A 57,671-nucleotide genomic window follows, 5' to 3' on the forward strand; every position below is an offset into this window, starting at 1 on the left:
AGTTCGAAGCAGGTGCTGTCGATGCTGGCTTCGGTCACGCCATAGGCATGGACGATTCGTACCGCCTCGCCGCACAGTTGGCGCAACTGGCGGGCACTGTGGGCGCTCCAGGTGTCCGAGCCGCAGACCACGGTGTCGAGGAACGCCAGTTCATGGCCGCTTTCCTCGGCCCAGGCCAGCAGCGGGTTGAGCACCGCCGGGACGAAGTCGGCGAAGTCGATCCGCGCATCCCGCAGCAGGCGGTAGAGAGCCGGCGGGTCCATCAGGGTCTGGCGTGGACACAGTACCAGCTCACCGCCGAAACACAGGGCGCGGATCAGGTCGGCGCTGAACACGTCGAAAGAGAACCCGGCCATCTGCAGGTGACGCAGGCCCGGACGCAGGGCGTACAGCTGTTCCCAGGCGGCGCTGACCGCCAGCAGGCCGCGGTGTTCGACCATCACGCCCTTGGGCTGGCCGGTGGAACCCGAGGTGTAGATCACGTAGGCCAGGTGGCGTGGCGTCAGGCCCAATGCCTGGGGTGCGAGGTCCTGCTGCGGGTGCGAGGTCCAGCGTTGCGCATCCTGTTGCAGATCGAGCAACAGCGGTTGCTCTGGCAGGCCTTCGAGGGCCGCGAGCAACGCCGGCCGGGCCGGACCGTGGCTCAATAGCACCGAAGGCGCGCTGTCGCTCAGCATGTGGCGCAGCCGTGCCGGCGGATAGCCGGGGTCCAGCGGCACGTAGGCGCCCCCGGCCTTGAGCACCGCGAGGACCGCCAGCGGCATGTCCAGGGTGCGCTCCAGGCACAGCCCGACCCGGTCGTCCGGTCCGACGCCAAGGGCGCGCAGCTCATGGGCCAGGCGATTGGCCCGGGTATTCAGTTCGCCATACGTCAGGCTGTCGTCGCCACAGCGCACGGCAACGGCCTGGGGATCTCGGCGTGCCTGGGCTTCGAACAGCTCGTGCAGGCAACGCCGGGAGTCGAAAGCCTGCTCACGGCCATTCCAGTCCCATACCAGACGCTCACGCTCCCCGTCACTGAGCAGTGGCAACGCCGTGACCGGCTGCTGCGGCCGCGCGATCATGCCTTCGAGCACCTGGCGCAGATGGCCGGCAAACCGCGCGACCGTGGCCGCGTCGAACAGGGCCGTGGCGTATTCCAGGCCGCCGACGATCCGCCCGCCCTGCTCGGCCAGCACCAGGGTCAGGTCGAACTTGGCCGCCTGGTGACCACTGCGCAGCGGCTGGCAGTCCAGGCCGGCGAGTTGCAGCGTGCCCGGCTCGCTGTTCTCCCAGGCGAACATCACCTGGAACAATGGGCTGTAGGCTTGGCTGCGTGGAGGGTTGAGCCGCTCCACCACCTGCTCGAACGGCAGTTCCTGGTGTTCCTGGGCACCCAGCGCCACGGCTCGGGCCTGTTCGAGCAACTGCGCGGTGGTCGGCGAGTCGGCCAGGGACAGGCGCAGGACCAGCGTGTTGACGAAAAAGCCGATCAGCCCTTCGGTTTCCCGTCGGGCGCGGTTCGCCACCGGCGTCCCGATGAGGATGTCGTCCTGACCCGACAGACGTGCCAGAACCACCGCCCAGGCCGCCAGCAGAGTCATGAACAGCGTGGTGCCATGGCGCAGACTCAAGGCCTTGATCTGCTGACTCAGGGTTTCATCCAGCAGCACAGGCTCGAATCCACCCTCGTAGCGTTGCAGCGCCGGCCGGGGACGGTCGCCAGGCAGCTCCAGCAGGTTCGGTGCCCCGGCCAGGGTGTCGCGCCAGTAATCGTCGTGGCCGGCCTGGTTCTGTTCGGCCAGCCAGCCATGCTGCCATTGGGCGTAGTCGGCATATTGCAGCGCCGGCGCCGGCAACGGGTCGTCCTGCCCCTGGCGGAAGGCGTCGTAAAGCTCGCCCAGTTCGCGGGTCAGCACCGCCATCGACCAGCCGTCGCAGATGATGTGGTGCAACGTCAGCAGCAGGACATGTTCCTGCTCGCCGAGAATCAGCAGACGCCCGCGAAACAGCGGCCCCTTGCCCAGATCGAAGCAAGCCCCTGCCTCCTCGTCCGCCAGGATCGACACCTGCGCCTGTGCATCAGCCTGCAGGGCGAGATCGTGGACCTGCCAGGGAAAACCACAGTCGGCCCCGGCGATCCGCTGGACCACCTCGTCACCCTCGGCGGCAAAGCTCGTGCGCAGTGACTCGTGGCGCGCCACCAGGCGATCCAGTGCCTGTTTCAGCGCGGCGCGATCCAGCGTGCCATGCAGGCGCAGCCCGAACGGTACGTGGTAGGCGTCGCCCCCACCGGGCAACTGGGCGAGGAACCACAGCCGCCGCTGCGCGAAAGAGGCCCGTGGCGACGTGGTACCCCGCACTGCCGGCGTGATCTTCTGCCGTTTGTGCAAGGCGGCGAACTGCGCCGGCGTCATATCACGCAACGAGGTTTTGTCGAACATGAGAGGCTTCCATCCGTGACTGCATTGTTTTTGTCGGTTTCAGGGGCGTGATTCGCCCCGCACGCCGCGACCCGGCCTTGTGGGCCGGGTCGCTCTCGGGTTCTCAAGGGGAAGCGCGGGTTTCCTGCGCCTGGGCAAACAGGTAGTCGAGCAGCGCCTCGATGGTCGGGTGATCGAACATCACCCGCATCGGCAACTCGATGCCCAGCAGATCGTCGATGCGGGCGACGATGCGGGTGGCCAACAACGAATGACCACCCAGTTGAAAGAAGTTGTCGGTGAGGCCGACCCGCTCGCATCGCAGCACCTCGCGCCAGATCTCGGCCAGGGCCCGTTCGATCGGCGTGCCCGGCTCGACATGGGTATGCCGTGCATACGCGCTTTCGTCGGGCCGCGGCAGTGCCTGGCGGTCGAGCTTGCCGTTGGTGGTCAGCGGCAGGCTGTCGAGACGGACGTAGGCGGCGGGCACCATATGCTCCGGCAACGCCGCCGCCAACTGAGTGCGCAGTTCGTGGGCTGCCGGCGCGGCCCCCTCGGCCGCCGTGTAGTAGGCCACCAGGCGCGGGTCGCCCGGTTGCTCCTCGCGGGCGATGACCGCCGCCTCGCGCACCCCCGGGCAAGTGCCCAGGCAGGCTTCGATTTCAGCCAGTTCGATACGGTAGCCACGGATCTTCACCTGGAAGTCGTTGCGCCCCAGGTACTCCAGGCTGCCATCGGCGCGGTAACGCGCCAGATCGCCCGTGCGGTACAGGCGGTCGCCCGGCACGAAGGGGCTGTCGATGAAGCGTTCGGCGGTCAACTGCGCACGGTTCAGGTAGCCACGGGCAACCCCGGCACCGCCGATATGGATCTCGCCCTCGACACCGATCGGCGCCGGTTGCCCCGTCGCGTCGAGCAGATAGCAACGCAGATCCGCCAGTGGCCGGCCAATGGCGCTGGCACCGGCGCGTTCGGCATCTTCGGCGCGCAGTGCCAGGTAGGTCGCATGTACCGTGATCTCGGTGATGCCGTACATGTTCACCACCTGCGTATCGCTGTTGCGCGGGTCGGCGAACCAGGGCTTGAGCGCGGTGGTTTCCAGCGCCTCGCCACCGAACACCACGCAACGCAGGCCGTGGGTCGCCTCGCTGCGCCCCTGGGCCTCCAGCAGGCCTCGGAAGGCGCTGGGCGTCTGGTTCAGTACCGTTACCCGCTGCTCGCAGAGCAACCGGTAGAAGTCCGCCGGCGTACGGCTGGTCAGCGCCGGGACGATCACCAGACGCCCGCCGTGCAGCAGCGCGCCCCAGATCTCCCAGACCGAGAAGTCGAAGGCGAAGGAATGGAACAGCGTCCAGACATCATCGGCATTGAAGGCGAATTGCGCCGCGGTGCTGGTGAACAGCCGGGCCACCTGGCGGTGCTCGATCATCACGCCCTTGGGCTGGCCGGTGGAGCCGGAGGTATAGATGACATAGGCCAGGTTGGCCGGGGTCAGGCCCAGGCGCGCCGGGTCGAGGTTGTCCGCCGGGCCGTCGGCGCAGGTTTCACGGTCCAGTTCCAGGCATTCAGGAGCATTCGCCAGCCCTTGCAGCGGCTCGGTCAACAACGTGCGCGTGGCCTGATGAACGAGCACCAGCGCCACCCCACTGTCCTGCAGCAGATAGGCCAGGCGCTCGGCGGGATACGTCGGATCCAGCGGCACATAGGCGCCGCCGGCCTTGAGGATGGCGAGCAGGCCCACCAGCATCTCCAGGGAGCGCTCGACACACAGCCCGACCCGCACTTCCGGGCCCACCCCGCGTTGGCGCAGGTGGTGGGCCAGGCGGTTGGCCCGGGCATTCAATTCGCCATAGGTGAGGGTCGTGCCCGCGAAGCTCACCGCCGTTGCCGAAGGCTGGCGGGCGACCTGCCGCTCGAACGCTTGGTGCAGGCAGTCGCTGGCGCCGGTGTGCGGCGCTGGGGGATTCCAGGTCTGCAACAACTGCCGGCGTTCCTCCGGCGGCAGGATATCCAGACGGTCGGCACGGCTTTGCGGCGCCTCTTCAAGGGCCCGGACCAGGCTGTCCAGTGCCTGCTGCATCATCGCGCAGGTGCGTTGCGCATCCAGTGCCGCGCAGACCTGGGCACCGATGCGGAAACCTTCGCCGCTGTCGTCCACGGCCAGTACCAGCGGGTAGTTGGTGCGTTCTTCGCCGCCCAGCACCTCGATGCCCTTCCAGGCGCCGGAAGTCGAGTCACCGCCCTCGGTGGCCCGTTCGCTATGGCGATAGTTGAGCAGGCTGGTGAACAGCGGCGTTGGCGAGGCGATGGCACTGCACCGCTGGGCCAGGGCCAGCGAGGCGTGTTCATGCTCGAACAGTTGGGTCAGCAGCCCGTGGGTGCGGCGCACGCAGGCGGCCACGCCCTCGGCGGCCAGGTCGATGCGGATCGGCAAGGTGTTGATGAACGGCCCGAGGATGCGCTCGGCGCCCTCGCCGCCGTACAGGCGACCGAACAGCACGGTGCCGAAGATCACGTCCTGGCGGCCGGAGGTGTGCGCCACCACCTGGCCCCAGGCGACATGGAACAGGCTGGCCGGGCTCACGCCCAGGGCCTGGGCCGACTGTCGAAGTCGCTGGCCGAGTCGATCCTCGAGCATCAGCCGGGCCTCGTTGACGCCGCTACCGTCGCCCTGGATGTCGAGCAGGCCGAACGGTGCCGACGGCTGGCTGATACCGGCCAGCATGCCACGGAAGAACTGTTCCTCGGCCTGCCGGTCGCCGCCCCTGACCCGCTGGGCGATGAAGTTGCGATACGGCAGGGCCGGCGGCAGGCTGGCGGCGTTGCCGTCGAGCACCGCCTCGACTTCGGCGTTGAGCTGCTTCAGCGAAGTATTGTCGTCGATGATGTGATGGAACAGCCGCAGACCGAGCCAGCGGTCGTTGGCCTCGTCCCGGGCGATGACCAGGCGCATCAGCGGCGCGCGGTCCAGCGGCAGGCGGAACTGCCGGGGATCGAAGCGCTGGCGCAATTGCGTGGCGATATCGCCCTCGGCCGGATCCAGTTGCAGCTCCTCGACCAGGCCGTCAACCTGGCGCCAGACCACCTGCACCGGCTCTTCCAGGTCGTCCCAGAACACCGAGGTGCGCAGGATGTCATGACGCTCGATCACGCTTTCCAGCGCCCGCACATAACGCTCCAGGGTCGCCCGGTCGCTGAAGCTCATCAGGCACCAGAGCAGGTAGGGATCGCCATTGCGCGCCATCAGATGGTGGAACAGCATGCCTTCCTGCAACGGCGACAACGGGTAGATATCCTGGACGTTGTCCGCGCCGCCCTGCACCGTGGCAAGGATGGCGTCGATCTGTGCTTGTGTCAGGCTGACCAGCGGCAGGCATTCGGGGGTGATCGGCTGGCCACGAACGATCGCATTGGCCGCAATGGGGGCGGCGAGCTCCGCCACTTCGACCCCGGCGGCCAGTTCGCGCAGCACCGGGACACTGAACATCAGCCGGGCATCGAGTTCGATGCCCTGTCGTCGCAGGCGCTCGAGGACCCGCAGGGCCGACAGCGAATGCCCGCCGAGGGCGAAGAAGTTGTCATCGCGACCGATCCGCTCGCGACCAAGCACATGGGCCCAGGCTTCGGCCAGGGCGATTTCCACCGGGCCTTGCGGAGCGCTGAAGGGTCGCGTGCCGAAGGCACTGTCGCCAGGCGCCGGCAGCGCGTTGCGATCGAGCTTGCCGTTGGCGGTCAACGGCAATGCCTCCAGGCTGACATAGGCGGCCGGGACCATATGCTCCGGCAGCGCCGTCGCCAATTGCCCGCGCAGTGCCTCGACGGTCGGCACGGCACCGTCGACGAGTGTGTAATAGGCTACCAGTCGCGGCTCGCCCGGCTGATCCTCGCGGGCGATCACCCGTGCATCGCGCACTCCGGCGCAGCGTGCCAGGCAGGCCTCGATTTCACCCAGTTCGATGCGGAAACCGCGGATCTTCACCTGGAAATCGTTACGGCCCAGGAACTCCAGGCTGCCATCGGCGCGGTAGCGCGCCAGGTCGCCGGTGCGGTACAGGCGCTCGCCCGGAACGAACGGATTGTCGATAAAACGCTCGGCCGTCAGTTGCGCACGGTTCAGGTAGCCACGGGCAACCCCGGCTCCGCCGATGTGGATCTCACCTTCGGCACCGATCGGCAGCAACTGCCCGGCGCTGCCGAGCAGGTAGCAGCGCAGGTCCGCCAGGGGCCGGCCGATGGGGCTGCCGGGCTGCTCGGCGTCTTCGGCCCGCAGCGCCAGGTAGGTGGCGTGTACGGTGATTTCGGTGATGCCGTACATGTTGACCAGTTGCGTGTCGCTGTTGCGCGGGTCGGCGAACCACGGTTTGAGCGTGGTCATCTCCAGCGCCTCGCCACCGAACACCACGCAACGCAGGCTGTGGGCCGCACGGCTGCGCGCCTGGGCACCGAGCAGGCTACGGAAGGCGCTAGGGGTCTGGTTGAGCACGGTCACGCCCTGCTCGCAGAGCAACTGGTAGAAATCCGCCGGGGTGCGGCTGGTCAGGGTCGGCACGATCACCAGGCGCCCGCCATGCAGCAACGCGCCCCAGATTTCCCAGACCGAGAAGTCGAAGGCGAAGGAATGGAACAGCGTCCAGACATCGTCGGCACTGAAGTCGAACTGCCGGGCGGTGCTGCCGAACAGCCGCGCCACGTGAGCATGTTCGATCATCACACCCTTGGGCGTACCGGTGGAACCTGAGGTGTAGATCACATAGACCAGGTGGTTCGGCGTCAGCCCCAGCTCCTGCGGGTCGAGATTGTCGGCGGGACGCTCGGCCCAGCGCGTGGCATCGACCTCCAGGTCCAGCAGGCGCGGCTTACTGGCCAGGCCCTTGCAGGCGGCGGTCAGGCTGGGCCTCGCGGCGGCGTGGGTCAGCACCACCGCCGGGTTGCTGTCGGCGAGCAGCAGATTCAGGCGCTCGCTCGGATAGACCGGATCGAGCGGGACATAGGCACCGCCGGCCTTGAGAATCGCCAGCAGGCCGACCAGCATGTCCAGTGAGCGCTCGACACACAGGCCCACCAGCACATCGGGGCCGACACCGAGGGTTCGCAGGTAGCGCGCCAGGCGGTTGGCCCGAGCATTGAGTTCGCCGTAGCCGAGCGTCTGCCCTCCGAGGCTGACCGCCGGCGCCCAGGGATCGAGCGCCACCCGCTCCTCGAACAGTTGATGCAGGCAGCGCGGCGGCGGCTCGCACGGGATGACCGGGTTCCACTCGGTCAGCAACCGGTGGCGTTCCTCGGCGCTGATCAGCGAATCACTGTCCAGGCGGCGTTCCGGTGCCTCCAGGCACCGCCCCAGCAGTTCCAGATAGTTGTCGCGCAAGCGGGTCATGGTTTCTTCCTTGAACAGATCAGCCGAGTAGTTCCACAGCAGCGACAGGGTGTCGGGGCTGTCGGCCCGGGTACCCCGGGGAATCACCACCACCTCGATATCGAACTTCGCCGTCTGGTTGCTGTAGGCCTCGAACAGCGAGAGGTCGAACCCGGGCCCCTGGAGCCGCGGGGTCTGCGAGTTGTGGAAGCTGAAGGCCACCTGGAACAGCGGGTTGCGCGACAGCGAGCGGGTGGGCTGGAATTCGCGCACCAGGCGCTCGAACGGCACGCTTTCGTGGTCGTAGACATCGAGCATGCGCTCGGCCGTACGTCCCAGCAGTTCGCGGAAGGTCGGCGCACCAGCGAGATCGGCGCGGATCACCACGCTGTTGACGAACATGCCCAGACAACGCTCGTAGGCCACCGACTTGCGGTTGGCCACGGCCGAGCCGACGAGGAAATCCTCGATGCCACAGCGCCGTCCCAGCCACAGTTGGAACACCGTGAACAGGGTGGTGAAGACCGTGACGCCCTCGGCGTCGCTGAACTGGCGCAGCCTGGTGGCCAGCTCGGCCGGCAGTTCGAAGCGCAACTGTCGGCCACGCCCGCTGCGCTGGGCGGGCCTGGGATAGTCGGTGGGCAGCGGCAGGGTGAACGGTGCATCCTGCAACTGCTGCCGCCAGAAGCGCATCTGCCGCTCGTACTCGGCTTCGGCCGCCTCGCTCTGCTGCCAGCGGGCGTACTCGCCATACTGCGCGCCCGGCATTGGCAGCGGGTCGCCGCGGTCGCCGTGGTGGTACTGGTAGAGGTGCAGCAGCTCCTCGAGGAACAGGTTCGCGCTCCAGCCGTCATGCACGAAGTGATGCTCGACATGTACCAGGGCAAAGGCCTCGGGCCCCCGCCGCACCAGCAGCCAGCGCACCAATGGCAGGCAGCCGACATCGATGGCGCGATGCACTTCCTGCTCGACCCGCTCGATGAACCCCTGTTCGTCATCCGCCGGGATATCGATACAGGTCAAGGCGGCACGGGCCTGCTCGTGTACCCGCTGGTAGGGCACCCCCTCGCCATCATCGTGGAAGGTAGTGCGGAAGATTTCGTGACGGCTGACGATCTCGTCGAGGCAACGTTGCAGCAGTTGTTCATCGAGTCGGCCATGGATGCTGATCACGCTCTGGGCGTGATAGGCCCGCGCGTCGGACACCTTGTTCAGCCACCAGACGCCGCTCTGCTGGTAGGACAGCGGCGCAATCGGCGAAGCGTCGCTGACAACGGCCGGGCCAGCGGCCAAGGGTTCACTCAGTTGCCGGGCCACCTGGCGCAATGTGCCCTCAAGAAACAGGCTCTTGAGCGGCAGGTGCCGACCGCCCTGTTCGCGCACCCTGACGGTGATCTGCAAGGCGCTCAGGGAGTCGCCGCCCAAGGCCAGGAAACTGTCCTCGCGCCCTACCCGATCGACTTTCAATACTTGCGCCCAGATATCCGCCAGCCACTGTTCCAGCCCTTCCTCTGGCGCGACATATTCGCGGCTGATCAGCGCACTGGCATCCGGCACCGGCAGCGCCTGGCGGTCGAGCTTGCCATTGGCGTTCAACGGCCATTGTGTCAGGCGTACGCAGGCAGCCGGCAGCATGTGTTCGGGCAGGCTCTGCCGGGCGTGCTCACGCAACTGTTGCGGGGTGATATCGCTCGCCGCCCGGTAGTAGGCCACCAACCGGCGCTCTCCCGGCGTGTCTTGGCGAACGATCACCAGGGATTCCTCGACGCCGGGCAAGCTGTTCAGGCAAGCCTCGATTTCGCCAGGCTCGATTCGAAAACCGCGCAGTTTGACCTGGAAGTCGCTGCGTCCGAGAAACAGCAGTTGGCCGTCAGCGTCGAAACGTGCCAGGTCGCCGGTGCGGTACAGGCGCTCGCCGGGTACGAAGGGGCTGTCGACAAAGCGTTCGGCGGTCAGTTGCGGACGATTCAGATAGCCCCGGGCCACGCCGATACCGCCGATGAACAGTTCGCCCACCTCGCCCAGACGCACCGGAGCGCCCGCCTCGTCCAGCAGGATGGCACTGGCCTGGTCGATCGGTTCGCCGATCGGCACGGGCGATTGCCGATCGTGGTGTTCGGCGCAACGGTAGACCGTCGCCCAGATAGTGGTTTCGGTCGGACCATAGGCGTTGAACAGTCGCCGCCCCCTTGCCCAGACCGCCGCCAACGCCGGGTTTGGCGCTTCGCCAGCGAGCACCAGGGTCGCCAGTCCGGGTAAGCTGGCAGGGTCGCCAAGCCCGGCGAGCACCAACGGTGGCAGCGTGGCATGACTGATGTGCCGTTCGCGCAACACCTGCACCAGGTTATCGCCCAGCAGCAAAGTGCCGGGCTCGACGATCTCCAGGCAAGCGCCGTGGGTCAAGGCCATGACCCACTCGAAGACCGAGGCATCGAAACTGAAGGAAGCGAACTGCAGCACCCGATCTCCGGGCCCCACGGCGAACAGCGGCCCCTGGACGCGGGCCAGGTTGACCAGCCCGCGATGCTCGACCATCACGCCCTTGGGCAATCCGGTGGAACCGGAGGTGTAGATCACGTAGGCCAGGTGACGATCGTTGAGGCCGAGGGCATCGGCTGGCAGGTTGTCCGCCGGGCAATCGGCCCAGGCGGCCTCGTCGCTCAGGTCGAGCACCGCGGGCTGTTCGGCCAGGCTGGCCAGTGCCGGGCTCAGGCCGACGAGCGCCTGGGCGTGGGTCAGGACCAGCCGTGGCGCGCAGTCGGCGAGCATGTGCGCCAGACGTTGTGCGGGGTATGCGGGGTCCAGCGGAACATAGGCACCACCGGCCTTGAGCACCGCCAGCACGGCAACCAGCATCTGCGGCGAACGCTGCAGGCAGAGGGCGACCCGGGTATCGGGGCCGACGCCGGCTGAACGCAGGTGGTGCGCCAGGCGATTGGCCAGGATGTTGAGTTGCTGGTAGCTCAGGACCCGTCCCATGAAACCCAGCACCGGGGCCGAGGGATCACGCAGTACCTGGGATTCGAACAATTGCTGGATAAGCGCGGCGTTCGGTTCTGTGACCAATTCAAGCCTCTCATTCCCTTGGAGGATCCACGAGCGGTGACGAGGCTTGCGCAGGGATGACAGCGCTAGGGTCGACCCGATCGGCTGCGAATGCCTGGACTGTGCTGTCCGTAGCAATCTTCTTACGCTGGAGGGGATTCTGTCCCACAGCGCGGAAGGATAATAACCACGAATTTTGTCGGCTGGAAATACAAAGTTGCGTCGTTCATGTAGCGAATTTGCGCTGATGGCGCATTGATCACCGTGCTGGTTTCGACTCCGGAAAAGCCGCCGCGCACCGCCATTGCAGCGTGTTGCCGGGGCCGCACTGTAAGAAAATGTATCAAAACCCTAACCGATACCTTTCAATGCCCGAGGGCCGATATTTGACATACTCCAGACGCTTGTCGGTGTGCTCAATAGGGTCTTTGGCGGCAGTCGCCGCCAATGCCACCCCCTTTCGTCAGGAGTGAGTCTTCATGAAAATCGGTTTTGTCGGCTTGGGCAGCATGGGCCAGGCCATTGCCAGCAACCAGCTCAAATCCGGCTTGCTCGACACGCTCGAGGCGCCGCTGATTCACGTGAACCTGGCGCCCCTTGCCGTGGACTTTGCCGAGGAACTGGCCGAGCGGCACCAGGCCCGGGGGTTCACTTATATTGCGGCACCGGTAATGGGACGGCCATCGGGGCATATCCGTTTGCGCGGTCAGCTCATGCATGGGTTTCGCCCCTTGCGGGCGAGTTCCCTTTGGCAGTCGTCGGGGTGCCGCGTCACCCAAAAGGAACCCAAAGAACTTGCCCGCGAATGGACCAGCGGGGACAGCCCAAAAAACCGGACCAGCCAGCCGCTTACGCTTCTGGCTGATCCGGTTTCGGGATTCGTTCGAACGAGCTGCCTTCAACGCGCCAATCGTGTAAACACGTAGTCGCGATCCTTGACCAACGCCTGGTGACAGGCGAAGCAGGTTTCATGCTGGCTCACATCGGCCGGCTTGCCGTCGATGAAACGGCCAAACCCCCAGCCGCCCGTGGCGGCATATTTCTTCGAATCCTTGACCATGAATTGCACGGTGGTCGAGTCCGCCGGGACCAGGGCACTGGCCGCTTCGGGCGACTGCATATGCTTCCAGGCCAGCTTGGCGAGGATGGTGCCGTCGGGGAACGGCTGGGTGTCGTTGCTGCGATAGGCCTTGAGCGCCGTCGGGTTGCCGAGGATCGCGCGCAGTTCGTTCAGGGGTGGACCTTGCAACGACGGTGCCACCAGTTCCCATTGGCGATAGCCATTGGGGATGGTCACGCCATAGATCGGCGAAGCATTTTCCGCGTTGGCCGCGCTGTTCGATGTCGGTGCCGCCAGGGCGATGCCCACCGACAGGGCCACGCCTGTCGCGGCCAATCCGGTATAAAGCCATTTCATGTCAGCATTTCCTGTTTGCCTGGGAGGCTTCACAGTCAACCGCGATCCTGTATCCCACACGTGTCCGGAAACGGTCGAAAAGCCAGCCAGTGTATCGACAGCGGCTCCGGATACACTGTGATACACACGGCATCGGCCCGAAAGGCGAACGCCCCGGCAGTTGGACTCTGCCGGGGCGTTCGTGATGAAACCGAAGCCGGTCTTCACTGCATCATCTTGCCGTGATCGTGCATCGGCATTTCGGTCAGGGCACGGGCCGTGGCCTTGACCTCGATCGACTCCTTCACACCCTCGGCATTCTCGACCACCAGGGTCAACGGCACACTGTCACCCTCCTTCACCTGCCCGGTCAGCTTCATCAGCATGATGTGATAACCCTCGGGGGCGATGTCGACGGCCTTGCCCGCGGGCAACTCGACAGCGGCGACGGGTTGCATGCGCATGATGTCGTTCTGCATCTTCGACTCGTGGATCTGCACGAGGCCGGCCACAGGCGATTTCGCCTCCAACAGCTTGCCACCTCCGCTCGAGGTGATACGCATGAACGCGCCGGTGGACGGTTGGCCCGGCACGGTCGCACGGACCCAGGCATCTTCCACCAGGGTTTGCGCCGAAGCGTGCAGACTGGTCATTCCAATAAAACAAAAAACTATATATTTCAATGACTTCATTTGTATATCTCGAATTTTTCTAGCTGGCATCTGTCAGCAGACCGACATGACGGTGAGCAGGTCTTCCGCGCACTGCTGGGCCGTCAGCGATGGCGACAGGCCCAGGCGCAGGCGGCCTCGGCTGTCGTAGACGAAGCTGGTGGCGGTGTGGGACAGGGTGTAGCTGTCCCCGGCCGGTATCTTCTCGTAGAACACCTTGAATTCCTTCGCGGTCCGCGCGGTTTCCTCGAGGGTGCCGTAGAGGGCGACGAAGCTCGGGTCGAACGCCTTGACGTAGGCATCGAGCACCTGGGGCGTATCGCGCTCCGGGTCGAGGGTGATGAACACCACCTGCAGCTTGTCGCCATCGGGGCCCATCAGTTTCTTCGCGCGGGCCGCGCGGGCCAGCGCGGTCGGACAGACCGCGGGGCACTGAGTGAAACCGAAGAAGATCATCGGCATCAGTCCGCTGAAGCTGCCAAGCAGGGTGACGTTGCCCTGGGTGTCCTTGAGCTTGAACTTGCGCCCGAGGATCTCGTCGCTCAAGTCCTTCCCGTACTTGTAGGTCAGTTTGCCGGAGCTGTCGCAGCCGGCCAGCAATCCAAGACCCAGGACACCGAGGCCGGCAACGACCTGGCGGCGAGTCAGTAACTCATTCATGTAAGCGGCCCTCTGGGTAGCCTTTTTGCAACGCAAGTGGTGACGACCTTCGCGACCCTGCCGATGGCGTGCAGTCACGGGGCCAACCACGATTGGCAGTGATGGTCAGGCACGAACCCGGGGCGGCGCTCGGGAACGCGAGCCGGGGAAGACCGGCGCGGCGGCTTGCTGCGCACTGAACGTCGCGCCTGGGTACCCCAGTGGCCGCATACGCGCGGGGATCAGCGCCGCGTGGGAATCCGCCAGTGCCGGGTGCTGGAACAACAGCGAGCAGTAACCGCACTTTTCCCACAGCGCGAGGTGGTGGGGAGAAGGTTCGGGGCTGCGCTCCGGCAACAGGCCTGCTCCCGGGAGAGGACCACCACAGATATCCTCCAGCGCCGCCTGCGTGGCGCGGGTCTGGCTCATCTCCTGCCCGATCAACGGGCCGGCGAACACCAGCAGCATGGCGAACAGGCCCAGCCAGGCGGCGCGGCGGCGCCTGAATGTTCCCGAGGGGAGAAAGGAGGTCATGGGCAGGCAATTTACCACTGTCGCCCTGCCGACGCTGGCCGGTGCGACAAAATGGCACATCGATGAACGCACGATTGCACGCCCTACGGCCACGTCCGATAAACGGGCTGCTCCGTCTCGCGGCACCCACTACGCTCTAGGGTGTGGTACTTCCCTTGAATTCCAGGAGCGTACGATCATGCGTCGCGTAGTGCTGGCTTTCTCAATTGCGGTCCTGTTCCCTGCCGGTCATGCCGTGGCCGGCGTCGATGCCGGTGATGTGGCGACCTCGGCCGGGATCTCGGCATCGCTGTATTCCACCTTCAAGAAGGACAAGAAGACGGTCGCCCCGTCCCACGATGATGCCTCAAGCTTCATCGCCAGTGGCGGCGCGATTCGCGGTGCCTACCTGGAAGCGGCCCTCCGACAGATCCGCCAGGAGCATCCGAGCCTGCAGGCCAGTGACCGGGAACTGGCCGAGGCGATTCTGCTGCAGCCTTGAAGCTCGGCGCGCAAACCGCTCGCCGAAGGCTTCCATCAGGCTGTCCTGAAGGACTTCGCGCCGCTACCGATAGGTTTTCGACACGCGCCGCAGAGGTTTTTCCAATTCACCGTCGCTGATCGGCGATGCCTGGATCGTCTGCATGACCGTGTCACCCTCGGACACCAGCGGATCTGGACATCGTGCCAAGCGAGAGGGTCTGGGTGCTGGAGATCCGGTTGCGTCAGCCTACCCGGGCCGTCGGCGGGTCCTTCGAGGATGTGCTGATCGGCCAGCCCGGCCAGTCGCTCGCGACCGAGCGGTCAGGGCCATGAACGGCGCTACTGGTTCGCCACCTTGGCGCCTACCGACTGGCCCTGGCGGATCTCATGCTGGATTTCCAGCACACGGTCCAGGGCGCTGGTCGCCTGCTGGTCCTGCATCGGCGCATGGATCGCCGCCGACACCAGGCTGATCAGCTTGGCCATGACCTCGGCATCGGTCGCCGGCCGGCCGAGGCTCATGGCCTGCATCAGGAAGCGCAGCTCGGTGCCGGCGATCACCCCGGAGATGGCCTTGAGAGCGAACTGCAGGCGTACGCCGACCTCGTTGCGTGGCATGTCCGGCAAGGCCAGGGCGAAGGCATTGAAGAAACGCTCGAACACCGGCTGGTAGTGTTCCTTGAGGTATTCCTGGATGAAGGGTGAGGTGTCGCTGTAGACCCGCCCGAGAAAACGCACGAAGGACCGCCCTTCCTCACCGGAGCCGCTGCGTTCCAGGCCCATGGCGGGAGCGAACAGCACGCCGAGCAGGGTCTCGCAGTCCAGTGGGCCGTCGGCCTGTTCCTCGCAACGGGCGAGCAGCTCCAGGCGTTGTTCGTTGAGGGGGCCGAGGCGCTGTTCGAGCAGCGCGGTCATCAGGGAGTCCTTGTCCCCGAAGTGGTAGTTCACTGCGGCCAGGTTGACCTGGGCACGTTCGGTGATCTGGCGCAGCAGCACGGCGTCATAGCCATACTTGGTAAACAGTGCCTCCGTGGCATCCAGCAAGCGAGTCTTGGTGACATTGGGAGCGCTGAGTTTCTTTGCGACCATGTGTGAGGAGCCTTTGCTAAGGAGATAACTGACCGAACGAGCAGCGTTTTAAAAATAAATTTGATTTTTTATACCTCTGAAAGCCTTGGAACGCAAGCTTCTCGCGGATTTGTCACCCTCGCGCAAGGCAATAGAAGACTCACGAAAAATACGATGGAATGTGTCAAAAAAGTGTTTCCTCTTGTCACAAAGCCCAGACATCAAACACCCCTTTTCCTTGCCCCGAACGGCTAGCATCGGAGCGGGATCGCGGATACTATTCAAACAAATTTTTAAAATAGGAAAACCAAACCTGTGCCTGATCCTGCCTCGCCGCATGCCTGGACACTTGCATTCTGGCCGGATCGCGAACGGACTTGCCGGCGCTCTTCGCCATGACTGAAACGACAGCCCACGACGGACTCATTTCCTTGCAAGGCATCGGCAAGACCTACCGGCTCGCCGAGCAGCCCCTGACCATTCTCAAGGATGTCTCGCTGTCCATCGAAGCCGGTGAAAGCTGCGCCATTCTCGGCGCCTCCGGCTCCGGCAAAAGCACCCTGCTCAATATCCTCGGCCTGCTCGACCTGCCCAGCAGCGGCCACTACCACTTCGCCGGACACGACATCTTCAGGGCCAGCCCCGACCAGCTGGCGGCCATCCGCAACCGGCAGATCGGCTTCGTGTTCCAGAGTTTCAACCTGTTGCCACGGCTGGACGCCGTCGACAACGTCGCCCTGCCCCTGAGCTACCGGGGCGTGCCCCGCGGCGAGTCGCTGGCGCGGGCCAGGGCCATGCTCGAACAGGTCGGTCTCGGCGAACGTGCCCACCACCGCCCGGCCGATCTCTCCGGTGGCCAGCGCCAGCGGGTGGCGATCGCCCGGGCGCTGGTCGGCGAGCCTTCGGTGATCCTGGCCGACGAGCCGACCGGCAACCTCGACAGCGGCACGGCACAGGAGATCATGGACCTGTTGCTGGAACTCAACCGGGTGCGCCAGGTGACGCTGATCATCGTCACCCATGACCCGCACATCGCCGAGCGCCTGCAACGGCAGATCCGGGTGCAGAACGGCGTCGTGCACGAGACATGCCCGGCATGAGCCCGCAGGTCCAGCAGAGTGCCAGCCAGTTGCTGCACGAGGCGTTCGTCAGCCTGCGCACCCTGGGCAAGCGCTCGATACTGGCGCTGCTGGGGATCGTGATCGGCAGTTCATCGGTGGTGGCGCTGATCAATATCGGCCACAACGCGGCGCAGGAGGCGGCTGCGATCTTCAAGGACATGGGCACCGATACTCTGGCCGCGCAGTTTCCCGGTGGTGCCGATCTGCGCGAGCCGATGCCCGCCAGTATCGATACCGCGCGCCTGCAGGCCATGCTCCCGGGCGTGCCGTATCTGGCGCCGATTGCGCTGTCCAGCGGTGCGGTGGTGTTCCAGGGCCGTGGCATCAACACCAACTGGGTCGGCACTACCGCGCAGCTGGCCGGCGCCATGCGCCTGAAGCTGCGCGAAGGCCGCTTCCTTTCCGAGTTCGACCAGGGTGAAACCCATGTGGTGGTCGGCGACCAGGTCGCCCGTCGCCTGGGCAGCCCGGGTTCGCCCTTGCGCGTTGGCGAGCGGATCCGCCTGAACGACTATCTGTTCCGGGTCATCGGCATCCTGTACAGCCAGCCGATGGCCGTGCTGATCCCGGTACAGGCCGATGAGTCGCTGTTCCTGCCATTGGCCGGGATGCGCCGCATCGTCGACTCGCCACAGATAACCAGCGTGATTGCCCGGGCCGCTCCCGACCAGGACATGGAAACCGTCGCCGGCGATCTGACCGCGGCGCTGAAAAGCACCTTGCGCGGGCGCGAAGTGGAGGTACAGATTCCCCAGCAGATGATCGACGGCATGACCCGGCAGAGCCGGACCTTCGGTTACCTGCTGATGGCCCTGGGGGGCATTTCGCTGGTGGGAGGGGGTGTGGGGGTCATGAACGTGATGCTGATGAATGTGTCCGAACGCCGGCGGGAGATCGGCATCCGCATGGCCCTGGGGGCACGGCGGCGGGACATTCGCAACCTGTTCCTGCTCGAGGCGGTGACGCTGACGGCGGTGGGCGCCCTGTCCGGGGCGATTCTCGGGGTGACGGCGGCGTACCTCTACGCCCGGCTGTCCGGCTGGCAGTTTTCCCTGGCCGCCGCCTCGTTGCCGCTGGGGGTCGGCAGTACCCTGCTGGTCGGGCTGTTCTTCGGGCTCTATCCGGCCATTTCGGCCTCGCACCTGCAACCGGTGGAGGCGCTGCGCGATGAATAGACGCAGGCCATGGACGGCCACCCTGCTCTGCCTGTTCTGCTGCCAGGCCTTCGCCGCCAGCTCGCTGGTGAGCCAGCCATCGGCGCCGTCGCTGCGCAGCAGCCAGACCCACAGCGTGCTGCTCAGCGAGCAGATCACCAACCTGACCCTGGGCGACGCGGTCTACCTGGGCCTGCGCAACAACCGCGGCATCCGCAGTGCCTATCTGCAACGCATTGCCCAGAAGTTCGACCTGCGGGTATCCGAGGACACCTTCAACCCCAAGCTGCTGCTTTCCGGCCAGTACCGGACGACCAAGGGCTCCGACGACAGCGCGCGCAATGCCACATTGTCGCCGACCGCCAGCCTGCTGGGTGAGTACGGCACTCGCCTGAGCATGGCCTGGACCCAGCAGTTGAACAATGCCGATGTCGCCGGCCGCTATCGCAGCGACGGCCTCGACCTGGCGATCATCCAGCCGCTGATGCGCGGCGCCGGTTGGGACGTGACCACCGCCCCGCTGCGCCTGGCCCGCATCTCCGAGCAGATCAACCGGCTCAACCTCAAGACCAGCGTGTCGCAGACCATCAGCGACATCATCACCGCCTATCGCGAACTGCTCAGGTCCCAGGAGCAACTGACCATCACCCTGGACGCCCTCAAGCGCGCCAGGGCCCTGCTGGAGGTGAACAAGGCGTTGATCGCCTCGGGGCGCATGGCCGAGTTCGAGATCGTCCAGACCGAAGCCGATATCGCCACCCAGGAACTGGGGGTGGAGGAAGCCCGCAACCAGGTGGACACGAATCGCCTGTCGTTGCTGCGCCTGCTGGCCCTGGACCTGTCGACGCAGATCCGTGCCAGCGAAGCGCTGGAGGCTTCGCAGGTCAACATCGACAAGCAGGATGCCCTGCGGGTGGCCAAGGTCCAGCAGCCGGAGTACCTGGCCACCCTGCTGGGCAGCCAGCAGGCCGACCTCAACCTGGTGATCGCCAAGGACCAGGGACGCTGGGACGTGTCGCTGGTGGCCGGTGCCAACCAGATTCGCGACCGCCTCGACAACGACGTCGGCAGCAACGGTTCACGGCGCTGGGACAGCTACGCCGGAGTCCAGGTGCAGATACCCATCGGCGACCTGAGCACCCGCCAGGCCGAGGTGCATGCGCGGGTCGACGTGGAGCGCCAGGAGCTGATCCAGGCCGATGCCCGCCAGGCGCTGGAACGCAGCGTCAACGACGTGGTCCGCGACCTGGGTACCCGTTGGCGACAATATGAGATCGCCCGGCGCGCGGTGGATCTGTCGCGGCGCAAGCTGGATATCGAACGGGAAAAACTCAGTGCCGGGCGCTCGACCAACTTCCAGGTGCTGAGCTATGAAGGCGATCTGCGCAACGCCGAGAGTTCACGCCTCACCGCACTGATCGCCTATCTGAACGCCCAGACGCAACTCGACCTGACCTTGGGCATGACACTGGAGAGCTGGGACATTGCACTCAATGACTACTGACAAGCAGGTCCGACGCAAGCGCTGGATACAGGGCGCGGGGTTGCTGCTCGCGCTGGCTGTGGCCGGTGTCGTCGTCACCACCCTGCGTGCGCCCGCCGCCGACCAGCCCGACGACAGCCGCTGGATACCGGTGCAGCCCGCGCCGCTGGTGCACCAGATCGGTCTGGTGGGCAAGATCGAACCGCAGAAGACCGTCGTCCTGACCGCCCCCTTCGAAGGCAACGTGCGCGCGATCCTGGTGGAACAGGGACAACGGGTCGAGGCCGGCCAGACACTGCTGCAGATGGACCCGGGGCTGCTCGAGATCCAGTTGCGCGATGCCTTGTCCGCCCAGCTCAAGGCCCGGCGCGCGGTGCAGGAACTGCAGGACTGGAACAACAGCCAGCAGGTCGCCCGGGCCCGACGCAGCCTGCGCAGCTCGCAGATGACGCTGAGCAACACCGAACGCAAGCTCAACGAAAGCCAGAACCTGTTCGAACGCGGCATCATCCCGCGCAATGAACTGCAGGACCTGCAACAGCAGTTGCAGAGCCAGCGCATGGACCTGACGGCCGCCGAAGGCGACCTGCAGCAGGCGCTGGACCAGGGCAAGGGCGAATACCGACAGATCGCCGATATGGAACTGACCAATGCCACGGTCAAGTACGAAACGCTCAAGGCCCTGCTCGACGGCAAGGACGTCGTCGCGCCGTTCGCCGGTATCGTCGTGCCCCCACCGGGCGGCAACGGCTCGCAGAACTCCTCCAGCAACAATTCGGCACCGGTGCAGACCGGCAGCCGGGTCAGCCAGGGACAGGTGCTGTTCGGCCTGGCGAACATCGAGCAGTTGAAAATCGTCAGCAAGGTTTCCGAGTTGGATATCAACCAGTTGCACCCGGGCCAGAGCGTGGAGATCCTCGGCGACGGTTTCGATGGCGAACGGCTCAGCGGCTCGGTCGATATCGTCAGCAGCCTGGCCCTGCCCAACGATGTGCCGGGTGGCAGTGCGCAGTTTCCGGTGACGTTGTCGATTCCCAAGCTGACCCGTGAACAATTGCAACGGGTTCGGCTGGGCATGAGTGCACGGCTGACCATCGTCACCTACCGCAACGACCAGGCTCTCGTCCTGCCGGCGGCGGCGATCCGCCAGGATGCCAGGGGCACGCTGGTGGACTATCGCGAGGCGCCGGGTCAGCCGATCAGGCAGGTGGCGATCACCACCGGGCGGGCGACCCAGGACGGGGTTGAAGTCTTCGGCCTGCAACCAGGTTTCGTGCGACTACAGGAATAAGCGCCGCATGGGCCGAAAAGACTGTCCAGCGAGCAACAAGAACCAATAACCGGGGACCATTGCCGCAAGGCCCCTGACCCGGCCAACCGCCAATACCGGAGTGTTGCAACAGTCCGCTGGGGACCCGGTTCCTTTTGACTTACCATGGGGGCCGTGGCGCGCATTCGCGCAAGAAAGCGGGAAGTTTGCCCGAATAAACCCTCAACTATCGCGGACACTATCAGGAGCCGTGCCCGCCCCGTTCACAGCGCACTGTCGACTTGTAATAAGTCCGTCAACCGTTCGAACTTCAACGCATCCCCGAAGCATCGGCAGGGGCCTGGGCGCAAACCTTCAGATCAACGCCCAGGGCCTGGGCGAATGCCTTGATCAGCGGACCGCGTGTCGTGTTGTGACGCAGGATCAGATTGAATGGCGTATTGAACGGCCGCAAGGCCCGCAACTGCCCCCTGGCCACCTGCGCGGCCGCGTAGTGCTGTGGCAGGAAACCGACGAAACGCCCGGTCTGGATCAGCATCGCCACCGCTTCGACCTGGGAGACCGAGGCCGAATGACTGTCGTGGCTGACGAAGTTCAGCTTGTCACGGTGAATCGCATAACAGTGATTGATGAACGGGTGGTTGCGCAGCCCATCGGTGTCGATCAGCGAGTCGTCGAGGTCGAACAACGGGTGGCCTACAGCACAATAAGCCTCGGACAGTTCTGGCCAGGCTTTACCGAGGCCTTGCAGGAACAGGGCATCCGCTGGTCATCCTCCTGGCGTGGCGATGACCTGCCGTTCGCCCACCGCGTGATCCTGCTGCAGTATCAGATCGGGCGCTTTCTCAAGCGCGATCAACTGCGCTACTGGATGGGCGTGGGCATCGCCTTCTTCATCATCGGCCTGATCGGCTTCAGCTACGCCACCCACCTGGTGTCCTGGTGCCTGGCCCTGTTCATCTTCACCCTCGGCGAAATGATCATCTACCCGGCCGAGTACCTGTTCATCGACACCATCGCTCCCGAACGGCTGCGCGGCAGTTACCTGTGAGCCCAGAATCTCGCGGCCCTGGGCGGTGCCATGAGCCCGATGATGTGTGGCTACCTGCTGATCAATACCCCTCCGGCGACTATGTTCTACGCGCTCTGCGGCTTGACGGCAGTGGGTGGCGGCCTGCGTTTTCTGGCTGGGCGCGGCATTCATTAACTGCAAAAATAGTGAAGTTAAAGCGCATTATTATGAATTAGCCAATTATTGAAGGAACCGGCACACTGGCGTCGTTCCTTCCCCCCAATGTTGGAACCTTGAGAGGGCTTGGCGCGGGTCGCACAGGCCCCTTTTTTTGTCCGATGCCTTCGAAGTGGATCGTTTTCAGCATGCTTGCCCGTTGGTCACGCCGTTTACTGCCCCCCTCCCTCAACACCCGCCCGACAGAATGGAGCCGCGCCGCCATAGGCGTTGGCCTTGGCACCCTGATCAGTGTCTGGGCCTGCGCCCAACTGTTCGGGCTACCCGTGGCGCTGCACCTGATTGGCCCACTCGGTGCCTCGGCGGTGCTGCTGTTCGCCGTTTCCTCGGGTGCCCTCGCCCAGCCCTGGTCGATCATTGGCAGTTATTTGTGCGCCACCCTGATCTCCATGCTGGTCGTACACTGGCTGGGACGTAGCCTGGGCAGCGCCGGCCTGGCGGTCGCGCTGGCGGTACTTGGCATGTGCCTGTTGCGCTGCCTGCACCCGCCAGCCGGCGCCCTGGCGCTACTGATGGTGATTGCCGACCCGGACACCGTCGCATTGGGCTGGCAGGTGCTGGAACCGGTGATGCTCGCAGCGGCCTGCCTGCTGGCGGTTGCCATCGGCTACAACAACCTGACCCGGGTTCGCTACCCCAAGGTGCATATCGAACCCCCAAAGACGTTCATCAGCACACCCCAGCCCGGTGAATCACCCGGCATCACCCGCGAGGACCTGGAACAGGCCCTGGCCCAGATGGAGGAGTTCATCGACGTGACACCCGAGGATCTGGAGCAACTGATCACCGCCTGCGAGACCCAGGCCAAACGCCGCAGCATTGGCGAGGTGTTCGCCTCCCGCCGCTGATTTTTGCCCCAAGCTGGAGCAGATACCCCACCTGGCAACCATTGACGGTGCAGTGTCGGGGCCGGCTTGCTGACGATTGCGCCCTCCCAGGCACCGCGGAATCCGCTGGCACAACCGGAAACCCGGGTTGGCGCAAAGCTTGCAGACAGCGAAACGACAGCCGTCAACGCAGACGGTTGATCTCACGACAAAGGCGCCGTGTTGCCCCGTTTCGACGGAGTGCGACACAGCGCCTTTTTCATTTGTGCAAGTTTTCCTCGGGCAGGAGCAATGGACCATGACCCAGACCAGCGTACGCAGCGTGTGCCCCTACTGCGGTGTCGGTTGCGGCATCGTCATGGAAGTGCGCGACAACCAGGTGATCAAGGTCAGCGGTGACAAGCAGCACCCGACCAATTTCGGCCGCCTGTGCACCAAGGGCAGCACCTGCGCGCAGCCACTGGCGCATTCCGGGCGCATGGCGCAGGCCTTCATGCGCCACGAACGCCAGCGCGACCCCGGCCAGGTCGGCATGGACCAGGCCATCGGCGAAACCGCGCGACGGCTCAAGGCGATCCTCGACGAGCACGGCCCCCACGCGCTGTCATTCTATGTCTCCGGACAGATGTCGCTGGAGGCCCAGTACCTGATCAACAAGCTCGCCAAGGGCTTCGTACGCACCAACCTGATCGAGTCCAACTCACGCCTGTGCATGGCCAGCGCCGGCGCCGGCTACAAACTGTCGCTTGGGGCTGACGGGCCGCCGGGCTCCTATCAGGACTTCGACCAGGCCGAGCTGTTTTTCGTGATCGGCGCGAACATGGCCGATTGTCATCCCATCCTGTTCCTGCGCCTGATGGATCGGCTCAAGGCCGGGGCCCGGCTGATCGTGGTCGACCCCCGACGCAACGCCACCGCCGAAAAGGCCGACCTGTTCCTGCAGATCAAGCCGGGCAGCGACCTGGCCCTGCTCAATGGCCTGCTGCACCTGCTGGTGAAGAACGGCCACACCGATCCCGAGTTCATCGCCCATTTCACGGAGGGCTGGGAGGCACTGCCGGACTTTCTCGAGGACTACCACCCGGCCCGCGTCGCCGAACTGACCGGCCTGCCCGAGACTCAGCTGCACCAGGCCGCACGGTGGATCGGCGAGGCCACTGAATGGATGAGCTGCTGGACCATGGGCCTGAACCAGAGTACCCACGGCACCTGGCACACCAACGCCCTGTGCAACCTGCACCTGGCCACCGGGGCGATCTGCCGGCCCGGCAGCGGCCCGTTTTCCCTGACCGGCCAACCCAATGCCATGGGCGGCCGCGAGATGGGCTACATGGGCCCGGGCCTGCCCGGCCAGCGCTCGGCGCTGGTGCCGGCGGACCGCGAGTTCATCGAGGACCTGTGGCAGATTCCCCGTGGCAGCCTGAGCCAGCAGGTCGGAGGCGGCAGCGTCGCCCTGTTCGAGGACATGCAAGCCGGCAAGGTCAAGGCCTGCTGGATCATCTGCACCAACCCGGTGACCTCCTCGCCCAACCGGCAAAAGGTCATTGCCGGCCTGCAAGCTGCCGAACTGGTGATCGCCCAGGACGCTTTCCTCGACACCGAAACCAATCGCTATGCCGACATCCTCCTGCCAGCCGCCCTGTGGGCCGAGGCCGAGGGCGTCATGATCAACTCCGAGCGCAACCTGACGCTGATGCGCAAGGCGGTCGATGCTCCCGGCCAGGCCCTGCCGGATTGGCAGATCATCGCCCGGGTCGCCTGCGAAATGGGTTATGCCGCAGCCTTCAGCTATGCCAGCGCGGCCGAGGTGTTCGAAGAGATCAAGCGGGCCTGGAACCCCGGGACCGGCTACGACCTGCGCGGGGCCAGCTATGAACGCCTGGAACAGGCACCCGTGCAGTGGCCGTGTGGCCCCGGTCAGCAGTCCCATCGCAACCCGATCCGCTACCTCAATGATGGCCTGGGCAGGCCTGCCCTGCCAGCCGCCGACGGCAGCTACCCACGCTTGCTGTTTCCCACCGCCAGCGGCAAGGCAATGTTCTTCGCCCGGCCCTGGGAGCCCGCGGCCGAGCGGCCCGATGAGCAGTTTCCGTGGGTACTCAACACCGGCCGCCTGCAACACCAGTGGCACACCTTGACCAAGACCGGCAAGGTCGCGGCACTGAACAAGCTCAATCCCGGTCCCTTCGTCGAGATCAACCCACTCGACGCAGCACGCCTGGGTATCTCCGACAAAGACAGTGTCGAGGTACGCTCGATGCGCGGCCGGGCGGTACTGCCGGCGCAGGTCAGCGAGCGGGTCGCCCCCGGCAACTGCTTTGCGCCCTTTCACTGGAACGATGTCTACGGCGAGGAGCTGGCGATCAACGCGGTCACCAGCGATGCCGTGGACCCGATCTCGCTGCAACCGGAATTCAAGTTCAGCGCCGTGGCCCTGACCCGGGTCGAGTCCCCCCAGCCTGATCCACTGACCTCGCCCACGCGCACGGAGGCCCCGCAGACCATGCAGACCCAAGCCCTGGCCCGGATCCTCGGGCTCGACACCGCCCCCGGTATCCAGTTGGCACCCAATGAGAATCTCTACCTGCGGGGCTTCCTGCTGGGGTTGGGCAGCAGCCAGGCCAACGCCGGGGTTCCGGCCCTGCCGGCCAATGCCCCGCTGCAGCCGGCCAACCGGCTGATCCTCGAGGGTATCCTGGCCGGGTTGTTTGCCCGTCAGGAGCCGGTCCAACCGCAGGCACCGCTGAGTCCTGTCGTCGCGAACGAGCCGCCGCCCCTGCTGCTGCTCTGGTCATCCCAGACAGGCACGGTGGAGGCCTTCGCCAAATCAGCCGCCGAGCGCCTGCAGGAAAAAGGCCACCGGGTGCGTCTGGCCTCGATGGACAGCATCCAGGCCCAGGAGCTGAGCCAGGCCGGTCGTGCGCTGCTGCTGACCAGCACCTTCGGTGACGGCGACCCGCCGGACAATGCCCACGGTCTGTGGCAGGCCCTGGCGGCGGACAGCGCACCCAACCTGGCTAACCTGCGGTTTGCCGTATTGGCCTTCGGTGACTCCAGCTACGACCAGTTCTGCGGCTTTGGCCGCAAGCTCGATGAGCGCCTGCACAGCCTCGGCGCCCAGCGCCTGGCCGCCCGGGTCGACTGCGAACCGGATTACCAGGCGCCGGCCAGTGCCTGGTTGGAGAGGCTCGATACCGCCCTGGCCGAAAAGCCAGCACCTGCCACCAGCGCTCCACGCTACAGCCGCCAGCAACCCCTGCCGGCGCGGCTCAAGCATAACCGGCTGCTGAGTGGGCCGGACGCGGGCAAGGAAACCCGCCAGTTCGTCTTCGACCTCGGCGACAGCGGCCTCGACTACCAGGCCGGTGATGCCCTCGGCGTCTGGCCCAGCCATTGCCCGGAACAGGTGGAACGACTGCAAGCTTGCCTTGGCGCGACCACCGCCGACACCGTGGTGACCATCAAGGACCAGACGCCGTTGCCGCTGGTCGAGGCCTTGACTCGCCATCTGGAGATTGGCCGGATCAGCCCCGCGCTGCTGCAACTGGTGCTCCAGCGCACCGGCAGCAGCCAGCTCAAGCGACTGCTCGCCGACGAACACAAGACCGAACTCAAGGATTGGCTCTGGGGCCGGCAACCGGCTGACCTGTTGCGCGAGTTGCAAGTCGAGTTGCAGGCCCAGGAACTGGTCGATTGCCTGAAACCGCTGCAGCCGCGGCTGTACTCGATCTCCTCGAGTCCCAAGGTGCATCCGGGTGAAGTCCACCTGACGGTGTCCACCGTGCGTTATGAGCGCGCCGGGCAAGCACGCTCCGGTTGCTGCTCGGGTTTTCTCGCCGATCGTGCCGAAGGCCTGGAGGTACCGATCTTCGTGCAGAAATCGGCGAACTTTCGACCGCCTGCCGATCCTCGCGCACCGATGATCATGGTCGGCCCGGGCACCGGGATCGCCCCGTTCCGTGCCTTTCTGCAAGAGCGCCAGGCCACCGGGGCCACCGGCAGGAACTGGCTGTTCTTCGGCGAACAACATGCGGCCAGCGACTTCTATTATCGCGAGGAGCTGCAAGCGTGGTCCGAACAGGGTCACCTGCATCGTCTCGATACCGCGTTTTCCCGGGACCAGGCGCAGAAGATCTATGTGCAGCACCGGATGATCGAGCAAGGTGCGCAACTGTGGGCCTGGCTGGAGGATGGCGCGGGGTTCTATGTGTGCGGTGATGCCAGTCGCATGGCGCGGGATGTGGATGCGGCGCTCAAGCAGGTGGTACGCACCCATGGCGGCCTGGATGCCGATGCGGCTCAGGCGTATGTCCAGGCATTGGCGGCGGACAAGCGTTATGTGCGGGATGTGTATTGATCGCCGTTCTGGGGAGGGGGCGGTGCCCGCGAAGGGGCCCTGAAGCACGCCCTCATAGCAGGCAACCGCCACCGGACATGCACCAGCACAGGTCGCGTTGACCCGACAAATGTCCACGAATCCCGGAAAAACCGCACAAACCGACACTTGGCACACTCCCTGCTTTAAACCAATCACCCTCTGCCATGAATGACCAGGCAGACCGTTCCGGTGGTCAACGGCGATCACATACTGAACAGGCATAAAAACACCAGGCAAAGGCGCCTGGAGCTTCGGCTCCAGGCGTTTTTTTTTGCATTTTTTCTGGCTGGGCCAGCCCGTGACTGGCCGTGATCCGAGGAAGCTCCATGAACGCTATCGTGAATGTCGAACATCGCCAGAAACTGGTGATCGTGGGTAATGGCATGGTCGGCCACCACTGCGTCGAGCAGTTGATCGAACGCGGCGCCCTGCGTCACTTCGAACTGCATGTCTACGGCGAGGAGTGGCAACCGGCCTATGACCGTGTGCACCTGTCCGAGTACTTTGCCGGCAAGGATGCCCATGCCTTGGCCCTTGGCGAGCCCGGCCTGTACGAGCGACATGGCGTCAACCTGCATCTGGGCGTGGAAGTATTGGAGATCGACCGTGATCGCCGGGAGATCGTCACTCGCTCCGGGCGCCAACCCTACGATCAGTTGATCCTGGCCACCGGTTCCTATCCGTTCGTTCCGCCGATTCCCGGCTCCGAAGGCTCGGCACGCCTGGTCTACCGGACACTCGACGACCTCGACGCGATTCGCTCGGCGGCGGCCGAAGCCCGTCGCGGCGTGGTGGTCGGTGGTGGACTGTTGGGCCTGGAGGCAGCCAACGCGCTGAAGTCCCTGGGCCTGGAGGCCCACGTGGTCGAGTTCGCCCCACGGCTGATGCCGGTGCAGCTGGACGGTGACGGTGGCGCCGCCCTCAAGGCACAGATCGAAGGCCTCGGTGTCGGTGTCCACCTCTCCCGGGCGACCCGGGAAATCGTCGCCGGCGAGCAGTACCGCTACCGGATGAACTTCGAAGGCGGCGAGTTTCTCGAAACCGACCTGATCGTTTTTTCAGCCGGCATTCGGCCACAGGACCTGCTGGGCCGCAACAGCGGACTGGAAATCGCGCAACGAGGCGGTATCGTCATCGACGGCCACTGCCAGACCAGCGACCCGACTATCTCGGCCATCGGCGAATGTGCGTCCTGGAACGGCAGCGTGTTCGGCCTCGTCGCCCCAGGCTACAGCATGGCGCGCAACGTCGCCGCACGCCTGGCCGGTGAGACCGCCGATACCTTCAATGGCGCCGACATGTCGACCAAACTCAAGCTGCTCGGCGTCGACGTCGGCTCGATTGGCGACGCCCATGGGGCGACTCCGGGCGCCCGCAGCTACCGTTTCATCGATGAGGCCAATTCGGCCTACCGGCGGCTGGTGGTCGATGCCGAAGGCAAGAAAGTCATCGGCGCCGTGCTGGTCGGCGACAACAGCCATTACGACACTTTGCTGCAATACGTGCAGAACGCAATCGCCCTGCCCCAGGATCCCGCCAGCCTGATCCTGCCGCTGAGCGAAGGCGCCCCGACCCTCGGCGCCGATGCCCTGCCGGCAACCGCGACCATCTGTTCCTGCCACAACGTCACCAAGGGCGCGATCTGCTGCGCCGTCGACGCCGGCTGCAGCGACCTTTCCGAACTCAAGGCGCAGACCAAGGCCGCCACCGGCTGCGGTGGCTGCAGCGCGCTGCTCAAGCAGGTGTTCGAACACGAACTGGTCGCCCGCGGCGTGGAAGTCGACAAGAGCCTGTGCGAGCACTTCGCCTATACCCGCCAGGAGTTGTACGCGATGGTCCGGGTGGGTGGCATCGAAACCTTCGAGGAACTGCTCGGTCGCCACGGCAAGGGCCACACCGGCTGCGATATCTGCAAGCCGGCGGTGGGCTCGATCCTGGCCTCGTGCTGGAACCGGCCGATCATGGACAAGGCGCTGGTACCGCTGCAGGACACCAACGACACCTTCATGGCCAACATGCAGAAGAACGGCACCTACTCGATCATTCCGCGGATCGCCGCCGGCGAAATCACCCCGGACAAGCTGATCGCCCTCGGCGTGGTGGCGAAGAAATACGACCTCTACACCAAGATCACCGGCGGCCAGCGCATCGACCTGTTCGGTGCGCAACTGCACGAGCTGCCGCAGATCTGGGGCGAGTTGATCGATGCCGGCTTCGAGACCGGCCACGGCTACGGCAAGTCACTGCGCACGGTGAAATCCTGCGTCGGCAGCACCTGGTGCCGCTACGGCGTGCAGGACAGCGTGGCCATGGCCCTGCTGCTGGAGAATCGCTACAAGGGCCTGCGCGCCCCGCACAAGTTCAAGCTGGCGGTGTCCGGCTGCACCCGCGAATGCGCCGAGGCGCAGAGCAAGGACATCGGCGTGATCGCCACCGAGAAAGGCTGGAACCTGTATGTCTGCGGCAACGGCGGCATGCGCCCGCGTCACGCCGAACTGTTCGCCACCGATCTGGATGACCAGACGCTGATCCGCTACGTCGACCGTTTCCTGATGTTCTATATCCGCACCGCCGACCGCCTGCAGCGCACTTCGGTATGGCGCGAAAACCTCGAAGGCGGTCTCGACTACCTCAAGGCGGTGATCATCGACGACAGCCTGGGCCTGGCAGCCGAGCTGGAAAGCCAGCTGCAACTGGTGGTGGACCGCTACGAGTGCGAATGGGCCAACGCCATCAGCGACCCGGAAAAACTCAAGCGCTTCCGCACCTTCGTCAACGACCAGCGCGGCGACCCGGATATCCATTTCGTCAAGGAGCGCGCGCAGCGCCGGCCGGTGCGCGCCAACGAACTCAACCTGATTCCCGTACATGAGGAGGTGGTCTGATGGGCCAATCAACCGCACAACACAGCGTTGCCAACGACTTCCAGTGGCAGACGGTCTGCCGCCGCGAAGACCTGGTGGAGAACTCCGGCGTGGTGGTCTGGTTCCACTGCGCACAGGTCGCGCTGTTCTACCTGCCCAATGCCAGCCAGGGGCGCACTCTGTACGCCATCGACAACCATGACCCGCTGTCCGGTGCGAATGTGATCGGCCGTGGCATCGTGGGTCATATCAAGGGCCAGCCGGTGATCGCCTCGCCCCTGTACAAGCAGCACTTCAGCCTGGAAGACGGCCTGTGCCTGGAGTATCCGGAGCAACAACTGCGGGTCTGGCCGGTGCGCTGGGCGGGTGACGAGGTGGAAATCGCGGTGATCTGACGTTCGTCGGGAACCTGGCAAAACTGTCAGAACTGACAGTAGCCAGTCTCGACCGCGCAGGCCCTAATGGGCGTCTGGCAGCTGTATCCATCCGGATTGCCAGCCGGACAGGTGTTGCCCAGGCAGCACCTGTCACTTATCAGCCACGATGGAGACCACGACGATGGATCACACCCTCCTTCCCGCCCCGCATATTGCGCTGGCACTGGGAAACTTTCACTACCCGCAACACCACCTCCTGCCTGTCGACGCCCTGACCTCCAACCTTGCCCTGGACATCGAGACCGCCTGGCCGGATCCTGCACAAAACGGCCAGGTCGACCACATGACTCTGCTCTACACCTCGCCCGGGGGCAACCTGCACGAGGTGCCTGTACCGTTGCCCGGGCCGCTCCACTTTCCACTCAGGGTATGGCTACCCTACAAGTACCTGCATGAAGAAGGCGTCTCCAAGGTCGCTTTCAAGGTACGTAACCAGGCTGGCGTCACCTACGAGTCGGACCCCGTGGCCTTCACCATCGACCTGCGCGTGCCCAATCATGACCAGGCCGGCACCAAGCCCGTGGTGGACGGCGAAGTCGGTTTTCCGGGCGTGACCCGTGACTACCTGCTCAGGCATTGCAACAGCGTGAAGTTCCTGGTCGAACAGTATCCCGGGCAGACCGCCGGCGACCGGGTCGGCCTCTGCCTCGGCGGCCCCAACGAGCCGGTGCTCAGCGATGCCCTGGTGACCCGGGCCGATCGCGACACCATCATTCGCCTGGATGCGGAGTATTTGCTTGAGCTGGATGATGGCGTGCACCTGGCCTACTACAAGCTTTTCAGCCGAGCCGGCAAGGTGGGGCCCAACTCCAAGGGCACATTCGTGCGCATAGACCTCGGTCCGCGTGATTGACAGCGGCGCCAGCCGGCCAGGCATATGCCAGGCTATTTCATTGGATGGCCGCCTGCGGCGGCTCGCCAGCAAGCCGCCTCCTACAGGGGGCGCGGCTACTTGGCGGCCACCGGCTCGGTCGCACCATCCCAGCCGCCGCCAAGGGCGGCGATCAGTTGCACGCTGGCGATCAGCCGGCTTTGCAACAGGCTCAACACGCTGCGCTCGTTGCTCAAAGCGGTGGTTTGCACCGTCACCACGTCCAGGTAGGCGATCAGGCCGGCCTTGTACTGGTTCTCGGTCAGGCGCAGGGATTCACGGGCCGAGTCCAGCGCCTGCTGGCGCACCACCGCCTCGTTCTCCATGACCTTGAGCTGCACCAGGTAGTTCTCCACCTCGCGGAAACCGTCGAGCACGGTCTGGCGGTACTTGGCGACGGTCTGGTCATACACCGCCTCGGTCCGCTCCACCTCCGCCGAGCGCTGGCCACCGTCGAACAGGGTCATCGCCAGCTTCGGCCCCACCGACCAGAAGCGGTTCGGCAGGCTGATCCAGTCGGCATAGGTACTGCTGCTGTAGCCGCCGGACAGGCTCAGGGTCAGGTCCGGGTAGTAGGCGGCCTTCGCCACGCCGATCCTGGCGTTGGCGGCAATCACCGAGCGCTCCGCCGAAGCGACGTCCGGCCGCCGCTCCAGCAGTTGCGACGGCAGGCCCAGCGGGATCCGCGGCAACGCCGGAACATTGTTGGTGGCCGCCAGCCTGAAGTCGGCCGGCACCTGGCCGGTCAGCACGGCGATGGCGTTTTCAAACTGGGCGCGTTGCCAGATCAGGTCGATCAGGTCGCCCTGGGCACTTTTCAGCTGGGTCTGCGCCTGGGCGATCGATGCCTTGTCCGAAACGCCGAAACGGTACTGGTTCTCGGTGGTTTTCAGCGAGCGCTCGTAGGCCTGCACCGTGGCCTCGAGCAGGCGCTTCTGCTCGTCGATCACCCGCAACTGCAGGTAGTTCTGCACCAGTTCCGACTGCTGGCTCAGGCGCATCGCCGCCAGGTCGGCGAAGCTGGCCTGGGCGCTGGCCTTGTCCGCCTCGAGGCCGCGGCGCAGCTTGCCCCAGACGTCCGCTTCCCAGCTCACGCCCAGTTGCGCGTTGTAGGTATCGCGTATTCCGCTCGAGGAACTGCTCAGGCTCGAGTTGCTGCTGCCGGTGCCCTGGCTGGAGCGGGTCTTGCCGGCACTGAGGTCGACACTCGGGAAGAACGCCCCGCGGGAGCTGCGCACCAGCGCCTGGGCCTGGCGAAACTGTGCCTCGGACTGGGCCACGGTCTGGTTGCTGCTGTTGAGCTTCTCCACCAGGCCATTGAGCACCGGATCACCGTACAGCTCCCACCAGGCGCCACGGGCCAGCGAATCGCTGGGCTGGGCCTGGCGCCAGCCGGCTGCTTCCTTGTACTGCGCCGGGGCGGCGGCATCCGGGCGCTGGTAATCCGGGCCAACGGCGCAGGCGCTGAGCATCAACCCACACAAGGCCAGGCTCAGCAGGCGCGAGCCACGGGCCATTTCCAGGCGTTGGGCCGCCTGCGCGGTCACATTGCGGTATGCAGGGTCAGTCATAGCGGAGTTTCCAGAGCACCGTCGGTACGTACGCCGCGCCAGGCGTTGAAACGGTGGCGCAGGCGATCAAGATAAAGGTAAACCACCGGGGTGGTGTAAAGCGTCAGGATCTGGCTGAAGATCAGCCCGCCGATGATGGTCAGGCCCAACGGCTGGCGCATCTCCGCACCTTCGGCGGTGCTGAGCATCAGCGGCAGAGCCCCGAGGATCGCCGCCAGGGTGGTCATCAGGATCGGCCGCAGGCGCAGCAGGCAGGCTTCGCGGATCGACGCCTGGGGCTCGAGGCCACCATTGCGCTCCAGTTGCAGGGCCAGGTCGATCATCAGGATCGCGTTCTTCTTCACCACCCCGATCAGCAGGAACAATCCGAGCAGGGAAATCAGGCTGAACTCGCCACCCAGCAGGTAAATGCTGAGCAACGCGCCGACACCGGCCGACGGCAGCGTGGACAGAATGGTCAGCGGGTGGATGTAGCTCTCGTAGAGCACCCCGAGCACCAGGTAGACCGCCACCAGCGCCCCAAGAATCATGAACGGCTGGCTTTTCTGGGTCGCGGCAAAGGCATCGCTGGTCCCGGCCATCTTGGCGATCACCGACTCCGGCAGGCCGAGCTTGGCCACCGCCCGCTCGATCGCGGCCGTGCCCTGCTCCACCGTCACGCCAGGGGCCATGTCGAACGACAGGCTCTGCGAGGCGAACTGCCCCTCGTGGCTGACCTGGTCTTCCTGCAGGCTGTTCTCGTAGTGCGCGATGGCTGACAGCGGGATGCGCTGGCCGTCGCTGGTGATCACCTTGACCTGGTTCAGGGTTTCCGGGTCCTGGGCGTATTTCGGGTTGACTTCCATCACCACCTGGTACTGGTTCAGGGTGTCGTAGATGGTGGAAATCTGCCGCTGGCTGTAGGCGTTGTTCAGCACCGCGGTGACCATGCTCATGTCGACGCCCAGGCGCTTGGCGGTATCGCGATCGACCACCAGGGTGGTCTGCTGGGCGCCACGCCCCTCACGAGCGTCAATCGCCGTCAGCTCCGGTAGCCCCTTGAACGCCGTGATTACCTTCGGGTACCACTCGCGCAACGCCGCCAGGTCGTCGCTTTGCAGGATGTAGGAGTACTGGGAAGTCGTCTGTTCGCGACCGCCACCAAACTGCAGATCCTGGTCGGCCATCAGCATCAACCGCGCGCCAGCGACCTTGGGCATCTCCACCCGCAGGCGCTCGATGACCTTCTGCGCCGAGATGTTGCGCTCCTTGATGGGTTTGAGGCGTACCAGCATGAAGGCGTTGTTGGTGCCGTTGTTGCCACCGATGAAGCCGGCCACGCTCTGTACCGCCGGGTCGGCCAGGATGGCCTTGCGGAAAGTCTCCATCTTCGGCTGCATCACGCCGAACGACAGGCCGTCATCGCCGCGGATGAAACCGATCAGTTGCCCGGTGTCCTGCTGCGGCATGAAGGTCTTGGGCACCACCACGTACAGCGCGATGTTGACGCCGATGGTAATCAGCAGGCTGAGCAGCGTCAGCCGGCGGTGGCGCAACACCCAGTCCAGGCTCTTGCCATAGGCGTCGACCATGCGGTCGTTGGCCTTCTCGCTCCAGCGTTGCAGGCGCGTCTGTACGCCCTTGGCATGCGGCTTGAGCCAACGGGCGCAGAGCATCGGCGTGAGGGTCAGGGACACCACCAGCGAGACCACGATCGAGGCGGCCAGGGTGATCGAAAACTCGCGGAACAGACTCTCGATGATCCCGCCCATGAACAGAATCGACAGGAACACCGCCACCAGCGACACGTTCATCGACAGCAGGGTGAAACCGACCTCCTTCGCCCCCAGGTAGGCCGCCTTCATCGGTGCCACGCCGTCGTCGATATGCCGGGAAATGTTCTCCAGCACCACGATCGCATCGTCCACCACCAGCCCCGTGGCCAGGATCAGCGCCATCAGCGACAGGTTGTTCAGGGAGAACCCGTACAGATACATGATGGCGAAGGTGCCGATCAGCGACACCGGTACCGCCAGGGTCGGAATCAGCGATGCGCGGAAATTGCCGAGGAACAGGTAGACCACCAGCACCACCAGGGCCACGGCGATCAGCAGGGTCATTTCGGCTTCATGCAGGGTGGCCTTGATCACCGGCGAACGGTCCATGGCCAGGTTCAGCTTGACGCTGGAGGGCAACACCGCCTGCAACGCCGGCAACTGGGCCTTGATTTCGTTGACCGTCTCGATGATGTTGGCCCCGGCCTGGCGATTGATCACCAGCAGTACCGCGGCATCATTGTTGAAGAAGCCGCTGTTGTAGCGATCCTCGACACCGTCGCTGATTTTCGCCACATCGCCCAGGCGCAGGGCGGCGCCGTTCTGGTAGTGGATGATCAGCGGCTCATAGTCCTTGGCCTTCTCCAGTTGGTCATTGGCCTGCACCTGCCAGTTGCGCCGGTCATCCTCCAGCGACCCCTTGGGCCGACGTACGTTGGCATTGGCGATCGTGGTGCGCACGTCGTCCAGCGCCACCCCATACTGGTTCAGCGCCTGGGGTTCGAGTTCGATGCGTACCGCTGGCAGCGAGCTGCCACCGATCTGCACCTCCCCCACGCCCGGGACCTGGGACAGGCTCTGGGACAGGATGGTCGAGGCCAGGTCGTACAGCTGGCCCTTCTGCAACACGTCGGAAGTCAGCGACAGCACCATGACCGGCGCCTGGGACGGGTTGACCTTCTTGTAGGTCGGCATGCTGCGCATGCCGCTGGGCAGCAGGTTGCGCGAGGCGTTGATGGCCGCCTGCACTTCCCGCGCCGCGCCATTGATGTCGCGGTCCAGGTCGAACTGCAGGATCACCCGGGTCGAGCCCTGGCTGGAACGGCTGCTCATGGTGTTGACCCCGGGGATCACCCCGAAGGAACGCTCCAGTGGCGTGGCCACGGTCGAGGCCATCACCTCCGGGCTGGCACCCGGCAGGCTGGCCTGGACCACGATCACCGGGAAATCCATCTGCGGCAATGGCGACACCGGCAACAGGCCGAAGCTGACGCCACCGAGCAGGACGATCGCCAGGCTCAGCAGCATGGTCGCTACCGGCCGGCGGATGAAGGGTCCGGAAAGGTTCATGTGTCGGCCTGCTCCAGGCGGCTCGGATGCCGGCCCCAACGCCGTCCGAGACGGTCGAAGAACAGGTAGATCACCGGCGTGGTGAACAGCGTCAACACCTGACTGACCAGCAACCCGCCAACCATCACCAGGCCCAGCGGCTGGCGCAGCTCGGCCCCGGAACCGGTGGCGAGCATCAGCGGCACGGCCCCGAACAGCGCGGCCAGGGTGGTCATCAGGATCGGCCGGAAGCGCAGCAGTGCCGCCTGGTAGATCGCCTGCTCGGGCGCAATGCCCTGGTTGCGCTCGGCGTCGAGGGCGAAGTCGATCATCATGATCGCGTTCTTCTTGACGATACCGATCAGCAGGATAATACCGATGATGGCGATCATGCCCAGGTCATTGCCGCTGAGAATCAGCGCCAGCAAGGCACCGACCGCGGCCGACGGCAGGGTCGAGAGGATCGTCACCGGGTGGATGTAGCTCTCGTAGAGCACCCCGAGCACGATGTACATGGTCACCACCGCCGCCAGTATCAGCAGCAAGGTGCTCGACAGCGAGGCCTGGAAGGCTTCGGCGGCGCCCTGGAACTGGGTCTGCACGCCGATCGGCATGCCGATGTCCTGCTTGACCTGTTCGATGATCTCGACGCCCTTGCCCAGGGCGATGCCCGGCGCCAGGTTGAACGACATGGTCACCGCCGGGAACTGGCCGATATGGGAAATCGCCAGTTGCGCCTGGCGTTCCTCGATCCGGGCCAGACTCGACAGGCGAACCTGGCTGCCGCTGGTGGTCTTGACGTGGATCTGGTCGAGCGCCGCCGGGCCGATCTTCTCCCCGGCCTGGGCCTGGAGCACCACGCGATACTGGCTGGCCTGGGTGTAGATGGTGGAGATCTGCCGCTGGCCGAAGCCGTCGTACAGCGCATCGGTGATATCGGAAACCGAGACTCCCAGCCGCGAGGCGGCATCGCGGTCGATCACCAGGTATACCTGCAGGCCCTTGTCTTGCAGGTCGCTGGCGACATCGGTCAGTTCCGGCCGCTCGGCCAGGGCCTGCAGCAGCTTGCCACTCCACTCGGCGAGCAGGTCGGCATCCGGCGAGGACATGCTGAACTGGTACTGGGTCCGGCTGACGCGGTCCTCGATGGTCAGGTCCTGCACCGGCTGCATGAACAGGCGGATACCCACCAGCTTGTCCACCCGCGGTTGCAGGCGGGCGATCACCTGCGCTGCGCTGAGGTCACGCTGGCGGTGCGGTTTGAGGTTGATCAGCAGGCGCCCGCTGTTGAGGGTGGCGTTGTCGCCATCGACACCGATGTAGGATGACAGGCTTTCCACCGCCGGGTCGGCCAGAATCACCTTGGCCAGCTCCTGTTGGCGCTGGCTCATGGCCGCGAACGATACGGCCTGCGGCGCCTCGGAAATGCCCTGGATCACCCCGGTGTCCTGCACCGGGAAGAAGCCCTTGGGTACCATCAGGTAGAGGAAAACGGTCAGTGCCAGGGTGCCGATGGCGACCAGCAGGGTCAGCGGCTGGTGCTTCAGTACCCATTGCAGCTTGCGTCCGTAGGCTTCGATCAGCCAGTCGATCCAGGCGCCGCTGGCGCGGTAGAAACGCCCCTGCTCCTCTTCCCTGGGCTCGCGCTTGAGCAGGCGCGCGCACATCATCGGGGTCAGGGTCAGCGAGACCACCAGGGAAATCAGGATCGCCACCGCCAGGGTGATGGCGAACTCGCGGAACAACCGTCCGACCACGTCAGCCATGAACAGCAGTGGGATCAGTACCGCGATCAGCGACAGGGTCAGCGACACCAGGGTGAAACCGATCTGCCTGGCGCCCTTTAGCGCCGCCTGCATCGGGCTGTCGCCCTCCTCGACGAAGCGCGAGATGTTTTCCAGCATGACGATGGCATCGTCGACCACGAAACCGGTGGCGATGGTCAACGCCATCAGCGTCAGGTTGTTGACCGAGAAGCCCGCCAGGTACATCACCCCAAAGGTACCGATCAGCGACAGCGGTACGGCTACCGACGGAATGATGGTGGCACTGGCCCGACGCAGGAACAGGAACGTCACCATCACCACCAGGGCGATGGCGATCAGCAGTTCGTGCTGCACGTCGGTCACGGAAGCACGGATGGTCTGGGTGCGGTCGGTCAGCACGGCGACGTCGATGCCGGCCGGCAGGTTGTCGGTGATGCTCGGCAACAGCGCCTTGATCCGGTCGACCACCTCGATCACGTTGGCCCCTGGCTGGCGCTGGATATTGAGCAGCACGGCCTGGTTTTCATTGGCCCAGGCCGCCAGGCGTTCGTTTTCCGCGCCATCGACGATTTCAGCCACATCCTTGAGCCGCAATGGCGCGCCGTTCTTGTAGGCGAGGATCAGTTCGGCGTACTCCTTGGGCGAGCGCAACTGATCGTTGGCATCGAGCATCGATACGCGGGTCGGGCCGTCGAAGTTGCCCTTGGGCTGGTTGACGTTGGAGGCGCCGATCAGCGTGCGCACGTCGGACAGGTTCAGGCCGTTGGCCGCCAGGGCCTCCGGGTTGACCTTGATCCGCACAGCCTGGCGCTGGCCACCGGCGATGCTGACCATGCCGACGCCGCTGATCTGGGCGATCTTCTGCGCCATGCGGGTGTCGACCAGGTCGTTGAGCTTGGGCAGCAGCATGGTTTTCGAGGTGATCGCCAGGGTCAGTACCGGGGTATCCGCCGGGTTGACCTTGTTGTAAACCGGTGGTGCCGGCAGATCCTTCGGCAGCAGGTTGGTCGCGGCGTTGATCGCCGCCTGCACCTGTTGCTCGGCGACATCCATGTTGATGTCGAGATTGAAGCGCAGGGTCAGCACCGAGGCGCCGCCGGAGCTGGTGGACGCCATCTGGGTCAGCCCGGGCATCTGCCCGAACTGGCGCTCCAGCGGCGCGGTGACCGCGCTGGTCATCACGTCCGGGCTGGCGCCCGGATACAGGGTCATGACACGGATCGTCGGGTAATCGACCTGGGGCAGCGCCGATACCGGCAGCAGCCGGTAGGCGATCACCCCGGCCAGGACGATCGCCAGCATGCTCAGGGTGGTGGCTACCGGGCGGAGAATGAACAGCCGCGAGAGATTCATGCGCCGACCTTTTTCGCCTTGGCCTCAGCCCCTGCGTCCGCGTCCTTGGCCTTGGAGCCATGCAACTGCCCTGCTGGCGTGCTCGGCACGTCCTGGCTGTCATTGACCACTTCCACCTCGCCGCCGTCCTTGAGACGGTCGGTGCCTTCCAGCACGACGCGATCGCCGGCGGCCAGGCCCGAAGTGATCACGGTGACGTTGCCGTCGCTTGGACCGACTTTCAATGGACGAATCTTGACTTTCTTCTCGCCATCCAGCGCATAGACGAAGGTGCCGTCGGTACCGAACTGGATCGCCGCACTCGGGGCCAGTATCACACCCTTGAGCGTGTCGGCGAGCAGGCGCACATTGACGAACTGGTTGGGGAACAGGTTCTGGTCCTTGTTTTCGTAGAGCGCCTTGAACTTCAGGGTGCCGGTGGTGATATCAATCTGGTTGTCGATGCTTTGCAGCACACCGGTGGCCTGCAGCTTAACGTCACCGCGGTCCCAGGCTTCGGCCGGCAGGTGCGCGCCGCTGCGGAAACGCGGCAGGACCACATCCAGATTGTTCTCAGGCAAGGTGAACGCGACGCTGATCGGCTGGGTCTGAGTGATCACGGCCACGGCCTGGGTGTCGTTGGCCGCCAGCAGGTTGCCGACGTCCAGTTGACGCAGGCCCAGGCGTCCGGAAATCGGCGCACGGATCTTGGTGAACGCCAGGTTGAGCTTGGCGGCGTCGACCGCCCCCTGGTTGTTCTTCACCGTGCCCTGGTACTGCAGCACGGTGGCTTCGGCGGTATCCAGGGTCTGCTTGGCGATGCTGTCCTCGGCATACAGCCCGCGATAGCGCTGCAGGTCGACCTGGGCATTCTTCAGTTGCGCCTGGCTCTGCAACAAGGTGCCCTGGGCCTGCAGCAAGGCGCTTTCATAGTTGCGTGGGTCGATCTCGGCGAGCACATCGCCGGCCTTGACCATCTGCCCTTCCTGAAAGTTGATCTTGACCAGTTGGCCACCGACCTGCGCCCGCACATTGACCGTGTTCAACGCGGTGACAGTGCCCAGTGCCTTGTAGTAGAGCGGGAAGTCGCCGACGGTCGCCGGAGCCACGCGCACCGGTACCGGGCCGGTGGAGGCGCCGAAACCGGGGCGCATCATGCCTGTCTTGCCGGTATGCCCAGCCGGCTTGTGTTCGGTCTTGTGCTCGCCGGCCGGCCAGAAATGCCAGCACAGCGCCGCGATGATCAGCACGGTGAACAGGCCAAACAGCCAACGACGGGATTTGCGGGGAGCAGAGGATTGCATGGAGTGATCAACCATTGTGGGCGAGAGCTTCTTCCTTAGGAGCCTGAAAGATAAGCACTCAAATGTTTCATGCAAAGTGCCTTTACCGGCAATTTACCTTTGCATGACCTTCTTCGACCTGCGACCAAGGCACTGAAACGCAAATGAAAAACGGCCCGGGAGGTGCGGGCCGGTAACACCTGCACGGTCGCTTACTGCAGGACAGCAAGGGCGGCGGCGTAGTCGGGTTCCTGGCCAATATCGGCGACCAGTTCGCTGTGCAGCACCTGATCGTGCTCGTCGAGGACCAGTACAGCCCTGGCGGTGAGGCCGGCGAGCGGGCCATCGGCAATGGCTACACCGTAGTCTTGCATGAATCGACCGCTGCGCAAGGTCGACAGGTTCCGCACGTTTTCCAGGCCTTCGGCACCGCAGAAGCGCGCCTGGGCGAACGGCAGGTCGGCGGAGATGCACAGCACCACGGTATTGCTCAGCCCATTGGCGTGAGCGTTGAAGGCTCGGACCGACTTGGCGCAGGTCGGCGTGTCGACGCTGGGGAAGATGTTCAGCACCTTGCGCCGGCCGGCGAAGTCGCTCAGCTCGACATCGGCCAGGTCCTTGTTCACCAGGGAAAATGCGGGGGCACGAGTGCCGGGGAGCGGCAGCTCGCCGTCGACCTGCACCACCACACCCCTGCGCGTCACTTGAGCCATGAAGCGAATCCTTTTGAACGGTTGTCGGATAAAGGTCGAAGTTAACCACGATATGACGCCGACACCTACGTCCAAACATGAATTGTCACAGCACCAGGCCCGCGCCAGAGCGTTGCGCAAACGAAAACGGCCTGGACGAGGCCAGGCCGTGGGTGACTGGCGTCGCCGCTTACTTCAATACAGCCAGGGCCGCTTCGTAGTTCGGCTCGTCGGCGATCTCGCCGACCAGCTCGCTGTGCAGGACATTGTTGTTTTCGTCCAGCACCACCACCGCGCGGGCGGTCAGGCCGGTCAGCGGGCCTTCGGCGATGGCCACGCCGTAGTTCTCGATGAACTCGCGGCCACGCAGGGTCGACAGGTTCTGCACGTTCTCCAGGCCTTCGGCACCGCAGAAGCGCGCCTGGGCGAACGGCAGGTCAGCCGAGATGCACAGCACCACGGTGTTTGCCACGTCGTTGGCCTGGGCGTTGAACTTGCGCACGGAGGTGGCGCAGGTCGGGGTGTCGACGCTTGGGAAAATATTCAGCACCTTGCGCTTGCCGGCAAAGCTTTCCAGGGTGACGTCGGCCAGGCCGGCGTTGACCAGGGAAAAGGCCGGGGCCTTGGAGCCGACCTGCGGCAGCTGACCGTTGACCTTGACCGGGTTGCCTTTGAGGGTGACTTGAGCCATGAACGAAATCCTTCCAGAAATATTTGAAGAGGCCGAAGTTAAGCATGAAAGCGTCGATCGACCTATGGGGGCGAGCGACAAATTCGCACACCCTGGCGGGGCCGGCAAATCTGAAATGCAGTTTTTTACTGTAGGAACTTGCGCGGAAACTGCCGTCGCACTCCTGGGACCGCCTCAATGGGCGCGCCGTTCCCCTGAAAGGCAAAAACAGCACGATCGGCTCGATCAAATTCCATATCAGAACACATCAGGCCCAATCCACACAGGATAAAAGCCTGATCCGCATGAATGAAGCATTTCTGAGTCTGTTTTGCCTGCACGACAGTTCCTACAGTCACTCCCATGTCGGGCCAGGGTGGCCTGGCGGATCTGGCAACCGTGGAAGACCTGAGCATGAGTACAGCAGCAAACGCAGAAGCCTATAACTACAAGGTGGTTCGACAATTCGTCATCGCCACCGTGTTCTGGGGCGTGGTCGGCATGGCGATGGGCGTGCTGATCGCCTCGCAACTGGTCTGGCCGGAGATGAATCTGGACCTGCCCTGGACCACCTTTGGCCGCCTGCGCCCGCTGCACACCAGCCTGGTGATCTTCGGCTTCGCCGGCAGTGCGCAGTTCGCGGCCAGCTACTATGCGGTACAGCGAACCTGCCAGGTGCGACTGTACAGCGATACCCTGGCCGCCTTCACCTTCTGGGGCTGGCAGGCGGTGATCGTGATCATGTTCGTCAGCCTGCCGCTGGGCTACACCACCACCAAGGAATACGCCGAAATCGAGTTCAGCGGCGCGGTGTGGATGGCGCTGGTCTGGGTCGCCTATGCCATCGTGTTCTTCACCACCGTGGTACGCCGCAAGACCCGGCACATTTACGTCGGCAACTGGTTCTTCGGTGCCTTCATTCTGGTGATCGCCATGTTGCACGTGGTCAATCACCTGTCGATCCCGGTGGACTGGTTCAAGTCCTACCCGGTCTACTCCGGCGCTACCGATGCCATGGTGCAGTGGTGGTATGGCCACAATGCGGTGGGTTTCTTCCTGACCACCGGTTTCCTCGGCATGATGTACTATTTCGTACCCAAGCAGGTGGGCCGGCCGGTTTACTCGTACCGCCTGTCCATCGTGCATTTCTGGGCTCTGATCACCCTGTACATCTGGGCCGGCCCCCACCACCTGCACTACACTGCGCTGCCGGACTGGGCGCAATCACTGGGCATGGCCATGTCGCTGATCCTGCTGGCACCGAGCTGGGGCGGCATGATCAACGGCATGATGACCCTCTCGGGCGCCTGGCATAAGTTGCGCAGCGACCCGATCCTGCGTTTCCTGGTGCTATCCCTGGCGTTCTACGGCATGTCGACCTTCGAAGGCCCGATGATGGCGATCAAGACCGTCAACGCCCTCTCCCACTACACCGACTGGACCATCGGCCACGTTCACGCCGGTGCCCTCGGCTGGGTGGCGATGATCACCTTCGGCTCGCTGTACCACATGATTCCCAAGGTGTTCGGTCGCGAGCAGATGCACAGCGTCGGCCTCATCAACCTGCACTTCTGGCTGGCGACCATCGGCACCGTGCTGTACATCGCCTCGATGTGGGTCAACGGCATCACCCAGGGCCTGATGTGGCGGGCGGTGAACGAGGACGGCACCCTCACCTACTCTTTCGTCGAGGCCCTGCTGGCCAGCCACCCCGGGTTTATCGTGCGCTTCGTCGGTGGGCTGTTCTTCCTCGGCGGCATGCTGCTGATGGCCTACAACACCTGGCGCACCGTGCGGGTGGCGGACAGTGTGCTGGCCGGACAGGCGGCGCGGATTGCCTGAGCATTCAAGGACGGGAGAAAACGTGATGCTGGAGATCGGCTTGAATCTGCTGGCGGTGATGTCACTGTACCTGGGCATCGGCTATTGCCTGCGAGGGCAATCGGAAAAGAGCCTGGATGATGCCAGCCTGATGCTGTTTTCCGATGATCCGGAGGTGGCGCGGCGGGTTGAACAGGCGACGGGCAAGGTGGTGCCAACAATGATGGTCGAGCCGCCGCCTGAGGATTGGGGCGAGATGCACATGTAGGACTCAATGGGTGTGGTGCCTGGGCTGGCGCTTTCGCGGATGAGCCGGGGCGCCCAGGCACCCACGACCTAAGGGCCGGCCACCCGCCTGCGGTACTTCCCAGGCGTCACCCCCAGCACCTTGCGAAACGCGCTGCCCAGGTGCGACTGATGGGCAAAGCCGCACGCCAGGGCGACTTCCACCAGTGGCCGGTCACCGCACTCGATCATCCGCCGTGCCGCCTGCACACGCACCTCCAGCAGATAGGCATGCGGTGTCATGCCGACGGCGCGGGTAAAGTCTCGCAGAAAACGCAACTGCGACTGCCCCTGGCCGGCCGCCAACCGTGCCAGGCTCAAGGGCTGCGCGAACTCCTCGGCAAACCGCCGCAGGATCGCCGTGAAGTCCCGCTGTTCCGGCTGGGCAGCCGGCATCGACTCGCCCAACCCGACGAACGCCAGGGCCGCCGCCTCCAGCATCAGCGGGTCGCTGTCCGAATCCAGCAGGAGACGGCGTAACTGCCGTCCCGCAGCCAGACCCCGGGCGTGTCCCGGACTTTCCAACCGACGTTGCGTCACCGGCCGATCATCTTCAAGCTGCCAGCGTATCAGCAGGTATTCGCCCCCTTCGGCAGACTCGGAAAACACCTCGACGCCCGGCGGCGTCAGTGCCAGGGTGCCGGGACGGGTGTCGAAATCCACGCGTCGGTCGGAGTCGATCGCATGTACACCGCACTGATGCTCCAGAGCGATGCCCAGGGTCTGCCATTGCACCGGGTCACGCCCACTGTAGGCCGTGCGCGGCAGCAATTGCAGGTACAGTCGGCCATCCAGCAACGACCGGGGCGGAATCGGAACTACACCGGGGCGTTGTCCGGGCATCTGAAATTTCCTGATAGATCACCATCGACGCCAGATAGCAGACTGCACGGGCACCCCCTATCGACAGGAGCACCACATGCGCACCATCGGCCTTATCGGCGGCATGAGCTGGGAGTCCAGCGCCGAGTACTACCGGATCATCAACCAGCAGGTTCGCTCGCGACTCGGCCCGCTGCGCTCGGCGGCGCTGCTAATGTACAGCGTCGACTTCGGGCCTGTCGAACAGGCCCAGCATGCCGGGCGCTGGGACGATGCCGGGCTGATCCTGCAGGATGCGGCACGTCGGCTGCAGGCCGGCGGAGCCGAGTGCGTGGTGCTGTGTACCAACACCATGCACCGACTGGCCGAGCAGATCGAAAGCGCGGTGAGCATCCCTTTCCTGCATATCGCCACGCCGACCGGGCAAGCCGCCCTCGCCCGCGGCGCACGCAAGGTCGGGCTGCTCGGCACGGCCTTCACCATGGAGCAGGATTTCCTCAAGCGCCGGCTGGCGACCCAGGGCCTGGAGGTACTGGTGCCCGAGACGGCGGAGCGTCGGGCGGTCCACCGGATCATCTACGACGAGCTGTGCGTGGGTGTCGTCAGTGAGCGTTCGCGACAGGTCTACCAGCGGGTGATCGAGGGATTGGCGGCGCGCGGGGCCGAAGCGATCATCCTCGGTTGCACGGAAATCAGCCTGCTGATCAAGCCCGAACACAGCGATCTGCCGCTGCTCGACACCACCGAGTTGCACGCGCTCGCAGCGGTCGATTTCGCCTTGGGGCACTGAGCCGAGCATGAGTCCGGGGGCGCCGACCAGCCCGGGCGTACACCGCCCCTGTGGGAGCCGGCTTGCTGGCGATAGCGGTGTGTCAGCAAACGGAGAGGCTTGCTGAACGGTCGCTATCGCCAGCAAGCGGAGCCCCGCCCGGCCGTCTCCCACAACGGACGCGTCTAGCTCGTACCTTGTCGGAGGATTTACCGAGGCGTCGGACCGCCGCGAATGGCCCTCGGGTCTTGTGCAAAACCATAGAATCTCCCACAGACTGGGTTGCCCCCCAAGAACTTGGACACCCATCCAACCCTTGGAGGCAGTCCAGACTTCAACCTCAACCGTTCAGCCCCGGTTCAGCTAGCGAGGGCAAAAGCTGTTTAGTAATGAGTATCATTATGTTACAAATTACTATCCACTTTAAGTAACGGATGTGCCTGCCGAATGCTGGTTCCCTTTCTGATCATGTTGCGCGAAGGCATCGAGGCCGCGCTCATCGTTGGCATCATCGCCAGCTACCTCAAGCAGACCGGCCGTGGCCAATGGATGCCCGCCGTCTGGATCGGGGTGTTTCTCGCCGCCGCCCTGGCGCTGCTGGTCGGTGGTGCTCTGGAGCTGATGAGCGCCGAATTCCCGCAGAAACAACAGGAACTGTTCGAAGGTATCGTCGGCCTGGTGGCCGTCGGCATCCTCAGTTCGATGGTGTTCTGGATGCGCAAGGTTTCGCGCTCGATCAAGCATTCCCTGTACGTTTCCCTCGACCAGGCCCTGGCGGGATCCAGGCATCAGGTCTGGGCGCTGATCGCCATGGTGTTCTTCGCCGTGGCCCGCGAAGGCCTGGAAACCGTGTTCTTCCTGCTGGCGGTGTTCCAGCAGAGCGAAGGCCCGGGCGCGCCGATCGGCGCCCTGCTCGGCCTGGTCCTGGCGATCCTCGTCGGTTTCGCCATCTACACCGGCAGCATGCGCCTGAACCTCGGCCTGTTCTTCCGCTGGACCGGTCTGTTCATCCTGGTGGTGGCCGCCGGCATCCTGGCCAACTCGGTGCAGGCGCTGCATGAGGCCGGCCTGTGGAACCACCTGCAGGAGGTGGTCTTCGACATCAGCGCCACGCTGCCGATGGACGGCCCGGCCGGTTCGGTGCTGGCCGGAATGTTCGGCTACCAGGACGCGCCGACCGTCAGCGTATTGAGCGCCTACCTGCTGTACCTGGTGATCGCCCTGGTGATGTTCTTCCTCCCGGCATCACCGTCGGCCTCCAAGCAAACCTCTTCCGTCACCCACCCGTAAGGTTACCCATGTCCAACCCTGCAACTGGCAAACCGCCCCAGGCCCTGCGCTGGGCGGTAGCCGGCTCGGTGATAGTGATGATCGCGGCCGGTGGACTGTTCTACTACGCCTCGCAACTGGCGGCGAGCAAGCGTCAGAGCCGTCATAACGAAATCACGGTCAACATTCTCGCCCACAGTTGCGACCCAAACGCGCTCACCGTACCAGCCGGCCCGAACAGCTTCCGCATCGTCAACAAATCCGATCGGGCGGTGGAATGGGAAATCCTCGAGGGCGTGCTGGTCGTCGAAGAGCGCGAGAACATCGCGCCCGGCCTGAGCCAGGTGATCAACGCCAACCTGGCTCCCGGAGACTATGCAATCACCTGCGGCCTGCTGAGCAACCCGCGTGGCACCCTGCACGTGACGCCGACCGCCGCCTCGGAAGCCGCGGCCAAGGCCCGGCCGTCAATGACCGCCTTTATTGGTCCGCTGTCGGAGTTCCGCGTCTACCTGAGCACCCAGGGCAGCGCCCTGATCAAGGCGGTCGATGCCCTGCAGCAGGCCATCGACGCCGGCGACCTGTCCCAGGCCCAGGCACTCTATGTGCCGGCCCGTACCGCCTACCAGCGCCTGGCGCCCGCCGCCCAGCGCCTCTCTGAACTGGACAACGGCATCAACGCCCGCGCCGACTATTACGAAAAACGTGAGCAGGACCCCGGTTTCGGCGGTTTCCACCGCATCGAATACGGCCTGTTCCAGCAGCGCAGCGTCGACGGCCTGAAGCCGGTGGCCGAGCGTCTGCAGGCCGATGTGACCACCCTCAAGCAGCAACTGCTGGCCCAGTCGCTGCCGCCGGAACAACTGGTCAGCATCGTCGCCCGCAGCATGCGCAGCATCGCCGACACCCGCGGCAGCAGCGGCGAGGAAGAACGCTACAGCCATGCCGACCTGAATGGTTTCGCCGCCAACCTGCAGGCCACGCGCAAGGTCATCGACCTGCTGCGGCCGCTGCTGGTTAAATCGGCCGCCGACCTGCTGCCCAAGCTCGACAGCGCCGCCGTGGCCCTCGACGCCGAACTCAACGGCCTGCGCAGCGGCGACAGCTATGCCACCTATGACACCGTCGGCGCCGAAAAGCGCAAGCAGATCGCCGACAAGGCCAAGGCTCTGGCCGATGCACTCGATGGAATCGACCCAGCCCTTGGCCTCTCCGGCCTGTAACCAGCAGACGACCCGAACATGAGCGATTCATCACAGCGCAACAACGAATTTTCCGCTGACCGCCGGCGTGTCCTGTTGGGCATGGGCGTGGCCGGTGCGGCCATCGCCGGCAGTGCCCTGAGCTGCCCGGCCATCGCCGCTGCGCAAACCCAAGCCCAGGTCACCCAGGCGCCGAGCAGCGACAAGACCCAGGACCGCCACGACTTCCACGGCAAGCACCAGACCGGCATCGTCACCCCGCGCCCGGCCGCCGGCATGATCGTCGCCTTCGACGTCCTGGCCAGCGACCGCAAGGACCTGGAGCGGCTGTTCCGCACCCTCAACGAACGCATCGCCTTCCTGATGAGCGGCGGCGCGGTGAAACAGGTCGATCCGAAACTGCCGCCCCTGGACTCCGGCATCCTCGGCCCGGTCGTCACCCCGGACAACCTGACGATCACCGTCTCGGTCGGTCACTCGCTGTTCGACGAGCGTTTCGGCCTGGAGTCGGCCAAGCCCAGGCGCCTGATCCAGATGGTCGGTTTCCCCAACGATGCGCTGCAACCGGACCTGTGCCACGGCGACCTGAGCATCCAGTTCTGCTCCAACACCCCGGACACCAACATCCACGCCCTGCGTGACATCGTCAAGAACACCCCGGACCTGCTGCTGGTGCGCTGGAAGCAGGAAGGCAGCGTGCCACCGCAGGCACCGACCAAGCCTGGCGAACCGGCCCAGAGTGCACGCAACTTCCTCGGTTTCCGTGACGGCTCGGCCAACCCCGACTCCAACGACGCCAGCGCCATGGATCGTATCGTCTGGGTCCAGTCCGGCAGCGACGAGCCGGCCTGGGCCGCCAACGGCAGCTACCAGGCGGTGCGAATCATCCGCAACCTGGTCGAGCGCTGGGATCGTACACCGCTGCAGGAGCAGGAAAGCATCATCGGTCGGGTCAAGAGTACCGGCGCGCCCGTCGGTGGCCAAAGCGAGACCCAGGTACCGGACTACAGCAAGGACCCGGAAGGCAAGCTGACCAAGCTCGACGCCCACATCCGCCTGGCCAACCCGCGCACCGCCGAAACCCAGCGCAACCTGATCCTGCGCCGGCCGTTCAACTACTCCAACGGGGTCAGCAAGAACGGCCAGTTGGAAATGGGCCTGCTGTTCATCTGCTACCAATCGGACCTGGAGCAAGGCTTCATCACCGTCCAGACCCGACTCAACGGCGAACCCCTGGAGGAATACCTCAAGCCCATCGGTGGCGGTTATTTCTTCACCTTGCCGGGCGTCACCGGCGACCAGGACTTCATCGGTCGCTCGCTGCTTTCTGCAACACAACAAAAAACCAAGGCTTAATCCTTAACTCACCCGGGAAGTTCTCATGAAGAAGTCGCCTCTTGCTTTGTTGTTGGCCGTCGGCCTGCTGCACACCCCGCTCTCGGCTTTCGCGGCCACTGCGCCGCTGGACCTGGTCGGCCCGGTATCGGACTACAAGATCTACGTCACCGAGCAGCTCGACGAGCTGGCCAGCAAGACCCGGCAGTTCACCGACGCCGTGAAGAAAGGCGACCTGGCGACCGCCAAGAAGCTCTACGCCCCGACCCGCGTTCACTACGAGTCGATCGAACCGATCGCCGAGCTGTTCAGTGACCTGGATGCGGCCATCGACTCCCGCGTCGACGACCACGAGAAAGGTGTCAAGGCCGAAGACTTCACCGGCTTCCACCGCCTGGAGTACAGCCTGTTTGCCGAGAACTCCACCCAGGGCCTGGGCGAGCTGGCCGACGGCCTGGACAAGAACGTGAAGGACCTGCAGGCCCGTGTCGCCAGCCTGACCTTCCCGCCGGAAAAAGTCGTTGGTGGCGCCGCCGCCCTGCTGGAAGAAGTGGCCGCGACCAAGATCTCCGGCGAGGAAGACCGCTACAGCCACACCGACCTGTATGACTTCCAGGGCAACATCGACGGCGCGAAAAAAATCGTCGACCTGTTCCGTCCGCAGATCGAGAAGCAGGACAAGGCTTTCGCTAGCAAAGTCGACAAGAACTTCGCCACCGTGGACAAGATCCTGGCCAAGTACAAGACCAAGGACGGCGGCTTCGAGACCTATGACAAGGTCAAGGACGCTGACCGCAAGGCCCTGGTCGGCCCGGTCAACACCCTGGCCGAAGACCTGTCGACCCTGCGCGGCAAGCTGGGCCTGAACTGAGTAGACAGCAACACGCCCAGTAGCCGATATCGGTTACTGGGCTTTCCAACAGCGCTCCTGGATCAGGGGTATACACCGACTGGGGCTGTAACGGATTTGGCGTAGGAGGACATTGCCGCCGCCCTTTCACCCCAAAGTCTCGTCATGTTCGCAGTTCGTGCGTCGCCAAGTGGGCGATTGTTACCATCCCGGACCAAAGTCGTCGAATAATAATTTACAGTATTCCCGCACAGAAAAGTTCCCGACGTGATATTTGCGAATCCAAATCTATAGTTATCAACGCCTTCCGTATTACAGTGGGCGCCACCGACATTGTGCCCGATCTCATGACGAAAAGTGGCCGGCGACACGACCTTTTGAATACTGTAACGACCAGGCGCATATGCCAAACCGACTGCCGTATTACCTGTAGACGCATGAAAATATCCGGCAAGCATATCTGCCCCGGACTCACGCATACCGTCCTTGAAAATATCTGCAAGCAAGCCAAGCGTCGTCGGGTTAATCGGATACTCCTGTGGGACAAATTGTGTATCCACCAGCCTCAGCCGCACCGTATCGGCTCTTGAGTTTCGCAGTCCCAGGTTCGCACTTTCGATTTGTCCAAGCGCAAAAGCCGTCGGATCCCGTACCTGGAAAGCGGCAGACCTCGAAAATCCAGCCAGTACATCAACAATGATTCGCCCATTACAATCGTGATCCACCAGGAGGCCAACATCCGATTTAGACACAAGGGAGGATGAATCGTTTATTTCCGCCTGAGCCTCAATCGTGTCCGGCGTCAAATAGTCATATTTTTCTTCCTTTATCCAGGTTTGCTCTCCACTGGCGCGACCAATAATGGTTCCACGATTTTCCGGCGTATCGAGAAATGCGACAAAACTACCGTCGTCACGAAGGGCGACAACCAGAGCCCCAAAACTACCATTATCTTTTGTCAAGTTCACGCTACCCACCTGATAGTCCTTATAGACGCTCCTGAGTTTCAACATTGGAGAGCGAATACCCTTGAGCAACGGCGAGGACTGTGCAACTGGCGCTTCCGAAAGCAATGACTGAATGTCCAGGAAACGCCCCGGTGGTACTTTGACCGGTCTGACCAGATCGTCTTGCAATGTCAAGGGCTCCCTCCCTGTCGAACACCCGGAGGCTGCGGTATACCACCAGGCATTTTCCCGTTCACTGGTTGGGTAATAGTGCGTGGATTGGGCGACACCATTAAACTTTGAAATAAAACGCTTGGTCTTGCCGCGCCCGTGTATCGCGCCAACATAAGAGAACTCTCGCCAGGACTTCGGATCATTGAAAGTACCCGCGTGCGCCCCACGAAAAAGCCACCATTTATTATCGGATCCGGCGGGTGGGTAGTAACAGGCCGAACACGCGCTGCCATTGAACCGGGCTTCATAAAAGCCATTACCCCCCTTGTGGATCGCCCCTACATAAGTGATTTCGCTCCAATGCTTCGGATTCGAGTACAAGCCCGAGTTGGTGCCACGAAAAAGCCACCATTTATTATCGGATCCGGCGGGCGGATAGTAACAGGTCGAACACGCAGGGCCGTTGAACCGGGCTTCATAGAAACCATTGCCCCCCTTGTGGATCGCCCCAGCATAAGTGGTTTCGCTCCAATGCTTCGGATTCGAGTACAAGCCCGAGTTGGTGCCACGAAAAAACCACCATTTATTATCGGATCCGGCGGGCGGATAATAACAGCCCGGACACGCACTGCCGTTGAACCTGGCTTCATAAAAGCCATTGTCACCCTTGTGTATCGCGCCGATGAAGGTTGGCTCGCTCCAGGACTTTGGGTCTGCATAGGTGCCAGCCGCCTTGACTCCTTCGTAAGTACTTTCTGAGGTTGCCGTTCGCCGCTCGTCGACTGAGGCCCCTGACGGCAAACGGTCCGAGAAAAAAAAGCAGCCCTGAAATGAAAGCAATATCGCAAACAGACAGAAAATTCCGACGCGCATCGTAACTCTCCAAGAGCATTGAGCTTCAATCATCAGGCTCTCTCGTAACTGGGTGTCGGGAAGAGCCAACCATGAATTTGAAGCTACATACAGGCGCGACGATCATCTACTGTCAAAAATGACAGTGAACTATACTTTTTAGCAATAATCTTCAGACTGCTTGATACAATCTCACCATTGCGATCATCCTGTCTTCAGAGTATCCGATAGAGCAACCGCTCGATCTTCACCCGGCTCACCCGTCGCAAGAACTTGCCCACCGCCTCCGGATAGTCCACCAGCGTCTCCAACTCGCGGAAATTGCCGATCCGCCGGGTATTTTCCATGATCGACTCCAGTTCCCGAGCCCGAACCGCGAGCAATTCGTGGCGTGGATCGTCGATCAGCAGGGCATTTTCCAGATCCAGCCGGAAGGCACGCGGGTTGAGGTTGTTGCCGGTCAGCAAGGTATAGCGCTGGTCGACCCACATGCCCTTGAGGTGGTAGGTATTGTCACCATCACGCCACAGGTGCAGGTTCAGCAGCCCCTTGTCGATCGCCGCCTGATGGCGCTTGGCGAAGCGCCGCAGGCTGATCTCGTACAGGTACGGCAACGCCGCGATCACCTTGAACGGCTCGTTTGGCGGAATGTAGAAATCGTTGGCGGTCTTGTCGCCGACGATGATGTCGATCTTCACCCCCCGCTCCAGTGCCCGGTTGATTTCCCGGGTCACCGCCAGCGGCAGGTTGAAGTACGGCGTGCAGATGGTCAGTTGCAACTGGCTGGCGGCGATCAGCTCGCAGATCACCCGGCTCAGCGGGTTGTTCTTGCCCAACCCGAGCAGAGGGCTGACCGACAGGTTGAAACTCGGCTCTGCGCCGACGCGGGTATCGTACTGGGCCCGTTTCAGCCGGCTGCGCAAGTCGCCGATACCGCCGCGCAGGCTGCGGGTGGTCGGCAGGCTCGGCAGATCCAGGCGGCACACCGCATGGGACGCCAGCAACTCCTTGTGCACCAGGCCCTGCATCGAATCGGCCAGCGCCGGGTTGTGCAGCAGGTGATAGCGGTCGAAACGGTACTTGTCGAACTTGTGCAGGTAGACGTTGTTCAGGCTCGCGCCGCTGTAGATCACGCAGTCGTCGATGATGAAGCCCTTGAGGTGCAGCACGCCGAACAGTTCGCGGGTCTGCACCGGCACGCCGTAGATCGGCACCTCGGTGGCATGGGCACGGGTCTGGGCCTGATACCAGGCGCTGTTGCCCGGCTGCTTGGCGGCACCGATCAGCCCGCGCTGGGCGCGCAGCCAGTCGACCACCACGACGATCTCGAGCTCCGGTCGCGTCGCCTTGGCCGCGTGCAGGGCATCGAGGATTTCCTGCCCGGCCTCGTCTTCCTGCAGGTACAACGCCACCAGGGTGATGCGCCGGCGCGCGGCGGCGATCCGCTCCAGCAGGCAACGCCGGAACTCGGCGGCCGAAGGCAGGATGGTCAGGGAGTCGGCAGTCAGCGGGAAGCTGCGCAGTTTGGGGAGCAGTGAGCGTTTGAAAAACGACGGCATAGGGCTCGGGTCGAATTCGGAAGATTCGTGAGCTTACACCATGCATTGCCCCTGATGCTCGTGTTCGAGCAGGTCATTGCCGCCAACTCCGGGATATTCATCCCATCGTGGCAATAGATAAAAACAAATTGGGTCGCCCCCTTGCAACGCGATACAACGCTACCCAAATAATGGCTCTCTGACATCAATCCTGCGTCTACGCTAAGGAAACCTGAAATGCCCCGCTCTCTGACAATTGCCAAACGCCTTGGACTGGGCTTTGGGCTGGTGCTTTCGCTCTTGACCCTGGTGACCCTGATCGGGGTCAATCGTGTCGGTCTGATCGACTCGACGCTGACCGATGTCAGCGACGACAGCGCGGTCAAGCAACGTTACGCGATCAACTTCCGTGGCAGCGTGCATGATCGCGCCATCGCCATCCGCGATGCCGTGCTGGTGCGCGACAATGCCGGCCTGGAGAGCCACCTGAGCAACATCGAGCGGTTGAACGCCGACTACCAGGCATCGGCACAGCCGCTGGACGCGATCTTCGCCAAAACGGGGGCCTCGGATACCGAGCGGCGCCTGCTGGATGACATCAAGAACAGCGAACGCACCACCCAGGCTCTCACTGCCAGGCTGATCGAGGTGCGTCGCCAGGGCGACATGGACAAGGCCCAGGCGTTGCTGCTGTCCGATATTTCCCCGGTCTACAAGGAGTGGCTCAAGCGCATCAACGCGCTGATCGACTACGAGGAAGCCTCGATCGGCAAGCAACTGGCCGAAGTCCGCACCACCGCCAGCCACTTCGCCACGCTGATGCTACTGGTCACCACGATCGCCGTGCTGCTCAGCGTGCTGGTCTCGGTCCTGATCATCCGCAACCTCAAGTCGACGCTCGGCGCCGAACCGGAAGCGGTCGCCGACGCGATCCGGCAGTTGGCCAACGGCCAGCTCGACGGCGTGATCGAGACCCGCTACCCCGACAGCGTCATGGGCGCCCTGAAGACCAGCAACCGCCACCTGGCCGAGACCATCACCCAGGTCCGCGCCGTGGCCCACGACCTGATGGGTTCGTCCTCGCAACTGCTGGCCAGTTCCGAAAGCAACAACGAGCAGATGCGTCTGCAGACCGGGGAAACCGAACGAATGGCCACCGCGGTCAACCAGATGGCGGCCACGGTGCACGAAATCGCCGCCTATGCGCAGAACGCCGCGCAGGCCAGCAAGGCTGCCGACCAGGCGGTGGAAAGCGGTAAGCAGGTGGTGCAGAACACCGCCAGCGACATGCAGCGCCTGGCCGAAGTGCTCGATCACGCCGCCGAGTCCGTCGGGCGGGTGTCCCATGACAGCCAGGCCATCGAAAACGTGGTCGAGGTGATCAATTCGATTGCCGAACGCACCAACCTGCTGGCCCTTAACGCCGCCATCGAGGCCGCCCGCGCCGGAGAAGCCGGACGGGGTTTCGCCGTGGTGGCCGACGAGGTGCGCTCTCTGGCGACCCGCACCCAGGATTCGACCCGGGAGATCCGCGAGATGGTCGGGCAACTGCAGTCCGGCGCCAGCGACACGGCCGAAATCATGCGCAACAGCCGGGAACTGGCCCAGCGTACCGTCGAGCAGACCCGTATCGCCGAAGAGGCGCTGGTTCGTATCCGCCAGGAAGTCGGTGCGATCAACGACATGAACGCGCAGATCGCCAGTGCCTCGACCCAGCAAGGGGTCGCGACCCAGGAAGTGAACCAGAACATCAACCGTATCCACGATGCCGCCGTGGAAACCTCGGTCGGTTCCAACCAGGTTGCCCTGTCCAGCCGCGAACTTTCGGCGCTGGCCGACAACCTGACGCGCAAGGTCAGTTTTTTCAGGGTCTGACCTGCACCTCCCGCCCCCACAGGATGCTGTAGCCAGCACACCGTGGGAGAGGGGTTTCACCAAGAGGCGCTGGCTTGTATCTAGCGGCGCTTGTGAACGATGCGGTCCTTATCGGCGCTTTGGTGGGGGGCAAGATCTCTCACGGTCTGTACTGCTCGCGACAGTCAGAATCGGCTTTGTCGTCCCCCCACCCCTTCGGGTATCCACCATACAAGCGGGCTAGCCCGCGAACGGGCCCACACCCGCCCCTCGAAACAGCCGCGGATTGGGCCCGTGACCAAATATTATTGAACATGGGGATTGACCTTGGAGAACGATCATTCCACCATCTCTCCCATGAACGAAATCAGACCCAATCCAACGCGCGAAACCCTCCTGGACACGGCCGAAAAGCTGATCTATCAGGGCGGCATCCATGCCACCGGCATCGACCTGCTGGTCAAGACCTCCGGCGTGGCGCGCAAGAGTATCTACAAGCACTTCGGCACCAAGGACGATCTCACCGTAGAGGCCCTGCGCCGACGGGACATCCGTTGGATGCAGTGGTATCGCGACGAAGTCGACAAGGCCCCCACCAGCGGCGAACGCCTGCTCAACCTGTTCAGCGTGCTGGGCGCCTGGTTCGCCTCGGAAGGCTTTCGTGGCTGCGCCTTCATCAACACCTCCGGCGAGACCGGCGACCCGCTGGACCCGGTGCGCCTGCTGGCCAAGGAACACAAGCAGAAACTGCTCGACTATCTCGTCGAACTCTGTGAAGCGCATGGCATCGAGGTTCCGTTGGTGGTTGCCCGGCAACTGCTGATCCTGATCGACGGCGCCATTACCGTGGCACTGGTCATGGGAGACCACGGTGCGGCCGATAACGCGCAATGCGTGGCGCGCAAGTTATTGGCGCTCTGACAGCGACCGGCGCGCAAACAACAGATTCACACGGATGGCGTTTCCCGGCCTGGCCGAATCGGGCCTGTAAAAAAGAGCCCCAGGTCGAGTGGTTCGCGTCGCTCATCCTGGGGCGCACTCCGGCTGTACGTCGCATAAAATAATTTTCCGAGTCATCGAATAAAACCTGGCGCCCAGGCGTTCTCATCGTTGCCCACTTTCTGGAGCATTACCCATGAGCCTTCGCAAAAGCACCTTGATCGTTTCCGTACTGATTGCTCTTTCGAGCAACCTGGCCCTGGCCTCCGGCGACGAGCCGGCACCGCCCAAGCCCAAGTGCACCAACCAGCAGGTCTGGAACCCGAAAACCAACAAATGCGAACCCCTGGTGAGCAGCCGTGCCAGCGATGACGCGCGCGCCGACTACGCCTATGGCCTGGCCAGGAACCAGCAATACCAGGAGGCGCTGCACGTCCTCGATACCCTGAAAAACCCCAATACCGCCAAGGCCCTGAACTATCGCGGTTATGCCACCCGCAAGCTGGGGCGCACCGATGAAGGCATCGGCTATTACCTGCAGGCGGTCCGGCTCGATCCGAACTACGCTCAGGTCCGCGAATATCTGGGTGAGGCCTATGTGCTCAAGGGCCGCCTGGACCTCGCCCGGGAGCAGTTGCAGGCCATCGAATCGCTCTGTGGTAACCAGTGCGAGGAATACCAAGACCTGGCCGACGCCATCGCCCATCCGACCCAGGCCTGAACCCCGAGACACACGGAGGCTGCCATCGCCAGCGACAAGGAAATACGCGCCGAACTGGGCCAGCACCTGACACGCCTGTGGCGTTACGCCCTGCTGTTGTCCCGGCAACGACACCTTGCCGAAGACCTGGTGCAGGCCACTTGCGTTCGTGCCCTGGAACGGGGTGAACAGTTCGTCGCCGGTACCCGCATGGATCGCTGGCTGTTCAGCATCCTGCACTCGATCTGGCTCAACGAGATCCGCTCCCAGCGCGTGCGCCGGGGTCAGGGCCAGGTCGATGCCGACGAGGTCCTGGCCTTCGACGGCGAGCAGGTGGCGCAGACCCATGTGCTCGCCGCGCAGGTCATCAAGCGCGTCGCCGCGTTGCCCGAGAGCCAGCGCGAGACGGTGTTCCTGGCCTATGTCGAAGGTCTGTCGTACAAGGAAGTGGCGCATATTCTCGAAGTGCCGATTGGCACGGTCATGAGCCGACTCGCCGCGGCGCGCGTGAAGCTGGCGCAGAACCCGCCCCTGCGCGCCGTGCCCACCTCAACCAGCGGAGAACGGCGATGACTGACCGGTTTTCTCACTACACGCCTTCCGATGAGTTGCTGGTGGCCTTTCTCGACGACCAGCTCGATGCCGAAGAGCGTGCCCGGGTTGCGGTTGCCATTGCCGAGAATCCGGCGGTCG

At 64.1% G+C, this 57,671-nt stretch carries 40 protein-coding genes and 4 pseudogenes (1 of these 44 running past the window's edge); 25 read left to right on the plus strand and 19 right to left on the minus strand.

What is annotated here, in order from left to right; genetic code table 11:
* From K675_RS31565 to K675_RS34325, 4 genes and pseudogenes are all read right to left on the minus strand, one after another.
* Nucleotides 1-2,423: non-ribosomal peptide synthetase (locus K675_RS31565; protein WP_017906849.1), on the minus strand; the 2,423-nt coding region annotated here is incomplete at its 3' end.
* 103 nt (nt 2,424-2,526) lie between these two features.
* Nucleotides 2,527-6,045, minus strand: coding sequence for a non-ribosomal peptide synthetase (locus K675_RS34315; RefSeq protein WP_420066352.1), 3,519 nt, complete (start codon nt 6,043-6,045; stop codon nt 2,527-2,529).
* An 87-nt stretch (nt 6,046-6,132) separates the two neighbouring features.
* Nucleotides 6,133-7,593 (minus strand): annotated as a pseudogene (locus tag K675_RS34320) (amino acid adenylation domain-containing protein); the annotation flags it as partial.
* 81 nt (nt 7,594-7,674) lie between these two features.
* Nucleotides 7,675-10,938, minus strand: a pseudogene (locus tag K675_RS34325) (amino acid adenylation domain-containing protein); the annotation flags it as partial.
* Between the two features lie 341 nt (nt 10,939-11,279).
* Here K675_RS34325 and K675_RS33480 point away from each other — a divergent pair.
* On the plus strand, nt 11,280-11,726 hold the full coding sequence (locus K675_RS33480) for an NAD(P)-dependent oxidoreductase (RefSeq protein ID WP_017906851.1): 447 nt from the start codon (nt 11,280-11,282) through the stop codon (nt 11,724-11,726).
* Here the strand turns inward: K675_RS33480 and K675_RS0128430 are convergent.
* The 4 genes from K675_RS0128430 to K675_RS0128445 form a co-directional block, all read right to left on the minus strand.
* Entirely contained in the window at nt 11,699-12,217 is a 519-nt protein-coding gene (locus tag K675_RS0128430) for a cytochrome P460 family protein (protein ID WP_017906852.1), read from the minus strand. The genes K675_RS33480 and K675_RS0128430 overlap by 28 nt on opposite strands.
* Nucleotides 12,218-12,420: 203 nt before the next feature.
* Nucleotides 12,421-12,849, minus strand: a complete 429-nt coding sequence (locus K675_RS0128435) for a copper chaperone PCu(A)C (RefSeq protein WP_017906853.1) — start codon at nt 12,847-12,849, stop codon at nt 12,421-12,423.
* 72 nt (nt 12,850-12,921) lie between these two features.
* On the minus strand, nt 12,922-13,527 hold the full coding sequence (locus K675_RS0128440; protein WP_017906854.1) for an SCO family protein: 606 nt from the start codon (nt 13,525-13,527) through the stop codon (nt 12,922-12,924).
* 105 nt (nt 13,528-13,632) lie between these two features.
* Complete coding sequence (locus tag K675_RS0128445) at nt 13,633-14,040, minus strand: DUF2946 domain-containing protein (protein ID WP_020481086.1); 408 nt, start codon at nt 14,038-14,040, stop codon at nt 13,633-13,635.
* A gap of 178 nt (nt 14,041-14,218) precedes the next feature.
* Between K675_RS0128445 and K675_RS0128450 the strand changes: the two genes are divergently transcribed.
* Nucleotides 14,219-14,521: a DUF2388 domain-containing protein gene (locus K675_RS0128450; protein ID WP_017906856.1), complete on the plus strand. Its 303-nt coding sequence runs from the start codon at nt 14,219-14,221 to the stop codon at nt 14,519-14,521.
* A 320-nt stretch (nt 14,522-14,841) separates the two neighbouring features.
* Here K675_RS0128450 and K675_RS0128455 read toward each other — a convergent pair whose 3' ends face one another.
* Nucleotides 14,842-15,591, minus strand: coding sequence for a TetR/AcrR family transcriptional regulator (locus K675_RS0128455; protein ID WP_017906857.1), 750 nt, complete (start codon nt 15,589-15,591; stop codon nt 14,842-14,844).
* A 374-nt stretch (nt 15,592-15,965) separates the two neighbouring features.
* Here K675_RS0128455 and K675_RS0128465 point away from each other — a divergent pair, with 374 nt between their 5' ends.
* From K675_RS0128465 to K675_RS0128480, 4 genes are read left to right on the plus strand one after another with little or no spacing between them, the layout of a single operon-like run.
* Nucleotides 15,966-16,670 carry an ABC transporter ATP-binding protein gene (locus K675_RS0128465; RefSeq protein ID WP_026145611.1) on the plus strand — a complete coding sequence of 235 codons (705 nt, stop codon included), beginning with the start codon at nt 15,966-15,968 and terminating at the stop codon, nt 16,668-16,670.
* Nucleotides 16,667-17,866: an ABC transporter permease gene (locus K675_RS0128470; RefSeq protein WP_017906859.1), complete on the plus strand. Its 1,200-nt coding sequence runs from the start codon at nt 16,667-16,669 to the stop codon at nt 17,864-17,866. The genes K675_RS0128465 and K675_RS0128470 overlap by 4 nt, the downstream gene beginning before the upstream one ends.
* Complete coding sequence (locus tag K675_RS0128475) at nt 17,859-19,349, plus strand: TolC family protein (protein WP_017906860.1); 1,491 nt, start codon at nt 17,859-17,861, stop codon at nt 19,347-19,349. Before K675_RS0128470 ends, K675_RS0128475 begins: the two co-directional genes overlap by 8 nt.
* Nucleotides 19,339-20,619 carry an efflux RND transporter periplasmic adaptor subunit gene (locus tag K675_RS0128480; RefSeq protein WP_026145612.1) on the plus strand — a complete coding sequence of 427 codons (1,281 nt, stop codon included), beginning with the start codon at nt 19,339-19,341 and terminating at the stop codon, nt 20,617-20,619. Before K675_RS0128475 ends, K675_RS0128480 begins: the two co-directional genes overlap by 11 nt.
* A gap of 289 nt (nt 20,620-20,908) precedes the next feature.
* Here the strand turns inward: K675_RS0128480 and K675_RS31570 are convergent.
* A pseudogene (locus tag K675_RS31570) lies at nt 20,909-21,328 on the minus strand (LysR substrate-binding domain-containing protein); the annotation flags it as partial.
* Between the two features lie 81 nt (nt 21,329-21,409).
* Here K675_RS31570 and K675_RS32675 point away from each other — a divergent pair.
* From K675_RS32675 to K675_RS0128520, 6 genes and pseudogenes are all read left to right on the plus strand, one after another.
* Nucleotides 21,410-21,805 (plus strand): annotated as a pseudogene (locus tag K675_RS32675) (MFS transporter); the annotation flags it as partial.
* Nucleotides 21,806-21,975: 170 nt separating this feature from the next.
* Complete coding sequence (locus tag K675_RS0128500; protein WP_026145613.1) at nt 21,976-22,695, plus strand: HPP family protein; 720 nt, start codon at nt 21,976-21,978, stop codon at nt 22,693-22,695.
* Nucleotides 22,696-22,972: 277 nt separating this feature from the next.
* Nucleotides 22,973-27,031 (plus strand): bifunctional nitrate reductase/sulfite reductase flavoprotein subunit alpha, encoded by a 4,059-nt coding sequence (locus tag K675_RS0128505; protein ID WP_017906866.1) that lies wholly within the window; start codon nt 22,973-22,975, stop codon nt 27,029-27,031.
* A gap of 347 nt (nt 27,032-27,378) precedes the next feature.
* Complete coding sequence (nirB, locus tag K675_RS0128510) at nt 27,379-29,937, plus strand: nitrite reductase large subunit NirB (RefSeq protein ID WP_017906867.1); 2,559 nt, start codon at nt 27,379-27,381, stop codon at nt 29,935-29,937.
* Nucleotides 29,937-30,311 (plus strand): nitrite reductase small subunit NirD, encoded by a 375-nt coding sequence (nirD, locus tag K675_RS0128515; protein ID WP_017906868.1) that lies wholly within the window; start codon nt 29,937-29,939, stop codon nt 30,309-30,311. The genes nirB and nirD overlap by 1 nt, the downstream gene beginning before the upstream one ends.
* A gap of 163 nt (nt 30,312-30,474) precedes the next feature.
* On the plus strand, nt 30,475-31,206 hold the full coding sequence (locus K675_RS0128520; RefSeq protein ID WP_017906869.1) for a hypothetical protein: 732 nt from the start codon (nt 30,475-30,477) through the stop codon (nt 31,204-31,206).
* Nucleotides 31,207-31,301: 95 nt separating this feature from the next.
* Here the strand turns inward: K675_RS0128520 and K675_RS0128525 are convergent, their stop codons facing one another.
* From K675_RS0128525 to tpx (K675_RS0128550), 6 genes are all read right to left on the minus strand, one after another.
* On the minus strand, nt 31,302-32,795 hold the full coding sequence (locus tag K675_RS0128525) for an efflux transporter outer membrane subunit (RefSeq protein ID WP_017906870.1): 1,494 nt from the start codon (nt 32,793-32,795) through the stop codon (nt 31,302-31,304).
* Nucleotides 32,792-35,899, minus strand: coding sequence for an efflux RND transporter permease subunit (locus K675_RS0128530; protein ID WP_017906871.1), 3,108 nt, complete (start codon nt 35,897-35,899; stop codon nt 32,792-32,794). Before K675_RS0128530 ends, K675_RS0128525 begins: the two co-directional genes overlap by 4 nt.
* Nucleotides 35,896-38,997 (minus strand): MdtB/MuxB family multidrug efflux RND transporter permease subunit, encoded by a 3,102-nt coding sequence (locus K675_RS0128535; protein ID WP_017906872.1) that lies wholly within the window; start codon nt 38,995-38,997, stop codon nt 35,896-35,898. Before K675_RS0128535 ends, K675_RS0128530 begins: the two co-directional genes overlap by 4 nt.
* Nucleotides 38,994-40,295 (minus strand): MdtA/MuxA family multidrug efflux RND transporter periplasmic adaptor subunit, encoded by a 1,302-nt coding sequence (locus tag K675_RS0128540; RefSeq protein ID WP_026145614.1) that lies wholly within the window; start codon nt 40,293-40,295, stop codon nt 38,994-38,996. The genes K675_RS0128535 and K675_RS0128540 overlap by 4 nt, the downstream gene beginning before the upstream one ends.
* Nucleotides 40,296-40,471: 176 nt before the next feature.
* Nucleotides 40,472-40,972 carry a thiol peroxidase gene (tpx, locus tag K675_RS0128545; protein WP_017906874.1) on the minus strand — a complete coding sequence of 167 codons (501 nt, stop codon included), beginning with the start codon at nt 40,970-40,972 and terminating at the stop codon, nt 40,472-40,474.
* Nucleotides 40,973-41,141: 169 nt separating this feature from the next.
* On the minus strand, nt 41,142-41,642 hold the full coding sequence (gene tpx, locus K675_RS0128550) for a thiol peroxidase (RefSeq protein WP_017906875.1): 501 nt from the start codon (nt 41,640-41,642) through the stop codon (nt 41,142-41,144).
* On the opposite strand from tpx (K675_RS0128550), the gene K675_RS33245 reads away from it, so the two are divergent.
* From K675_RS33245 to K675_RS0128560, 3 genes are all read left to right on the plus strand, one after another.
* The gene (locus K675_RS33245; protein ID WP_157384011.1) at nt 41,641-41,913 is read left to right on the plus strand and encodes a hypothetical protein; all 273 of its coding nucleotides are present in this window, start codon (nt 41,641-41,643) and stop codon (nt 41,911-41,913) included. The two genes, tpx (K675_RS0128550) and K675_RS33245, sit on opposite strands and share 2 nt — an antisense overlap.
* 122 nt (nt 41,914-42,035) lie before the next feature.
* Nucleotides 42,036-43,463, plus strand: a complete 1,428-nt coding sequence (gene ccoN, locus K675_RS0128555; protein WP_026145615.1) for a cytochrome-c oxidase, cbb3-type subunit I — start codon at nt 42,036-42,038, stop codon at nt 43,461-43,463.
* 25 nt (nt 43,464-43,488) lie between these two features.
* A complete protein-coding gene (locus K675_RS0128560; protein ID WP_017906877.1) occupies nt 43,489-43,710 on the plus strand; it encodes a hypothetical protein in 222 nt (73 codons plus the stop codon).
* Nucleotides 43,711-43,778: 68 nt separating this feature from the next.
* Here K675_RS0128560 and K675_RS0128565 read toward each other — a convergent pair whose 3' ends face one another.
* Entirely contained in the window at nt 43,779-44,570 is a 792-nt protein-coding gene (locus tag K675_RS0128565; protein ID WP_017906878.1) for an AraC family transcriptional regulator, read from the minus strand.
* Nucleotides 44,571-44,646: 76 nt separating this feature from the next.
* Here K675_RS0128565 and K675_RS0128570 point away from each other — a divergent pair, with 76 nt between their 5' ends.
* From K675_RS0128570 to efeO (K675_RS0128590), 5 genes are all read left to right on the plus strand, one after another.
* Complete coding sequence (locus tag K675_RS0128570; protein ID WP_017906879.1) at nt 44,647-45,339, plus strand: aspartate/glutamate racemase family protein; 693 nt, start codon at nt 44,647-44,649, stop codon at nt 45,337-45,339.
* 426 nt (nt 45,340-45,765) lie between these two features.
* The gene (gene efeU, locus K675_RS0128575) at nt 45,766-46,608 is read left to right on the plus strand and encodes an iron uptake transporter permease EfeU (protein ID WP_017906880.1); all 843 of its coding nucleotides are present in this window, start codon (nt 45,766-45,768) and stop codon (nt 46,606-46,608) included.
* 8 nt (nt 46,609-46,616) lie between these two features.
* Nucleotides 46,617-47,810 (plus strand): iron uptake system protein EfeO, encoded by a 1,194-nt coding sequence (gene efeO / locus K675_RS0128580; protein WP_017906881.1) that lies wholly within the window; start codon nt 46,617-46,619, stop codon nt 47,808-47,810.
* Nucleotides 47,811-47,828: 18 nt separating this feature from the next.
* A complete protein-coding gene (gene efeB / locus K675_RS0128585) occupies nt 47,829-49,145 on the plus strand; it encodes an iron uptake transporter deferrochelatase/peroxidase subunit (RefSeq protein WP_017906882.1) in 1,317 nt (438 codons plus the stop codon).
* 25 nt (nt 49,146-49,170) lie between these two features.
* On the plus strand, nt 49,171-49,995 hold the full coding sequence (gene efeO / locus K675_RS0128590; RefSeq protein ID WP_017906883.1) for an iron uptake system protein EfeO: 825 nt from the start codon (nt 49,171-49,173) through the stop codon (nt 49,993-49,995).
* Nucleotides 49,996-50,057: 62 nt separating this feature from the next.
* On the opposite strand, the gene K675_RS33250 is transcribed toward efeO (K675_RS0128590), so the two are convergent.
* The gene (locus K675_RS33250) at nt 50,058-52,001 is read right to left on the minus strand and encodes a hypothetical protein (RefSeq protein WP_157384012.1); all 1,944 of its coding nucleotides are present in this window, start codon (nt 51,999-52,001) and stop codon (nt 50,058-50,060) included.
* A 161-nt stretch (nt 52,002-52,162) separates the two neighbouring features.
* Complete coding sequence (gene pssA / locus K675_RS0128595; protein WP_017906884.1) at nt 52,163-53,506, minus strand: CDP-diacylglycerol--serine O-phosphatidyltransferase; 1,344 nt, start codon at nt 53,504-53,506, stop codon at nt 52,163-52,165.
* Nucleotides 53,507-53,722: 216 nt separating this feature from the next.
* On the opposite strand from pssA, the gene K675_RS0128600 reads away from it, so the two are divergent.
* From K675_RS0128600 to K675_RS0128620, 5 genes are all read left to right on the plus strand, one after another.
* Complete coding sequence (locus K675_RS0128600) at nt 53,723-55,360, plus strand: methyl-accepting chemotaxis protein (RefSeq protein WP_017906885.1); 1,638 nt, start codon at nt 53,723-53,725, stop codon at nt 55,358-55,360.
* 336 nt (nt 55,361-55,696) lie between these two features.
* On the plus strand, nt 55,697-56,260 hold the full coding sequence (locus K675_RS0128605; protein ID WP_017906886.1) for a TetR/AcrR family transcriptional regulator: 564 nt from the start codon (nt 55,697-55,699) through the stop codon (nt 56,258-56,260).
* A gap of 214 nt (nt 56,261-56,474) precedes the next feature.
* Complete coding sequence (locus tag K675_RS0128610) at nt 56,475-56,999, plus strand: tetratricopeptide repeat protein (protein ID WP_017906887.1); 525 nt, start codon at nt 56,475-56,477, stop codon at nt 56,997-56,999.
* 54 nt (nt 57,000-57,053) lie between these two features.
* The gene (locus K675_RS0128615) at nt 57,054-57,551 is read left to right on the plus strand and encodes an RNA polymerase sigma factor (RefSeq protein ID WP_080635422.1); all 498 of its coding nucleotides are present in this window, start codon (nt 57,054-57,056) and stop codon (nt 57,549-57,551) included.
* On the plus strand, nt 57,548-57,671 hold the 5' end (the start) of the coding sequence (locus tag K675_RS0128620; protein WP_017906889.1) for an anti-sigma factor family protein. Its footprint extends 662 nt past the window's final position; only the first 124 of its 786 coding nucleotides appear in the window; the start codon lies at nt 57,548-57,550; its stop codon lies off the right edge, out of view. The genes K675_RS0128615 and K675_RS0128620 overlap by 4 nt, the downstream gene beginning before the upstream one ends.

This window comes from Pseudomonas fuscovaginae SE-1, from assembly GCF_000364705.1.
Classification (GTDB): domain Bacteria; phylum Pseudomonadota; class Gammaproteobacteria; order Pseudomonadales; family Pseudomonadaceae; genus Aquipseudomonas; species Aquipseudomonas fuscovaginae_A.

Bases quoted from the DNA above. Each gene is read 5' to 3' on its own strand.
- K675_RS0128565 (WP_017906878.1), bottom strand. From the start codon at position 44,570: ATGCCCGGACAACGCCCCGGTGTAGTTCCGATTCCGCCCCGGTCGTTG.
- K675_RS0128600 (WP_017906885.1), top strand. From the start codon at position 53,723: ATGCCCCGCTCTCTGACAATTGCCAAACGCCTTGGACTGGGCTTTGGG.
- K675_RS0128505 (WP_017906866.1), top strand. From the start codon at position 22,973: ATGACCCAGACCAGCGTACGCAGCGTGTGCCCCTACTGCGGTGTCGGT.
- efeU (WP_017906880.1), top strand. From the start codon at position 45,766: ATGCTGGTTCCCTTTCTGATCATGTTGCGCGAAGGCATCGAGGCCGCG.
- tpx (WP_017906875.1), bottom strand. From the start codon at position 41,642: ATGGCTCAAGTCACCCTCAAAGGCAACCCGGTCAAGGTCAACGGTCAG.
- efeB (WP_017906882.1), top strand. From the start codon at position 47,829: ATGAGCGATTCATCACAGCGCAACAACGAATTTTCCGCTGACCGCCGG.
- K675_RS33245 (WP_157384011.1), top strand. From the start codon at position 41,641: ATGAACGAAATCCTTCCAGAAATATTTGAAGAGGCCGAAGTTAAGCAT.
- efeO (WP_017906881.1), top strand. From the start codon at position 46,617: ATGTCCAACCCTGCAACTGGCAAACCGCCCCAGGCCCTGCGCTGGGCG.
- efeO (WP_017906883.1), top strand. From the start codon at position 49,171: ATGAAGAAGTCGCCTCTTGCTTTGTTGTTGGCCGTCGGCCTGCTGCAC.
- K675_RS0128440 (WP_017906854.1), bottom strand. From the start codon at position 13,527: ATGAATGAGTTACTGACTCGCCGCCAGGTCGTTGCCGGCCTCGGTGTC.
- K675_RS0128470 (WP_017906859.1), top strand. From the start codon at position 16,667: ATGAGCCCGCAGGTCCAGCAGAGTGCCAGCCAGTTGCTGCACGAGGCG.
- K675_RS33250 (WP_157384012.1), bottom strand. From the start codon at position 52,001: ATGATTGAAGCTCAATGCTCTTGGAGAGTTACGATGCGCGTCGGAATT.
- K675_RS0128480 (WP_026145612.1), top strand. From the start codon at position 19,339: ATGACTACTGACAAGCAGGTCCGACGCAAGCGCTGGATACAGGGCGCG.
- K675_RS0128560 (WP_017906877.1), top strand. From the start codon at position 43,489: ATGCTGGAGATCGGCTTGAATCTGCTGGCGGTGATGTCACTGTACCTG.
- pssA (WP_017906884.1), bottom strand. From the start codon at position 53,506: ATGCCGTCGTTTTTCAAACGCTCACTGCTCCCCAAACTGCGCAGCTTC.
- nirB (WP_017906867.1), top strand. From the start codon at position 27,379: ATGAACGCTATCGTGAATGTCGAACATCGCCAGAAACTGGTGATCGTG.
- K675_RS0128450 (WP_017906856.1), top strand. From the start codon at position 14,219: ATGCGTCGCGTAGTGCTGGCTTTCTCAATTGCGGTCCTGTTCCCTGCC.
- K675_RS0128540 (WP_026145614.1), bottom strand. From the start codon at position 40,295: ATGGTTGATCACTCCATGCAATCCTCTGCTCCCCGCAAATCCCGTCGT.
- K675_RS0128435 (WP_017906853.1), bottom strand. From the start codon at position 12,849: ATGACCAGTCTGCACGCTTCGGCGCAAACCCTGGTGGAAGATGCCTGG.
- tpx (WP_017906874.1), bottom strand. From the start codon at position 40,972: ATGGCTCAAGTGACGCGCAGGGGTGTGGTGGTGCAGGTCGACGGCGAG.
- K675_RS0128465 (WP_026145611.1), top strand. From the start codon at position 15,966: ATGACTGAAACGACAGCCCACGACGGACTCATTTCCTTGCAAGGCATC.
- ccoN (WP_026145615.1), top strand. From the start codon at position 42,036: ATGAGTACAGCAGCAAACGCAGAAGCCTATAACTACAAGGTGGTTCGA.
- K675_RS0128455 (WP_017906857.1), bottom strand. From the start codon at position 15,591: ATGGTCGCAAAGAAACTCAGCGCTCCCAATGTCACCAAGACTCGCTTG.
- K675_RS0128530 (WP_017906871.1), bottom strand. From the start codon at position 35,899: ATGAACCTTTCCGGACCCTTCATCCGCCGGCCGGTAGCGACCATGCTG.
- K675_RS0128445 (WP_020481086.1), bottom strand. From the start codon at position 14,040: ATGACCTCCTTTCTCCCCTCGGGAACATTCAGGCGCCGCCGCGCCGCC.
- nirD (WP_017906868.1), top strand. From the start codon at position 29,937: ATGGGCCAATCAACCGCACAACACAGCGTTGCCAACGACTTCCAGTGG.
- K675_RS33480 (WP_017906851.1), top strand. From the start codon at position 11,280: ATGAAAATCGGTTTTGTCGGCTTGGGCAGCATGGGCCAGGCCATTGCC.
- K675_RS0128500 (WP_026145613.1), top strand. From the start codon at position 21,976: ATGCTTGCCCGTTGGTCACGCCGTTTACTGCCCCCCTCCCTCAACACC.
- K675_RS0128605 (WP_017906886.1), top strand. From the start codon at position 55,697: ATGAACGAAATCAGACCCAATCCAACGCGCGAAACCCTCCTGGACACG.
- K675_RS0128525 (WP_017906870.1), bottom strand. From the start codon at position 32,795: ATGACTGACCCTGCATACCGCAATGTGACCGCGCAGGCGGCCCAACGC.
- K675_RS0128570 (WP_017906879.1), top strand. From the start codon at position 44,647: ATGCGCACCATCGGCCTTATCGGCGGCATGAGCTGGGAGTCCAGCGCC.
- K675_RS0128535 (WP_017906872.1), bottom strand. From the start codon at position 38,997: ATGAATCTCTCGCGGCTGTTCATTCTCCGCCCGGTAGCCACCACCCTG.
- K675_RS0128430 (WP_017906852.1), bottom strand. From the start codon at position 12,217: ATGAAATGGCTTTATACCGGATTGGCCGCGACAGGCGTGGCCCTGTCG.
- K675_RS0128475 (WP_017906860.1), top strand. From the start codon at position 17,859: ATGAATAGACGCAGGCCATGGACGGCCACCCTGCTCTGCCTGTTCTGC.
- K675_RS0128610 (WP_017906887.1), top strand. From the start codon at position 56,475: ATGAGCCTTCGCAAAAGCACCTTGATCGTTTCCGTACTGATTGCTCTT.
- K675_RS0128520 (WP_017906869.1), top strand. From the start codon at position 30,475: ATGGATCACACCCTCCTTCCCGCCCCGCATATTGCGCTGGCACTGGGA.